This window comes from Castellaniella sp. S9 (assembly GCF_027257175.1).
Classification (GTDB): Bacteria; Pseudomonadota; Gammaproteobacteria; order Burkholderiales; family Burkholderiaceae_B; genus Castellaniella.
Map to the genome: position 1 here is coordinate 222,464 of NZ_JAPFGD010000001.1, position 56,836 is coordinate 279,299.

49 protein-coding genes, 1 tRNA gene and 4 pseudogenes (1 of these 54 only partly in view) are annotated in these 56,836 nt (G+C 61.1%); 25 read left to right on the forward strand and 29 right to left on the reverse strand.

What is annotated here, in order from left to right; translation table 11 throughout:
- The 5 genes from OOZ48_RS01095 to OOZ48_RS01115 all read left to right on the forward strand — a co-directional run.
- Positions 1 to 209: the 3' end of a MarR family winged helix-turn-helix transcriptional regulator gene (locus OOZ48_RS01095; RefSeq protein WP_269494511.1), read on the forward strand. Its footprint begins 343 nt before the window's first position; 209 of the gene's 552 nt are visible here — the last part of the coding sequence; its start codon lies beyond the left edge, outside the window; the stop codon is at positions 207 to 209.
- 99 nt (positions 210 to 308) lie between these two features.
- Positions 309 to 1,718, forward strand: a complete 1,410-nt coding sequence (locus tag OOZ48_RS01100; RefSeq protein WP_269494514.1) for an efflux transporter outer membrane subunit — start codon at positions 309 to 311, stop codon at positions 1,716 to 1,718.
- A 20-nt stretch (positions 1,719 to 1,738) separates the two neighbouring features.
- Positions 1,739 to 2,923, forward strand: coding sequence for an HlyD family efflux transporter periplasmic adaptor subunit (locus OOZ48_RS01105; protein WP_269494517.1), 1,185 nt, complete (start codon positions 1,739 to 1,741; stop codon positions 2,921 to 2,923).
- On the forward strand, positions 2,920 to 4,542 hold the full coding sequence (locus tag OOZ48_RS01110; protein ID WP_269494520.1) for a DHA2 family efflux MFS transporter permease subunit: 1,623 nt from the start codon (positions 2,920 to 2,922) through the stop codon (positions 4,540 to 4,542). Before OOZ48_RS01105 ends, OOZ48_RS01110 begins: the two co-directional genes overlap by 4 nt.
- Positions 4,543 to 4,580: 38 nt before the next feature.
- Positions 4,581 to 4,656, forward strand: a tRNA-Asn gene (locus OOZ48_RS01115).
- Positions 4,657 to 4,672: 16 nt separating this feature from the next.
- Here the strand turns inward: OOZ48_RS01115 and OOZ48_RS01120 are convergent.
- Positions 4,673 to 4,873, reverse strand: a pseudogene (locus tag OOZ48_RS01120) (tyrosine-type recombinase/integrase); the annotation flags it as partial.
- A gap of 484 nt (positions 4,874 to 5,357) precedes the next feature.
- Between OOZ48_RS01120 and OOZ48_RS01125 the strand changes: the two are divergent.
- Entirely contained in the window at positions 5,358 to 7,607 is a 2,250-nt protein-coding gene (locus OOZ48_RS01125) for a heavy metal translocating P-type ATPase (RefSeq protein WP_442867503.1), read from the forward strand.
- Positions 7,608 to 7,624: 17 nt separating this feature from the next.
- Here OOZ48_RS01125 and OOZ48_RS01130 read toward each other — a convergent pair whose 3' ends face one another.
- From OOZ48_RS01130 to OOZ48_RS01165, 8 genes are all read right to left on the reverse strand, one after another.
- A complete protein-coding gene (locus tag OOZ48_RS01130) occupies positions 7,625 to 8,041 on the reverse strand; it encodes a DUF411 domain-containing protein (RefSeq protein WP_269494523.1) in 417 nt (138 codons plus the stop codon).
- Between the two features lie 66 nt (positions 8,042 to 8,107).
- Entirely contained in the window at positions 8,108 to 8,581 is a 474-nt protein-coding gene (locus OOZ48_RS01135) for a c-type cytochrome (RefSeq protein ID WP_269494526.1), read from the reverse strand.
- 4 nt (positions 8,582 to 8,585) lie between these two features.
- Entirely contained in the window at positions 8,586 to 9,095 is a 510-nt protein-coding gene (locus OOZ48_RS01140) for a cupredoxin domain-containing protein (RefSeq protein ID WP_269494529.1), read from the reverse strand.
- A 76-nt stretch (positions 9,096 to 9,171) separates the two neighbouring features.
- A complete protein-coding gene (locus OOZ48_RS01145) occupies positions 9,172 to 10,377 on the reverse strand; it encodes a copper resistance protein B (RefSeq protein WP_269494532.1) in 1,206 nt (401 codons plus the stop codon).
- Positions 10,374 to 12,212, reverse strand: a complete 1,839-nt coding sequence (locus OOZ48_RS01150) for a copper resistance system multicopper oxidase (RefSeq protein ID WP_269495384.1) — start codon at positions 12,210 to 12,212, stop codon at positions 10,374 to 10,376. The genes OOZ48_RS01145 and OOZ48_RS01150 overlap by 4 nt, the downstream gene beginning before the upstream one ends.
- 254 nt (positions 12,213 to 12,466) lie before the next feature.
- The gene (locus OOZ48_RS01155) at positions 12,467 to 13,075 is read right to left on the reverse strand and encodes a M23 family metallopeptidase (protein ID WP_269494534.1); all 609 of its coding nucleotides are present in this window, start codon (positions 13,073 to 13,075) and stop codon (positions 12,467 to 12,469) included.
- Between the two features lie 105 nt (positions 13,076 to 13,180).
- On the reverse strand, positions 13,181 to 15,151 hold the full coding sequence (gene dsbD / locus OOZ48_RS01160) for a protein-disulfide reductase DsbD (RefSeq protein WP_269494537.1): 1,971 nt from the start codon (positions 15,149 to 15,151) through the stop codon (positions 13,181 to 13,183).
- 12 nt (positions 15,152 to 15,163) lie between these two features.
- Positions 15,164 to 15,415, reverse strand: a complete 252-nt coding sequence (locus OOZ48_RS01165) for a DUF2933 domain-containing protein (RefSeq protein WP_269494540.1) — start codon at positions 15,413 to 15,415, stop codon at positions 15,164 to 15,166.
- A 440-nt stretch (positions 15,416 to 15,855) separates the two neighbouring features.
- Here OOZ48_RS01165 and OOZ48_RS01170 point away from each other — a divergent pair, with 440 nt between their 5' ends.
- The 3 genes from OOZ48_RS01170 (at position 15,856) to OOZ48_RS01180 (ending at position 19,202) form a co-directional block, all read left to right on the forward strand.
- Positions 15,856 to 16,890, forward strand: coding sequence for a YVTN family beta-propeller repeat protein (locus OOZ48_RS01170; protein ID WP_269494543.1), 1,035 nt, complete (start codon positions 15,856 to 15,858; stop codon positions 16,888 to 16,890).
- 218 nt (positions 16,891 to 17,108) lie between these two features.
- A complete protein-coding gene (locus tag OOZ48_RS01175) occupies positions 17,109 to 17,792 on the forward strand; it encodes a heavy metal response regulator transcription factor (protein ID WP_269494546.1) in 684 nt (227 codons plus the stop codon).
- Positions 17,793 to 17,795: 3 nt separating this feature from the next.
- A complete protein-coding gene (locus tag OOZ48_RS01180; RefSeq protein WP_269494831.1) occupies positions 17,796 to 19,202 on the forward strand; it encodes a Cu(+)/Ag(+) sensor histidine kinase in 1,407 nt (468 codons plus the stop codon).
- Positions 19,203 to 19,249: 47 nt separating this feature from the next.
- Here OOZ48_RS01180 and OOZ48_RS01185 read toward each other — a convergent pair whose 3' ends face one another.
- From OOZ48_RS01185 to OOZ48_RS01210, 6 genes are all read right to left on the reverse strand, one after another.
- Positions 19,250 to 20,743, reverse strand: coding sequence for a multicopper oxidase family protein (locus OOZ48_RS01185; protein WP_269494834.1), 1,494 nt, complete (start codon positions 20,741 to 20,743; stop codon positions 19,250 to 19,252).
- A gap of 81 nt (positions 20,744 to 20,824) precedes the next feature.
- On the reverse strand, positions 20,825 to 21,856 hold the full coding sequence (locus tag OOZ48_RS01190; protein WP_269494837.1) for an alcohol dehydrogenase: 1,032 nt from the start codon (positions 21,854 to 21,856) through the stop codon (positions 20,825 to 20,827).
- Positions 21,853 to 22,995 carry a flavin monoamine oxidase family protein gene (locus OOZ48_RS01195; protein WP_269494840.1) on the reverse strand — a complete coding sequence of 381 codons (1,143 nt, stop codon included), beginning with the start codon at positions 22,993 to 22,995 and terminating at the stop codon, positions 21,853 to 21,855. The genes OOZ48_RS01190 and OOZ48_RS01195 overlap by 4 nt, the downstream gene beginning before the upstream one ends.
- Before the next feature lie 2 nt (positions 22,996 to 22,997).
- Positions 22,998 to 23,663 (reverse strand): cupin domain-containing protein, encoded by a 666-nt coding sequence (locus OOZ48_RS01200; protein ID WP_269494843.1) that lies wholly within the window; start codon positions 23,661 to 23,663, stop codon positions 22,998 to 23,000.
- 54 nt (positions 23,664 to 23,717) lie between these two features.
- Positions 23,718 to 24,008: a hypothetical protein gene (locus OOZ48_RS01205; RefSeq protein WP_269494846.1), complete on the reverse strand. Its 291-nt coding sequence runs from the start codon at positions 24,006 to 24,008 to the stop codon at positions 23,718 to 23,720.
- 75 nt (positions 24,009 to 24,083) lie between these two features.
- Complete coding sequence (locus OOZ48_RS01210; RefSeq protein ID WP_269494849.1) at positions 24,084 to 24,521, reverse strand: OsmC family protein; 438 nt, start codon at positions 24,519 to 24,521, stop codon at positions 24,084 to 24,086.
- Between the two features lie 264 nt (positions 24,522 to 24,785).
- On the opposite strand from OOZ48_RS01210, the gene gcvA reads away from it, so the two are divergent.
- On the forward strand, positions 24,786 to 25,700 hold the full coding sequence (gcvA, locus tag OOZ48_RS01215) for a transcriptional regulator GcvA (protein ID WP_269494852.1): 915 nt from the start codon (positions 24,786 to 24,788) through the stop codon (positions 25,698 to 25,700).
- 14 nt (positions 25,701 to 25,714) lie between these two features.
- Here the strand turns inward: gcvA and OOZ48_RS01220 are convergent.
- The 5 genes and pseudogenes from OOZ48_RS01220 to OOZ48_RS01240 all read right to left on the reverse strand — a co-directional run.
- Positions 25,715 to 26,305 (reverse strand): annotated as a pseudogene (locus OOZ48_RS01220) (DUF3363 domain-containing protein); the annotation flags it as partial.
- A gap of 3 nt (positions 26,306 to 26,308) precedes the next feature.
- Positions 26,309 to 26,650: pseudogene (locus tag OOZ48_RS18450) on the reverse strand (2OG-Fe(II) oxygenase); the annotation flags it as partial.
- Positions 26,647 to 26,883 carry an MGMT family protein gene (locus tag OOZ48_RS01230; protein WP_269494855.1) on the reverse strand — a complete coding sequence of 79 codons (237 nt, stop codon included), beginning with the start codon at positions 26,881 to 26,883 and terminating at the stop codon, positions 26,647 to 26,649. The gene OOZ48_RS01230 and the pseudogene OOZ48_RS18450, both read right to left, overlap by 4 nt.
- A gap of 360 nt (positions 26,884 to 27,243) precedes the next feature.
- Entirely contained in the window at positions 27,244 to 28,209 is a 966-nt protein-coding gene (gene dmeF, locus OOZ48_RS01235; RefSeq protein WP_269494858.1) for a CDF family Co(II)/Ni(II) efflux transporter DmeF, read from the reverse strand.
- Between the two features lie 40 nt (positions 28,210 to 28,249).
- Positions 28,250 to 28,522, reverse strand: a complete 273-nt coding sequence (locus OOZ48_RS01240) for a metal/formaldehyde-sensitive transcriptional repressor (protein WP_269494861.1) — start codon at positions 28,520 to 28,522, stop codon at positions 28,250 to 28,252.
- 458 nt (positions 28,523 to 28,980) lie between these two features.
- Between OOZ48_RS01240 and OOZ48_RS01245 the strand changes: the two genes are divergently transcribed.
- Complete coding sequence (locus OOZ48_RS01245; RefSeq protein WP_269494864.1) at positions 28,981 to 29,529, forward strand: cysteine hydrolase family protein; 549 nt, start codon at positions 28,981 to 28,983, stop codon at positions 29,527 to 29,529.
- Positions 29,530 to 29,617: 88 nt separating this feature from the next.
- Here the strand turns inward: OOZ48_RS01245 and OOZ48_RS01250 are convergent, their stop codons facing one another.
- From OOZ48_RS01250 to OOZ48_RS01260, 3 genes are all read right to left on the reverse strand, one after another.
- Positions 29,618 to 30,271 (reverse strand): gamma-glutamylcyclotransferase, encoded by a 654-nt coding sequence (locus tag OOZ48_RS01250; protein ID WP_269494867.1) that lies wholly within the window; start codon positions 30,269 to 30,271, stop codon positions 29,618 to 29,620.
- 19 nt (positions 30,272 to 30,290) lie between these two features.
- Positions 30,291 to 31,403 carry an LLM class flavin-dependent oxidoreductase gene (locus tag OOZ48_RS01255; protein WP_269494870.1) on the reverse strand — a complete coding sequence of 371 codons (1,113 nt, stop codon included), beginning with the start codon at positions 31,401 to 31,403 and terminating at the stop codon, positions 30,291 to 30,293.
- 165 nt (positions 31,404 to 31,568) lie between these two features.
- A complete protein-coding gene (locus OOZ48_RS01260; RefSeq protein WP_269494873.1) occupies positions 31,569 to 32,540 on the reverse strand; it encodes a GlxA family transcriptional regulator in 972 nt (323 codons plus the stop codon).
- A 96-nt stretch (positions 32,541 to 32,636) separates the two neighbouring features.
- Between OOZ48_RS01260 and OOZ48_RS01265 the strand changes: the two genes are divergently transcribed.
- The 5 genes from OOZ48_RS01265 (at position 32,637) to OOZ48_RS01285 (ending at position 37,342) form a co-directional block, all read left to right on the forward strand.
- A complete protein-coding gene (locus tag OOZ48_RS01265; RefSeq protein WP_269494876.1) occupies positions 32,637 to 33,611 on the forward strand; it encodes a GlxA family transcriptional regulator in 975 nt (324 codons plus the stop codon).
- Positions 33,608 to 33,799, forward strand: a complete 192-nt coding sequence (locus tag OOZ48_RS01270; RefSeq protein WP_269494879.1) for a hypothetical protein — start codon at positions 33,608 to 33,610, stop codon at positions 33,797 to 33,799. Before OOZ48_RS01265 ends, OOZ48_RS01270 begins: the two co-directional genes overlap by 4 nt.
- A gap of 160 nt (positions 33,800 to 33,959) precedes the next feature.
- Positions 33,960 to 36,458 carry a heavy metal translocating P-type ATPase gene (locus OOZ48_RS01275; protein WP_269494882.1) on the forward strand — a complete coding sequence of 833 codons (2,499 nt, stop codon included), beginning with the start codon at positions 33,960 to 33,962 and terminating at the stop codon, positions 36,456 to 36,458.
- 19 nt (positions 36,459 to 36,477) lie between these two features.
- Complete coding sequence (gene cueR / locus OOZ48_RS01280) at positions 36,478 to 36,876, forward strand: Cu(I)-responsive transcriptional regulator (RefSeq protein WP_269494885.1); 399 nt, start codon at positions 36,478 to 36,480, stop codon at positions 36,874 to 36,876.
- 205 nt (positions 36,877 to 37,081) lie between these two features.
- Complete coding sequence (locus OOZ48_RS01285; RefSeq protein ID WP_269494888.1) at positions 37,082 to 37,342, forward strand: TFIIB-type zinc ribbon-containing protein; 261 nt, start codon at positions 37,082 to 37,084, stop codon at positions 37,340 to 37,342.
- Between the two features lie 184 nt (positions 37,343 to 37,526).
- Here the strand turns inward: OOZ48_RS01285 and OOZ48_RS01290 are convergent.
- Positions 37,527 to 37,610: pseudogene (locus tag OOZ48_RS01290) on the reverse strand (DUF1508 domain-containing protein); the annotation flags it as partial.
- Between the two features lie 602 nt (positions 37,611 to 38,212).
- On the opposite strand from OOZ48_RS01290, the gene OOZ48_RS01295 reads away from it, so the two are divergent.
- From OOZ48_RS01295 to OOZ48_RS01315, 5 genes are all read left to right on the forward strand, one after another.
- A complete protein-coding gene (locus OOZ48_RS01295) occupies positions 38,213 to 38,452 on the forward strand; it encodes a heavy-metal-associated domain-containing protein (RefSeq protein WP_269494891.1) in 240 nt (79 codons plus the stop codon).
- Positions 38,453 to 38,543: 91 nt separating this feature from the next.
- A complete protein-coding gene (locus OOZ48_RS01300) occupies positions 38,544 to 40,448 on the forward strand; it encodes a heavy metal translocating P-type ATPase (protein ID WP_269494894.1) in 1,905 nt (634 codons plus the stop codon).
- Positions 40,449 to 40,565: 117 nt separating this feature from the next.
- Positions 40,566 to 41,276 carry a Crp/Fnr family transcriptional regulator gene (locus tag OOZ48_RS01305; protein WP_269494897.1) on the forward strand — a complete coding sequence of 237 codons (711 nt, stop codon included), beginning with the start codon at positions 40,566 to 40,568 and terminating at the stop codon, positions 41,274 to 41,276.
- A 19-nt stretch (positions 41,277 to 41,295) separates the two neighbouring features.
- Positions 41,296 to 41,757: a methyltransferase family protein gene (locus OOZ48_RS01310; RefSeq protein ID WP_269494900.1), complete on the forward strand. Its 462-nt coding sequence runs from the start codon at positions 41,296 to 41,298 to the stop codon at positions 41,755 to 41,757.
- A 179-nt stretch (positions 41,758 to 41,936) separates the two neighbouring features.
- Positions 41,937 to 42,131, forward strand: a complete 195-nt coding sequence (locus OOZ48_RS01315; protein ID WP_269494903.1) for a heavy-metal-associated domain-containing protein — start codon at positions 41,937 to 41,939, stop codon at positions 42,129 to 42,131.
- Positions 42,132 to 42,147: 16 nt separating this feature from the next.
- On the opposite strand, the gene cueR (OOZ48_RS01320) is transcribed toward OOZ48_RS01315, so the two are convergent.
- The 4 genes from cueR (OOZ48_RS01320) to OOZ48_RS01335 form a co-directional block, all read right to left on the reverse strand.
- Positions 42,148 to 42,609 (reverse strand): Cu(I)-responsive transcriptional regulator, encoded by a 462-nt coding sequence (cueR, locus tag OOZ48_RS01320; protein ID WP_269494905.1) that lies wholly within the window; start codon positions 42,607 to 42,609, stop codon positions 42,148 to 42,150.
- On the reverse strand, positions 42,606 to 44,915 hold the full coding sequence (locus OOZ48_RS01325; protein ID WP_442867512.1) for a heavy metal translocating P-type ATPase: 2,310 nt from the start codon (positions 44,913 to 44,915) through the stop codon (positions 42,606 to 42,608). The genes cueR (OOZ48_RS01320) and OOZ48_RS01325 overlap by 4 nt, the downstream gene beginning before the upstream one ends.
- A 100-nt stretch (positions 44,916 to 45,015) precedes the next feature.
- A complete protein-coding gene (locus OOZ48_RS01330; RefSeq protein WP_269494910.1) occupies positions 45,016 to 45,804 on the reverse strand; it encodes a siderophore-interacting protein in 789 nt (262 codons plus the stop codon).
- A 61-nt stretch (positions 45,805 to 45,865) separates the two neighbouring features.
- The gene (locus tag OOZ48_RS01335; RefSeq protein WP_269494912.1) at positions 45,866 to 49,552 is read right to left on the reverse strand and encodes a YhdP family protein; all 3,687 of its coding nucleotides are present in this window, start codon (positions 49,550 to 49,552) and stop codon (positions 45,866 to 45,868) included.
- A gap of 84 nt (positions 49,553 to 49,636) precedes the next feature.
- Here OOZ48_RS01335 and glnE point away from each other — a divergent pair, with 84 nt between their 5' ends.
- A complete protein-coding gene (glnE, locus tag OOZ48_RS01340) occupies positions 49,637 to 52,405 on the forward strand; it encodes a bifunctional [glutamate--ammonia ligase]-adenylyl-L-tyrosine phosphorylase/[glutamate--ammonia-ligase] adenylyltransferase (RefSeq protein WP_269494915.1) in 2,769 nt (922 codons plus the stop codon).
- A 47-nt stretch (positions 52,406 to 52,452) separates the two neighbouring features.
- Positions 52,453 to 53,118, forward strand: a complete 666-nt coding sequence (locus tag OOZ48_RS01345) for an epoxyqueuosine reductase QueH (RefSeq protein ID WP_269494918.1) — start codon at positions 52,453 to 52,455, stop codon at positions 53,116 to 53,118.
- A 209-nt stretch (positions 53,119 to 53,327) separates the two neighbouring features.
- On the opposite strand, the gene clpB is transcribed toward OOZ48_RS01345, so the two are convergent.
- Positions 53,328 to 55,919, reverse strand: coding sequence for an ATP-dependent chaperone ClpB (clpB, locus tag OOZ48_RS01350; RefSeq protein ID WP_269494921.1), 2,592 nt, complete (start codon positions 55,917 to 55,919; stop codon positions 53,328 to 53,330).
- A gap of 173 nt (positions 55,920 to 56,092) precedes the next feature.
- Here clpB and OOZ48_RS01355 point away from each other — a divergent pair, with 173 nt between their 5' ends.
- A complete protein-coding gene (locus OOZ48_RS01355) occupies positions 56,093 to 56,338 on the forward strand; it encodes an AbrB/MazE/SpoVT family DNA-binding domain-containing protein (protein ID WP_269494924.1) in 246 nt (81 codons plus the stop codon).
- Positions 56,338 to 56,694, forward strand: a complete 357-nt coding sequence (locus OOZ48_RS01360; protein ID WP_269494927.1) for a type II toxin-antitoxin system PemK/MazF family toxin — start codon at positions 56,338 to 56,340, stop codon at positions 56,692 to 56,694. The genes OOZ48_RS01355 and OOZ48_RS01360 overlap by 1 nt, the downstream gene beginning before the upstream one ends.
- The last annotated feature ends 142 nt before the right edge of the window (positions 56,695 to 56,836 follow it).

Genomic DNA, 56,836 nt, shown 5'->3' on the forward strand with positions numbered 1-56,836 from the left:
GGCGCGTCGTCAAGATCGTGCTCACCGACGAGGGCCGCGCCGTCGCCAGCCAGATCCTGCCGGCCATTGCCGACACCTTGAACCTGCACCTCGAGGGATTCTCCGACGACGAAATCCGGATCCTGTTCGACCTGCTGCGCCGCATGATCGACAATGGCGAGCGCTACCTGCGCCAGGCCTCGAGTCCCGTAACCCCCTCCGAATCCTGAACTTTCCCGATCATTCGAGGCGTCCCGCCCATTCTTTGCGCGTTTTATAATTGTCTAGTCAGATACAGACCAATCAATAATATTCAGCTTATTGTCAGCATGAAGCCCTTATTTGCCCTTGCCCTCGTCCTGGCCTTGTCGGCCTGCGCCCCCATGGATCCCGGCCAGCCGGCGGTCCAGCCACTGGACGGCGCGGGCATCGGCCTGCGTGACGACATCACCGTCCAATGGCCGACCACCGAATGGTGGCGGCGCTATCGGGATCCGCAACTGGAGGGGCTGGTGGCGCGCGCCCTGGCCGGCAGTCCCAGCCTGGAGGCCGCCGGCGCACGCGTGCGCATGGCCAATGCGGCCGTGCGCAATGCCCGCGCACTGCAATGGCCGCAAGTCGACGCCCGCTACCGCATGACCCGCCAGCACTACAGTGAAAACTACATCTATCCGCCGCCGCTGGGAGGATCGATGGACACGGACAACAGCCTGACGCTGCAGGTCGATCTGGACCTCGACCTCTGGGGCCGGCAGCGCGCGCTGAGCGCGGCCGCCCGCTCCAACGCGCTGGCCGCGCAGGCCGAGCAGCAGCAGGCCCGCAGCCTGCTGGTCTCGGCCGTCGTCCAAAGCTATTTCCAGTTGCAGGACGCCCTGGCGCAATCCACGACGCTGGAATCCATTGTCGGCAAGCAGCAGAACGCGCTCGACATCACGCAGGATCGCTACACCCATGGGCTCAGCACCCAGGTGGATGTCGACCAGGCGGCATCGGCCGTTTCGGCAACCCGGGTCCAGCTGGCCCAGGCGCGCAACAATGCCGAGCTGTTGCGCCATCAACTGGCGGCCCTTGCGGGCACCGGGCCCGACGGCCTGCCCACGGTCGCGCCGCACAAAGGGACGGCCCTGCCCGAGGGCGTGCCCGAGCACATGCCGCTGGCATTGCTGGGGCGGCGCGCCGACGTCGTGGCGGCGCGCCTGCAGGCCGAGGCCGCCGGCGCCGAGGTCTCGGCCGCCAAGGCCGACTTCTTTCCCAACGTCAATCTGTCGGCCTTCGCCGGTTTCATGTCGCTGGGCATGGACCAATTGCTGCGCGGCGACAGCCGCAGCTACGGCGCAGGCCCCGCCATCACCCTGCCGATCTTCCATGCCGGGGCGCTGAACGCGCAGCTGGAAGGCCGCCGCGCCGCCCGCGACCTGGCGATCGCGCAATACAACCAGACGGTGCTGGGCGCCGTGCGCGAGGTCGCCGACGCCAGCGCCTCGATCCGCTCGCTGCGCGAGCAGATCCGCCACCAGGAGGCCAGCCTGGCAGCCAGCACCTCCGCCTATGACATCGCGCTGAAGCGGTACCAGGCGGGCCTGGGCAACTTCGTGCAGGTCCTGCTCGCGCAAAGCGACGCCCTCACCCAGGCCGTCCACGCCACCGACCTGCGCGCCCGCGCCTACATCCTGGACGCCCGGCTGGCCACCGCTCTGGGCGGCGGCTACCAGCCCGCGCCCGCATCCACAGCCCACTGATCCCGCACACTCCATCCATCATGACCGCCACCCCACTATTCTCCGAGAGTCCCCGCAAGCGCCTGCTGCTGATCGCCACGCTGATCTTCGCCCTCATCGGCGCCCTCTATGCCGCCTGGTGGTTCGTCTTTGCCGCCCGCTACGAATCGACGGACGACGCCTACGTGCATGGCAACCTGGTGCAGGTCACCTCGCAGATCCCCGGCACCATCGTCGCCATCGACGCCGAGGACACGCAGCGCGTGCACCAGGGCGACGCCTTGCTGACGCTGGATCCCAGCGACACGCGCCTTGCCCTGGAACAGGCCAAGGCGGCGCTGGCCCAGACCGTGCGCCGCACACGGACCCTGTTCGTCCAGAACGACGCCCTGGCCGCCGAGGTCGCCATGCGCAAGGCCAACATCGAACAGGCGCAGACCGTGCTCAACAAGGCGGAAAGCGACCTGCAGCGCCGCAGCGCGCTCGGCAGCTCGGGCGGGGTCAGCGGCGAGGAACTGCTGCATGCCCGCATCGCCGTCAAATCCGCCCAGGCCGGCATCGCACAAGCGCAAGCCGCCTACGCCGCCTCCAGCGCCAAGCTGCAAACCAACCAGGCGCTGACCCAAGGCAGCACGGTGGCTACCCACCCCGACGTCCTGCATGCGGCCGACCAAGTGCGCAAGGCCTGGCTGGCCGAGGCGCGCACCCGTATCGTCGCGCCGGTGAACGGGATGGTCGCCCAACGCACCGCCCAACTGGGCCAGCACATCCAGCCCGGCACCCCCCTCATGACCATCGTGCCGCTGGAGGACGTCTGGGTCGAGGCGAACTTCAAGGAAAACCAGATCCACGCGATGAAGCCCGGCCAAAAGGCCACCATCACCTCGGATCTGTACGGCAGCGCCGTCACCTACCACGGCACCGTGGTCGACATATCGGCCGGCTCCGGCGGCGCGTTTTCCCTGCTGCCGGCGCAGAACGCCAGCGGCAACTGGATCAAGGTCATCCAGCGCATCCCCGTGCGCATCCGGCTCGATCCCGAGGAATTGCGCGCCCATCCCTTGCGCGTGGGCCTGTCCATGCAGGTCGAGGTCGCCCTGTCGGGGTCCGCGGACGACACCGCGCCCGTCGGACTCGAGCCGCAGCGCACCACCGCCTACACGCATGACGGCCACGAGGTCGACGCGCTGGTCGAATCCATCATCCGCGAGAACCTGGGATCATGAGCGAACCCTCGCCCCAGGTGAGCCCGCCGGGCGGCGATGCGGCGGCGCCCGTCGCGCCGGCCCCCGCGCAAGCGCCACGCGAATACCCGCCCCTCGAAGGCAGCGCCCGCACGTTCGGCACCATCGCCCTGTCGGCCGCAGTGTTCATGAACGTCCTCGATTCCTCGATCGCCAACGTGTCGATCCCGACCATCGCGGGCGACCTGGGGGTGAGCGCCACGCAGGGCACCTGGGTCATCACCTCGTTTGCGGTGGCCAACGCCATCACCGTGCCGCTGACCGGCTGGCTGACGCAGCGCTTCGGCCAGGTCCGGCTGTTCGTGCTGTCGGTGCTGCTCTTCGTGCTCAGTTCCTGGCTGTGCGGCTTTGCCTGGTCGCTGGAATCGCTGGTGTTCTTTCGCGTCCTGCAAGGGGCGGTGGCCGGCCCCATGATCCCGCTGTCGCAATCGCTGATGCTGGCCAGCTATCCCAAGGCCAAGGCCGGGATGGCGCTGGCGATGTGGTCCATGACCATCCTGATCGGCCCGATCGCCGGCCCCCTGCTGGGCGGCTGGATTTCGGACAATTATTCCTGGTCGTGGATCTTTTACATCAACGTGCCGGTGGGCCTGCTGGCCGGCTGGGGAGCCTGGCAGGTCTACAAGGCACGCGACTCGCGCCGCGTGCGCCTGCCCATCGACCGCACCGGCCTGATCCTGCTGGTGGTGTGGGTGGGGGCGCTGCAACTGCTGCTGGACAAGGGCAAGGAACTGGAATGGTTCGCCAGCCCCTTCATCTGCCTGCTGGCCGTGGTGTCGGTCGTGACCTTCGTGTATTTCGTCATCTGGGAACTGACCGCCCGCCACCCCGTCGTCGACCTCACGCTGTTTGCCGGACGCAACTTCACCGCCGGCGTGATCTCGCTGTCGGTAGCCTACGGCGTGTTCTTCGGCACCGTCGTGCTGCTGCCCCTGTGGCTGCAGAGCACCATGGGCTACACGGCCACCTGGGCGGGCATCGCCTCGGCACCCGTGGGCATCCTGGCCATCATCCTGTCGCCCATCGTCGGCAAGCTGCTGGCCAAGCACGATCCCCGCCTCATCGCCACCGTGGCCTTCCTGATCTTCGCCCTGATCAGCTATATGCGAGCGCAATTCAACACCCAGGTCGACCTGTATGCCGTCATGCTGCCGACCTTCATCCAGGGTGCGGCAATGGCCACGTTCTTCATCCCGCTGACGACCCTGACCCTGTCCGGATTGAGCGCCGACCGCATCCCGGCGGCCGCCGGCCTGTCGAACTTCGCCCGCCTGGTGTGCGGCGCCTTCGGCACCTCGATCACCACCACGCTGTGGGACAATCGCGCCACGCTGCACCACAGCCGCATGACCGAGGTGGCGCGGCCGGGCGAACCCGCCTTCGACCAGGTGATGAGCGGCCTGCACCAACTGGGCCTGAGCAGCCGCCAGGGCGCCGCCTTGATCGACAATGCCATCAGCCAGCAGGCCTACACCATGTCGGCCACCGACATCTTTTACGCCTCGGCGATACTGTTCCTGGTGCTGATCGGCCTGGTCTGGATGGCCAAGCCCAAATCCGCAGTCCAGAACCTGTCCGGCGGCGGGTCCGGGGCGCACTAGACGAAAAAAATTATGCTATAGTTTCGCTTCTTTGCAGTTCCCCGATAGCTCAGTCGGTAGAGCGACGGACTGTTAATCCGCAGGTCCCAGGTTCGAGCCCTGGTCGGGGAGCCAAGAAACACTATAAATATCAAGCGCTTAACGCCACCCTTGCCGGTGGCGCTTGTATTTCTGGTTCCGATCTTGACCAAAAATTGACCGTGTTGGCGTGGACGGCCACATGACTCGGAGCAAGATGGGCGTACTTCTGCACCATCTCGATTTTCTCCCAACCACCCAGCTCTTTCAGCACCATGAGCGGCGTGCCACGCTGGACGTGCCAGCTTACCCAGGCTAGTACAACATCCTGTAAATATTTTGAATAATTAGCGGCCCGTACGTACGATGGCTGGATGAATCGAGGCCGCCCCGTAACGCCAGTGAAGCTGGCAAGAAAGAAAGACAAGAACTGCTGTCGCTGATCGCACGCAAGACCGCCACGCAGCGAGATGTGATGCGTGCGCGAATTGCATTGGGGGCTCACGAGGGCCGCTCTTGCTTCAACTCAATATTACGTAAGCTATCAGAATCGTTTACCCGAAGATGACAAAAACGTAATTGACGGGTAATCATATTGTCAGATTAGATCAAGCTATGTATGTCATGACGCAACTAAACTGGTTACGTCATGGGGCAATGTCGGCTTCGTGATTCCACCGTCCAGTCTTGCAACAGAGGCCATCGTGGTAAATACAACAAACTCACCTTCGCAACATAAGCACCACCATGCGGAACCCTCCGCCCAAGCCTTCGGGCTGACAGATCCCGTATGCGGCATGCACGTCACAAAAGATTCGCCCCATCATCTTGAGCATGCAGGCAGGCATTTCCATTTTTGCAGTACGAAGTGCCTGGAAAAATTCAAGCACGATCCTGAAAAGTTCATCGCCCCGCAAAGGAAGGACGAAGCCACTTTTCAAGAAGCCGCGCCCGGCACGATCTACACCTGTCCGATGCATCCGGAAATCCGGCAAGACCATCCCGGAAGCTGTCCGAAATGCGGCATGGCGCTAGAACCACTGATGCCCACCCTGGAAGACGACAACCCAGAGCTGAAGGATTTTTCGCGGCGCTTCTGGTGGACCTTACCCTTCACGGTCATCGTGACAGTACTGGCCATGTTTGGCCCCCAACTCGGCTGGTTCAGCATGGCCACCCAAACATGGATTGAGCTGGTTTTGTCGATCCCGGTCGTACTGTGGGCTGGCCTGCCGTTCTTTACAAGGGGCTGGCAATCGGTCATAAACCGCAGCCCCAATATGTGGACGCTGATTGGTCTAGGTACAGCCGCAGCCTTCATCTACAGCGTTGTGGCCACGGTGGCGCCAGACGTTTTTCCCGAGACCTTCATGTCCATGGGCCGGATCGCCGTCTACTTCGAAGCGGCGGTGGTCATCATCTCGCTCACGCTATTTGGCCAGATGCTCGAACTGCGTGCGCGCTCCCAGACCTCTGCGGCCATCAAATCGTTGCTGGGACTCGCTCCGAAAACAGCCCGCCGAATCAACGCGGACGGTACGGAAGAAGACATCCCCCTTGCCCATGTCCATGAAGGCGACCGCTTGCGGGTGCGTCCCGGTGAGAAAGTGCCTGTCGATGGAATGGTGGAAGAAGGCGCCAGTTCCCTGGATGAATCCATGCTCACCGGCGAGCCGCTGCCGGTCAGCAAACGCCCCGGCGACAAGGTGATCGGTGCGACCATGAATACCTCCGGTGCCCTAGTGATCAGAGCTGAAAAAGTCGGCTCGGCCACCGTGCTTTCGCAAATTGTTCAGCTCGTCGCTCAGGCGCAGCGCTCTCGTGCACCGATGCAACGCATGGCGGATCTGGTGGCCGGATACTTCGTGATGGCAGTTGTGGCAATTGCCATTCTTACCCTGATTGTCTGGGGGCTGGTGGGCCCGCAACCCAGCTGGGTGTATGGCTTGATCAACGCCGTCGCCGTGCTCATTATCGCTTGCCCTTGTGCCCTGGGACTGGCTACGCCCATGTCCATCATGGTGGCCACTGGCCGTGGCGCCACGCAAGGCGTGCTGTTTCGCGACGCGGCGGCCATCGAGAACCTCCGCAAGGTCGATACCCTGATCGTCGACAAGACAGGCACCCTGACCGAGGGGCGCCCGGCATTCGAGCAAGCCGTTCCCGCCGGCGACCTGTCCGCCGACGAAGTGCTGCGCCTGGCGGCAAGCCTGGACCAGGGCAGCGAGCATCCGCTTGCCGACGCGATCGTCAACGCCGCGCGCGAACGCGGGCTGAGCCTCGGCACCGTTGATGACTTCGAATCCGGCAGCGGCATCGGCGTGCGCGGACAGGTGGACGGCCAACGTCTCGTCCTGGGCAATACGGCACTGATGGAGCTGGAAAGCGTGGATGTCGGTGCCATGGCCGAGACTGCCGAATCATTACGTGCCAAAGGCGCGAGCGTCATGTATCTGGCGGCCGCCGGCCGGCTGCTGGGCTTGCTGGCCGTCTCGGATCCGATCAAACAAAGCACACCCGAAGCCGTGCGGGAACTTCAAAACGCCGGGATTCGCGTCATCATGGCCACGGGCGACGGTGTCGCTACCGCCAAAACCGTAGCCGGGCAACTGGGCATTGATGAAGTGCACGGCGAGGTCAAACCGGCTGACAAGCTGGAGCTGGTCAGCAAGCTTCAGGCGCAAGGCCGGATTGTTGCCATGGCGGGCGACGGCGTCAATGATGCTCCCGCCCTGGCCAAGGCGGATGTGGGCATTGCCATGGGCACCGGCACTGACGTCGCCATGAATAGCGCCCAGGTCACGCTCGTCAAAGGCGACTTGCGCGGTATTTCCATTGCCCGCCACTTGTCCGAAAAAACGATTGGCAATATGAAGCAGAACCTGGGCTTTGCGTTCATCTATAACGCGCTGGGTGTGCCGCTGGCCGCCGGGGTCCTGTATCCGTTCGTAGGCCTGCTGCTTTCCCCGATGTTCGCCGCCCTGGCGATGAGTTTGAGTTCGGCATCGGTGGTGTTTAACGCTCTCAGGCTGCGAAAATCGGTATAAGAGGCCTCCGGTAAGCGCTAATCCCTGGAAAAGGGTCTGCCGGAAAAATCGACGGTAACGAGGTTGCCGTCGAGCATACCCATTCCAGGAGAGTTCAAAGGCATGCCAGGGGCGGAAACGCCCTTGACCGAGGAATCCGCCAAGAGCTTATGCACGGCGCGGGCAGGCACATGCCCCTCAATGATCTGCCCTGTACTGTCCACGACGCCCGTGTGACACGAACTGAGGTTCATCGGCACGCCAAGTTTTTGCTTGATCGAAACCATGTCGGTCGTCTTGATGGCCTTTACCTCAAAGCCTGCGTCCCGCATATGCTCGACCCAGCCTGAACAGCAGCCACAGTTGGGATCCTGATAGACGGTGATGACGTTTTGACTCGCATGTGCAAAAGTAGAAGCTGCCGCCAAAGCGGCAGCGGTTAGCCAGATTTTCATAAGCAAAGCTCCGTGATCGAATAGGTTGATTGGATGGTCGCAAGCACCGCAATAGCGGGCACTGCTCTAATCGCGCCGTTGCATAGTCACTTCTTTTTGGGCCTGCAAGACCTTGGGTGGCCAAGTGCTCTTGATATAAGCCAACACTGCAATGATTTCCTCATCAGTCAGCACCGCACCATACGCGGGCATATCGCTCTGGTAACCCGGTGGTGCCGTCTTGCCTGGAACTAAACCGTTTTTCACCATATCGATCAACATCGCATCGGGATGATGCCAAGTATGGCCTGTCTTATCGTGCGGCGGCGCGGGCAACCGGCCATTGGCCATGCGCTCGCGCCAGTTGGGCTGTCCTTGCAGCGACTCGCCATGGCAAGCCGCGCAATTGTTCGCATAGATCGCCTTGCCTTGAATCACCAGAGACTGATCCGCAGGGTCAATGAATGCCGGGCCTGTTGGCCGCATCGTACTGTAAAGGATGGCGGCCGCGCCGATGACGACGACGCCTGCCCCCCAAAAAATCAGCCTTTTCTGGAACATTGGATCAACTGACCTTTACCTTGCCAAGCATCCCGGCCTCCATATGGCCCGGTATCAGGCAGGCAAAATCCACAGTGCCCGCCTGATCGAACTGCCATACCAGGCCGCCGATTTTGCCGGGGCCCAAGGTGATCATATTCGGCTCGGCATGCTGCATCCCCGGCATTTTTTGCATTTCGGCCGCATGGGCCTTCAAATCAGCAATGGATCCGATCACCATCTCATGGGGAATCTTGCCGGTATTTTTGATAAAGAAACGAATGGTCTCGCCAGCACTCACCTGGATCTCATCAGGCGTAAACCGCATGGTGTCGTCCATCGTCAGCTCGATGGTTCGGGTCACGTTGGCTGGGTCGCCCGGTTGGCCTGTTGGCGAAGATGCCTTGGACATCGTAGACATGTCGTGACCAGGCATACCATGCGCCGGTGCGCCATGCCCGCCAGCATGATTGCCCGCTGCAAGTGCGAAGGCAGGAAGTATGCTCAAAGCCAGAATAGAAAGGGTTTTTTTCATGTGAATTGTCTATTGAAGAGATTGTTTTGGCAGGCAGCCGTTTTAAGCCGCTCATGTGAAAAGGTATCAGGCGGCATCAAAATCGAAAGCTCAAGCCGGCCACAAAACGGGTTTCCTGCTTGGAGTCGCCTGCTGCTCGCGCATAATCCGCTGTTTTCCCGAATTTGCTGGACCATTCAACGCCAATGTACGGGACAAACTGACGCGTGACTTCATACTTAAGACGCAAGCCCGCCGTGCCGTCTGTCAAGCCGCTGCCAATGCCCCAACGCTCATCGTCCCTGCCATAAAAATTCATTTCAACGCTCGGTTGAAGGTAGAGCTTTTGAGTCAGCAAGATGTCGTATTCCGCCTTTAGCCCCAGAGCAGTGCGGCCGCTCGGACCAACATAAGCGGTAGCATCGATTTCAAACCAGTAAGGTGCCAGTCCTTTGAAGCCGAATGCCAACCATTCCCGGTTTGGCGCTCCTTGACCATGATCGAAACGCACACCCAGCTCTGTGTCCCAGAATGTTGACACCGCATGACGCCACAGTAATTGCGTCTTGGACTCTTGCAGCTTGCCGCTCGCCACTTCGCCCTCGGCTTTGATCACGGCACGGTTATAGGTGCTGCCATACCAAGCCTCACCTTCATAGGCAGCCCATTCTTCGCCTCGTGCCCTGACGTACTCCAGACGGTCGAAATACACGGAGCCGAAGTTGTGCATGTCGGACATGATCAACTTTTCTGAGGGTGGCAACGCATACTTGCCCGCATTGCGCACGTAACCATCGGAATACGCATCCGGGTCACGGGCATCCGGCGGTGCCGAACCGCCTTGCATCTGCATATCACCGTGGTCCATGGCGTCCATATTGTGGACGGAGGCTGGCGCACTGGAGCTCGGCTGGCCGTGCGTCATCCCCGACATGGCGGAAGAACCTTTGCTCGTTTCAGCCCGTTTCATCGGCGCCGTCATGGCGTCATGGCCTTGTGCTGGAGCTTGCTCTGCACCATGATTCATACCGGACGTGACCATCGAACCGTGATTCATGCCCGACATATCCATCAAACCATGATCCATGCCGGGCATGTTCATGGAGCCGTGATTCATGCCTGGCGCCATCGCCGGTGCGCTTGCCTTGGAAGGTTCCGGCGCGTGGCCGGCATGGCCCCCATCCGCCTGTGCGTAGGCAAGCATGGGCGTCATCCCCGCTGTAATGATGGTCGCCGCAAGAAACTTCTTCTTCAATTGACTATTCATAACCAGAATGCCTAACGGATTGTTCATATTCTTCATGCGACCACCACTTCGCGGAACATCCCCGCGTCCATGTGCAACATCAGATGGCAATGCCATGCCCAGCGCCCAAGGGCATCCGCCGTCACCAAAAAGCTGATCCGCTGAGCCGGCTGCACCGGAATCGTGTGCCGCCTGGCCTGGAACTGTCCGTCCGGCGTCTCCAGTTCACTCCACATACCGTGCAAGTGCATGGGGTGCGTCATCATGGTGTCGTTGTGCAATATGACTCTGACCCGTTCGCCATAGCTGAAATGAATCGGCGTCGATTTTCCGTACTCCACCCCGTCGAATGACCAGGCGTAGCGCTCCATATTTCCAGTCAGGTGCAGCTCAATTTCACGCTCTGCGCCGCGCGAATCCATTGGCCCGCCCACGGTATGCAGATCGGACAATGTCAATACGCGTCGGCCACTACTGCGCAGGCCGATGCCTGGGTCGTCCAAGTTGGTGCGCGGCATGTCTACCCGCATATCGATGCTCGGCCCGTATTCCGTTCTGGCATGGCGCACCTGGGCGCTGGCGCCGGCCGCCGGCATGGTGCCGTGCTTCATGCCGGCCATGCCTGCATGATTCATTCCCTGCATGCCCTGCATCCCGCCATGGGTCATCGCAGCCATATTGCCGTGGTTCATTGCGGCCATGCCGCCGTGGTTCATGCCACCCATCGAAGGCTGGCCAGCCGCACCATGGCTCATGCCCGCCATGCCGCCAGCTCCCATGGCACCCATCATGTCCGCCATGGTCAGCCATTCAACGGGGTCAAGGCCTGGTACGGGTGCTTCCAGGCCTGCGCGGGCGGCCAACGTCCCGCGGGCGTAGCCTGTACGGTCCATGGCTTGCGCAAAAACCGTGTAGGCATCATCTTTCGGTTGCACCAGCACATCGTAGGTTTCCCCCGGACCGAACCGGAACTCATCGACAGTAACCGGCTCGACATTGACGCCATCGGCTTGGACCACAGTCAATTGAAGACCGGGAATACGCACATCGTAGAAGGTGTTGGCGGCTCCATTGATGAAACGCAACCGCACACGCTCTCCTGGCTGAAACAGACCCGTCCAGTTGCCCGCAGGCGTCGTGCCGTTCATTAGATAGGTCAACACATTGGCAGACAGGTCGGCCAAATCCGTTGGGCTCATGCGCATCTCATTCCACATCTTGCGCTTGTCGATGGCGGCCTTTAGGCCCATCTGCGAGGCGTCTCGGAAGAAATCCACGGCGGTGGGCTGGCTGTAGTTGTAGTAGTCGCCTTGCATCTTGAGCTTGGCCAACACCCGCATGGGATCCTCGTCGGTCCAGTCAGATAGCTGAACCACGTACTCACGATCGGTCCGTATGGGTTCTCCGTCCACAGGATCGATAATGATCGCCCCATAGACTCCGGTGGCCTCCTGCATGCCCGAGTGGGAGTGGTACCAGTAGGTGCCACTTTGTTGCACTTTGAACCGATACGTGAAGGTTTCGCCCGGCGGGATTCCCGCAAAGCTGATCCCTGGCACGCCGTCCATCTGATACGGCAGGATAATGCCGTGCCAATGGATGGAGGTGGCTTCCTTCAGACGATTTTTCACCCGGATAGTGACCGTATCGCCTTCGCGCCAACGCAAGGTGGGCGCAGGTAGCGAACCATTCACGGTCGTGGCGATTCTTGGATTACCGGTAAAGTTGACGGGCGACTCGCCAATTTCTAAATTAAATTCGGTGCCGACCAGTATCTGGGCGGAACCTGTACTAGTGCGAGTTGACTGCGCACCAACGGCACGGGCATAAGGCGACAGGCCAAGCAGTACACCGCCCGCTGCCAACCCTTGAACAAAGCGGCGGCGAGGCATGAACGGTACGGGAACAGCTAGCGTAGGCAGACGTTTCACGCGTGAGAATCCTGTGGATTGATTTTTTGTTGAAATTTGCCTGTCGAAGATTAAAACGACAGACACCATTACTTAACTTTAAGCAAGTACGGCTGTCAGGCTAATGACAGGCTGATTACTTTTTTGTAATCAATGGATCAGCCCTATCCCAAGTCAAAGAAGAACGAGCCAAAACCTCACTTTCATTCCTACCTTCATACCGCACAAACATAGCTTCATCTTTGGACATACGAGGCCAGTTGTTGCTTTTCTTGGATGGGATCTACTGGCCGATTATTGACGCGCAGTTCATAATGCAAATGAGGACCACTGGATACTCCGGTTGAACCAACATACCCAATGATTTGTCCTTTTTCTATCCTGACCCCTTTTCTTAGACCATTCTTAAAACGACTTTGATGCGCATAGACCGTGGAATAACCATAGTTATGCTCGACGAAGATCACTTTTCCATATCCGCTTTGCGTTCCAATAAAGGAGATCTTCCCCCGAGCAGTTGCACGGATAGGCGTACCTTTAGGGGCTGGAAAATCAAGACCTTGATGGCCAGCCCACTCGCCCGATAAGGGATGAAGTCGGTAGCCAAAACCTGAATTGATACGCAGGTGTTCGATAAGTGGCGTATCAAGAAACATCTTTTGCAAGCTCTCAAGTCGAGGAGTTTGGTTATGAGAGTGTTTACCCAATATGTAAACAGGGCCTTCAGCGATGGATGTCTGCCTAACTTCCGATGCCATAACGGCATTCGTCACAAGGTAACCAAAAATGAGAAGCAAGCTTTTTAGTTTAGGATGCATGTCATATAGAAAATAACTGAATTGCAAGAGTGTGACTCACCTTTTGTAGCTCGGAGCAGGCGTGAATCATGCCGGGGTTGTCAAATGACGGTTCCATTGCTTATCACTTTTCCGCCATCGAAAGAACAGAAATCAAAGTGGAATCGCCGCCCTCAAAGAATTTAGAAATTTTCTTGAGGATTGGAACCCAACAACTTGAAAGTTGATTTCTTTTCCTTGTCGATCGAAAAAGATAATTCCGGGCGGGCCGAACAGCCCAAAACGCTTAAGCAATGCCTGGTCGTCCGCATTGTTCGCAGTCACGTCCGCCTTAAGCAAAACGACATCCTTGAGACGATTTCTCACCTGAATATCCGTAAACGTGAAGCGCTCCATTTCTTTGCACGATATGCACCAGTCAGCCCAGAAGTCGAGCATGACATAACGCCCCGAAGCTGCCTTTACCTGCGAATCCAGATCAGCCAGACTCGTGATTTTCTTAAACTGGAGCTCGGGCGAACTATTCGTCTGTGCGACTGCAACGCTACCCGTCCGTAAGCCTGCTAACGGCTGCAATACATCGCTGCCCCCTGATAACACCCCGACGAGCAGGGCGAGGCCAGAAACTAAAGCAATGAATCCTACCCCTTTGCCAAATCTCGCAAATCCGGGCGAATCATCAGGCAGCGGCTCCAACGTCTTCAGGTACATCGCGCTTATGATGAGCAAAGCGGCCCATAAGCTCATATGGACAACGGAAGGTATGACTGGCGAAATCATGTAGATGGCAACAGCAAGCATCGTGACGCCAAAAAAGTGCTGCACGGATTTCATCCACCGACCAGCCTTAGGTAAAAGCGCACCCGCTGTCGTGCCAAAGATCAGAAGCGGAACCCCCATTCCTATAGCTAGCGAGAACAGCGCAACGCCGCCCAACACGACATCCCCGGTCTGCCCAATGTAAAGCAGCGCACCGGCTAACGGCGCCGCAACGCAAGGCCCGACGATGATGGCGGACAATACGCCCATCACAAATACACTTAGAATTTTTCCACCTGCAGATTGGTTTGCTGCGCTTGTCAGACGACTTTGAATGGAAGTTGGTATCTGGAGCTGATAAAAGCCGAACATTGACAGGGCGAGCAGCACGAAGATGGCGGCGAAGGCTCCCAACACCCATGGATTTTGCAGATAGGCCGCGAGCATCGTGCCTGCCAGCCCCGCAGCCACACCTGCAATCGCATAGGTGACGGCCATCGACAGCACGTAGACCGAGGAAAGACCGAAGGCACGGCGGCGGCTCATGGAACGCCCTTGTCCAATAATCATTCCCGACAGGATCGGTATCATGGGCAGCATGCAGGGAGTAAACGCTAATACCAGCCCAAAGCCAAAGAATGCAGCAATGAGAGCCCACGCATTATCTTGGGCGAACAGTTCTCCTACAAGGCTTGTCTCCGATACAGGAGCCTTGATGGCACTCTGCTGAATGCTGTTGCTCGTCCCACTTTGCGCTGACGCAACAACAATGGGGCTATCTGGAGCGGCAGGGAGTTGGCTGTTGTCCACGAGCGCCACAGACAGTGTTTTCTCTATCGGGGGGTAGCAAACGCCAGTCGGATCGTTACAGCCCTGATAAGAAGCTCGTAGATCCAGCGTGTTGACTGCCGACCCACTGCTTCTATTCAACGTAATTGGAATCTGGACGGATCCGTAATAGACCTCGACCTGCCCGAAAGTGGGGTCGTCCTTGACCTGCCCGGGAAGTAGCGCAACGCCCTTGATCGAGACGTCCGGCGACGAGTCTCGCAGATCGAAGATAATTCGATCCCTATAAAGATAGTAGCCCTCGGCTGCTACCAACGTGACGACCAGCGTATTGGGACTGCTTGCGCTTGCGAACGATTTGAACGCTTCGTCCGGCGGCAACAACTCCTGGTCGGAATCCTCGCCACCAAACCAGCCTCGTAGCGAATCGAAGACGCTTCTGGCTGAAGGGGTAGGCGCCGATGCCACGATACTCGTGGAACCCGCCGACATTTCAAAGGACTGTGCGGCACCAACGCCAGGCAACCATGCCAGTGCCAGCACTAGCATGGCTAATAAAGAACGGATCGATGTCACTTCAACTACTCATCATCCGGAATGTTTGGTCGATTCAGGAACCGGTGCCGGCGCGGGTTCGTTTTTCTTTCCGCTATGCTCGGAATGGCATGATTGCATTCCCTTCATCATGAAGAGCATCATCAACGGACAGATCAGGAAGAATAAAAAGGGGCTTACGGCAGCAATCCACTCACGCGCAGTCGGTAACGCCGCGTAAGCCAACGCAACCAGCACAGCCAACCCTAGGCCACCTTTCAACATAGTCTTCATATCGCATTTCATTTCTCGAAACTCCTGTTGCCTGAATGCTCGCCAGAGCTAATTTACATATCCAACGATGACACCACTATAGCGATCCATACCTGTCAGGCGGATTGCTTCGACATTACATCTTTGTCATCTTCATATTGCACTCCTGAGCTTCTTGAAATTCCATTGAAACTCCAGGCAATGCAGCACCTTGCATACATTGCAGGGGCATGTATTACAAATATGTAATCTCAGGGTAATAGTTACGTCAGAAGCGAAACCATATAGTTTCGACTATCGGCCCTGTTGTGAAGAACTCCGACCCGTCGGTCGAAGTTTCTTCGCTACGATGCAAGGGCATCGCCGGTGTCGCATTGATATTGCTTCGCTTGATCTCGTCCGAAAGGTAAGACTTTCGCTCTGGTACTTGGTCAGCAAGCAGGTTCTCTTTTCCTGTCTATGTTGGAGGCATCATGCTCAAACTTCGTCCCATTCTTCTGGCTGTCACCCTCGCTTTTTCCGCCAGCATGGTCCACGCTTCATCCCTTCCTAACGGAGTCGTGTATAGCGCTAATGAAGGAGACGGATCCATTAGCAAAATCACGCTAAGCACAGGTGATGTAAAAACGACTCAGATTAGCGTCATACCCCACAATGTGCAGATTGCTCCTGACGGAAAAACATTGCTCGCTGTCGGCACAGCAAAAACGGAAGGAGGTGGGCATGGTAATGGGCATGGTGTCAGCATCGACAGCCATGGGGATGCCGGCCTGCTGATCCTGGATGTAGATCAACTTGATAAAACGCTGAAAACGCTGCCTTCAGGCGACCATCCTGCTCATGTCGTCACCAGCCCGGATGGCCGCTACGCCTATATCACGAATGCGGATGCAAACCAATTGTCCGTCGTGGACACCCAAGCAGGGAAACTTACCGCTGAAATTGCCACCGGCGCTTATCCTCACGGCCTGCGGTTAAGCCCGGATGGACGCGAACTTTACGTCGCGAATGTCAGCGATAACTCTGTGTCCGTCATTGATCCTAAAACCCTCAAGGAAACAGCCAGAATTGCTGTTGGACGAGCGCCCGTGCAAGTGGCATTCACAAAGGACGGCAAGCAGGTGTATGTCTCATTGCGAGATGAGAACAGCGTCGCAGTCATCGATATTGCTACAAGAAAAGCCATCAACCAGATAAATGTCGGCCGTGGCCCAATCCAGCTGTATGCCGGCGCCGGCGATACGATGTTTGTGGCCAACCAGGGAAGCGACACTAAGCCGGATAATACGATATCGGTCATCGACACCCAAAACCAAAGCGTGATCGGGACGGTGGTGACGGGCAAAGGCGCCCATGGGGTAGTCGCGAGCGGAGACGGAAAATATGTCTTCGTCACCAACACCCTTGACAATAGCGTGAGCGCGATCGATGTCGGCACCAAAAAAGTGGTTGCCACCTACCAGGTCGGACCCAATCCCAACGGGATCACATATCGTAGCCTCCCTTAACCGGGGGAGGGTATGCGAGCAAGCTTATCGCGCAGCCAATGCGGATTGCAAACCGACCTCCGTTCTACAAAAAGGCAAATATTGCGATTGCGAAATGGTGGATCCATTTCATCAGAACGGCATGGGCATTACATAAATGTAATGCTTATGTCATGTCCACGACAGTACGGTAGGATTACAGTCATCCACGTAATGTTGATGAAGGGAGGTGTCCAGCCATGAAGCTGCTCGTGGTCGAAGACGAGGTCAAAACAGGAGACTATGTCCGTCAAGGCTTGACAGAAGCCGGATTTATTGTGGATCTGGCCCGTACCGGCCTTGATGGACACCACTTGGCGCTTACGGGTGCGTACGATCTGATCATTCTGGATGTCATGTTGCCAGATGTGGACGGCTGGCGAATCGTACAGGCGCTTCGGGATGCGAAGTCCTCTACGCCCGTGCTCTTTCTGACGGCGAAAGACAGCGTGGAAGATCGCGTAAAAGGGCTGGAGCTTGGCGCTGATGACTACTTGGTCAAGCCATTCGCTTTTTCGGAACTGCTGGCGCGCGTACGTACCTTGCTGCGTCGCGGCACCGCTTCCGCTTTTCAAGACAAGCTGCAGGTCGCTGATCTCGTCCTTGATATCCCACGCCGTCGTGCCGAGCGCCAGGAGAGACGCATCACCCTTACCAACAAAGAGTTCGCACTGCTGGAGCTTATGGTTCGTCGTCAGGGTGAGGTATTGCCTCGGTCGCTCATTGCGTCCCAGGTATGGGATATGAATTTTGACAGCGATACGAATGTCATTGATGTCGCAATAAGACGCCTGCGCGCAAAAATCGACGACGACTTCGAGCCCAAGCTTATCCATACGGTACGCGGCATGGGCTACATGCTGGATGTCACTCTCCCGGGCTGACAGATGGCTCGACGCCCCGCTTCCTTGGCAGTACGGCTCACCGTCTCAATAGGGGCTGTGATTACATTCGTGCTCCTCACCTTCGGCTGGATGATTGAGCGGTCCATTAATGAGCATTTCATCCAGCAGGATGTCGATGAACTCAATGCCGTTGTTCAAGTTCTACAGCATACCTTAGCCACACTACCTCAAAATGCCACGCCTGAAGACCTGAAAGAACGGTTTGCTACCGCAGTATCCGGGCACCACAACGCGCAATATTACATTTCCTCTGGAACCGGTGTGCAGATTTATGCCTCACCTGGGTCAGATCTAGGTCGTTTCGCGAAAATTTCCCGACCCGTCCAGAAGATTTCCATCGAAACTGTCGGGACATGGCAAGATCATGGGGAAACATTCCGAGGAGCCGTTCTACATACCACGTCAGACAGCACTGCTGGAGAGAAAATATTCACTATCGCAGTTGCAACGGGCATCAACTTCCATTTGCACTATCTGGAGAGCTTTCGCACCTATCTTCGCCTCATAACGACCGTTGCCTGCCTGATTGCAATTCTGGCCACTTGGCTGGCTGTCCATCAAGGACATGCCCCCATTCGGCGAATCAGCCGAGAAATACGAAACATCAAATCCGATCAATTGCATATCCGGCTGGAACCTCACACAGTGCCGGCAGAACTAGTGGAACTGTCCATTTCATTCAATGAGATGATCGAACGACTGGAGGATGTATTTCAGCGTTTATCTGGCTTTTCTGCGGACATTGCGCATGAATTACGGACGCCGATCACAAATCTGAAGACACAGACTGAAGTCGCTCTTTCTCAGTCACGCAGCATCGAGCAATATCGCGAGGTTCTGTACTCCAACCTCGAAGAGTACGAACGTATGGCAAAAATGGTTGGCGACATGCTATTTTTAGCGCAAGCAGACAACAATTTGCTCAAGCCCGAACTCGTCAAGATTGACTTGGAGGCCGAAATGCGCAATCTCTTCGATTACTTTGGCGCATGGGCTGAAGAGCGTGAGGTGGACCTGAAACTCTCCGGCGAACAGATATACGTGCAAGGGGATAGGCTGATGATTCGCCGAGCGCTGAGCAACGTGTTATCCAATGCTATTCGCTATACACCGGCAGGACACACCATCAACGTGATCCTGGAGTCGAGCGAGAAAGTCGCGACGATACGCGTCAAGAATCCGGGCCCCGTCATTCCTGCGGAACACCTTGACCGAATTTTCGAAAGGTTTTACCGGATGGATGCTTCACGTCAACGCAGCATAGAAGGAGCGGGTCTGGGGCTGGCGATAGCCAAATCTATTGTGGAGGCCCATGGCGGCAAGATCCAGGCAAGCTCCACCTCTGAAGCCACGGAATTCAAAATCAGTCTGCCAGCGGTCGGCTGTTGAGCATCAATGCCTACCTATCACGATGAATCACGGCAGGCGCAGCTGCATCAGCTGACAACAAATTGCCCCATCATTCCGTTATCCTCATGTTCAAGGATATGGCAGTGGTACATGAAAGGGGATGCCGCTGCCGTCTGAGTAAATTTCACCAAGAGCTCGACCGGTTCCTGAGCGACGACCGTATCCCTAAGCCCTTGGTCACGAATGCCGGGAGCCGAACCGTTACGACCCAACACTTCGAAGTGGACACCGTGTATATGAAACGGATGCGCCATCATCTCTCCGGAAACCTCCCAGATTTCCGTGTCACCAAGGCGTACCTGCTCGTCAACCCGTTTCATATCGAAGGCACGGTCATTGATGCTGAACATTCCCATTCCACCACGCATCATGCCTCCCATGGAAGGACCGCCGCCCATCATGCTCCCCGTCCCCATGTTCATGACAAAACGCCGACGCCGAACCGCCTTTGACTCATCCAGCCGCTCATAAACAAGCAGATTCTCCGGCATCTTGGATTCAAGCGCGATTTTTCCTTGAGGTTCGAACCGGATGACCGTCTCCCGCCCGATCCCTTTCACCAGGTTTGCGGCACCCTTCATCATTCCCGTCATCATCGAGAGATTGCCATCCGGCCCGGTTTCGAGTGTGGCTGGCCGGCCATCTGAAAAGTCAACCAGGATTTCCGCTCGCTCGCCCGGCGCAAGCCGCAGGGAGCGAAGCACGACCGGCTTGTCGAGCAAACCACCTTCTGAAGCAATCCAGTGAAAGGGTCGATCATCCGCGAATGCGAGATCGTATTCCCTAGCATTGGAGCCGTTCACCAAGCGCAGGCGAACCAGGCCACGAGGCACGCGTGCTACCGGGTTGACGGTCCCATTGACTATCAGAGTATCGCCTCGGCGCCCGTGCATGGCCGACATCATGCCCTGAGGCAGTACGAGAGCACCGTTCTCGAATTGTCGATCCTGCAATATCAAGGGCAGATCATCGATGCCATACTCTGATGGCAGCCCCAGCGCCCGCTCATCGTCATCGGTAACGATCAGAAGGCCCGCCAGCCCGGCATAGACTTGCTCTCCGGTGCGGCCATGGACATGCGAGTGATACCAGAGCGTGGCCGCGGGCTGACGAATGGGGAGCACCGGTCGCCAGGTAGATCCCGGGCGGATGGTCTGGTGGGGGCCCCCGTCAAGCTCCCCCGGAATGAGCAGGCCATGCCAATGAACCGTCGTATCCTCGCCCAGAGCATTCGTGACGGCCATCTCGACCTCGTCGCCACGGTGGACACGCAGCGTCGGGCCAAGATAACTCCCGTTATACCCTAGCGTCACGCTTTCGCGCTCAGGGAAAAAGGAGGTTTTGCCAAGCTGCGCGGTCAGTGCTATCGACTGACTCTCATCGCGGGCGTCGATCAATTCGGGAATCCGCAGTTGCCTCGGCTCAGCAGCACTAGCTGGCCTCCATAGCGATGAGGCCGCCCACAACGAACCTCCCGCCAGCACGGCTCCAGTTAAAAACGAACGACGTGTGAGTGTCATAGGCTATCGCCTCCGGAATTGAGGATGCTCTGTTCCTATCGGGTTGGGCCGCCCAGGCGGCCAGTCAAGTTGATGCTCATATCAGTGCGGCCCGCCCATCGTCAGCACCATGCGAAATTTCACGTCGCCCGAGCGCATCCGTTGATAAGCCTCGTTGGCGCGCTCCAGCGGCAGCGTCTCGATCAATGGCCGTACGTCGCTCAGCACGCTGAAGTGCAGCGTCTTCTCGTTCTCGTAAGGCGACCCGGTGATCGAACCCAGGACGCTGCGTTCGCCGCCGACCAGAAAGCCGGCTGATACCGGCAGCGGATCCTTGCCCGCGCCGAGCACCACCAACCGCCCCTGCGGCGCCAAGCCCCCCAGTGCGGCCGTAACCGCTATCGGGTCGCTGATCATGGTGATGAGGGCTATCGCCCCGCCCAAGCGCCTAAGCGCGTCGGCGGCCTCTTCCTGGCGAGTGTCGATGTAGACATGAGCGCCCAGTGCCAGCGCGTCCTCGGCAATGCCCTGGCCACGCCCGATGGCCGCGACCTTGAAACCCATCCTGCGGGCGTACTGCACCGCCATGTGGCCCAGTCCGCCGATACCGAGGATGGCGACGAGATCACCCGCCTCAGCCCCGCATTTCTTCAGCGCGTTGAAGGTCGCGAGCCCCGCGCACAGGATGGGGGCGGCTTCCTCGGCATTCAGTTCGTCGGGAATGGACACCAGCCCGGTGCTGCGCGCAATCATTCTCTCGGCGTAACCGCCGTCACAGGACGCGCCCACAAAGGGCTGGTTGCGGCATAGTTGGAACAAGCCCTGGCGGCACTGTTCGCACTCGTTGCAATGGCCCCCCAGGCGGCCCACGCCGACACGCTGGCCGATCCGCCAGCGCGCCGGCACGCTCGCGCCCAACGCGGCGATGCGACCGACGACTTCATGACCGGGCACACGCGGCGGCCGCAGCTTCGGGTCGGCCCCTTCGATGTCGGAGGCGTCCGCCCCGCAAATGCCGCAGGCTTCGACCGCGATCAGCACTTCGCCCGCGCCAGCAGGCTCGGGGATGGGACGCTCCACCAGTTCCAAAACGCCGGGTGTCGTGACCTGCATAGCGCGATAGGTTGTCTTCATGGACAGGGCTCCAAAGGCAAAGACAGAGTCCGCTCGGTCAACCCCTGCACGCCCAGGCGAGCAGCCTCTATGGCACCCGCGACATAGCCCGGAAACTGTGGCGACCACTCGCTGGCGATACCGATCAAGCCATGTCGCCACGGGCCGGAAGCCGCCGTGGGGGCAGGCGTATGGGGATGCTGGCCACCGCTGTGCAAATCATCAGCCGTGGCGGTGAAGGGATCGAACGCCCAATCCTTGATCGTGTCCGCTACCGGCGTGGCGGCCTGTGGCCCAAACAGGTGTGCGAACTGCGCCCGGCAATGCTGGCGCAACACCGTGCTGGATGCACGCTGGCGCACCGGGGCCGGCACGCCGAAGAAGCCGAACAGCGCTGAGCGGCCACCGGGCATGGAGGCGTCGTGAATCTCACCCAGCGGGCCGAGCATGCTGCGGGCTTCACCAGACAGGCCTTGTTCGCGCCAGAACGGTTGTTCATAAACGGCGATGTACTTGGCGTGCGGCGCCATCCAGGTCGCTGTTTCACGCCACTCGGAGGTGAGCGTCTCCGGCAAGGGTGGAGAAAACGTCATGCCGTGAGCGATCAACCGAGGCGGCAACGCCAGCAGCACCTGCTCGGCTTGCCAAGTCATGACCTGGCCGGAGGGGTCCTCGCTGTCGAGTTCAATGCACTGATCCAGCCGGCGAAGGTGGCGCACGGCCTGATTGGTGACGATCCGCTCAGGGTGCAGTTCGCGGCGCAGCGCGTCGATCAGCGCACCCATGCCGCCCAGCAGGCGCATGGATGTGGGCACGTTCGCATAGCCGCGCATGCGCATGGGCGCTTCGCTCGCGCTGCGCTCGACCAGCATGTCTCCGGCCTCATACTGCGCGAAGCGTTCCAGGTCGAGCTCGTGGATCAGTTGGTTCAGCTCACGCTGGTAGTCCGGCCAGAACCAGGTTGGCCCCAGGTCAAACCGATTCAGGTCCTTGACCGGCGAACTTGCATCGGCGGGGGCGTCGAAGGAGGCGATGCGGCCGCCTAGGACGTCACGCGCCTCTAGGACGAGGTAATCCCAAATACCCTGGCGGTGCAGCAGCCAGGCCGCGTACAGGCCACTCAATCCCGCGCCAACGATGGCGATGCGTGGGGTTCGCATGGTCAGATTCCCACCACATTCAGCAGATGGTCGGTCTTGAGGTAAAGTGTGACGCCTTGCGCGCCGGCGGTGAAATGGGGAGCGTCGCCGACGGGCAAGCGCAGCCAGCTCCCGCGCGCATAGGTTCGGCCGTCCGCGACCAGGCTGCCCGCCAGCACCAGCAACTCGGCGCCATCCACCGGGCCGGAGAACAAGGTATCGTCCGCGGCCAGGCGCTGTAGACAGACCTGCTCGGCATCGGCCGAGAACAGCGGGCAGACCTCGCGGTCACCTTGCAGTTGCCAATTGGAGGGGTTGTTGGTGTCGATGCGCACGCTGCGGCTCTCGTTCGGCGGCATCTGCCACAGTTTGACGAAAATGATCGCGCCCTCATGGCTCGACGGCGCGTGACTGGAACCGGGCGGGTTGCGCATGTACCAGCCCGCCGGGTAGTGCTGGTCGTCTTCGGAGAAGGTACCCGACAGCACCAGGATTTCCTCGCCACCCGGGTGCGGATGGCGAGGAAAACGGGAATCGGGCGCATAGCGCACGATGCTGGTGGCCCTGGCTTTCTCGGCGCCCACGCGATCCAGCATCATCCGCTCGACGCCAGCCTGGGGCGAGGCCACCCATTCATACTGGTGTGGTGTGACGACAGCACGCTGCGAGAAATCTGAATTAACGAGCATTGCCTTCTACCGTCAGGAAAGCAGCCTTGTCGGCCTCGGTCGCACGGCCCCCGCTCATGCCTCGGAACCTGACCGAGCATCGTGCCGACAGCCCCGCTCGGTCAGGAACCGCACAAGCAAGACGATGAGGGCCACGCCGCTAAAAAATAGAATCATCGCAAGGGGGCCAAACGCCATCATCCACGCCATGCCATTCCACATGCCTGACATCGGGTACGTTGCGCCAAACGCAGATTGCAGCATAAATGCGCGCCCTGGACCGTAGGCATGCAACAGAATCATGATTGCGAAGCTTGAGAGCAGCGCGACAGATGCTGCTGTGGCCAACTTTGCGTTCTTGGTCATGGTGTTCCCCAATAAGAATAGTGATCGACTCATTGCAGGACGCGCGCCGTTCAATCTGGCGCCCGATCCCATTGTTTAGGACTTGACCCAGTGATCAATCATTTCAACATTTGCTGCCTTGATCATCCCATACGCCGGACAACGCCGTTCAACGGCTTGCTTCAGCGCCTGGATCCGATCGTCGGACTCCGTCGTCCTCAAGGCTGCCTTCACTTCTACTTTCTCAAAATAGACACGAATGTTCGGGTCGCCCATTACCCCGCGCGGATCCAGTTGTGCCGTGATGTCAAAATCAATGCCTTGCAGATCAAATTCCATTTCCTGGGCAATAATATGGGCAGTGATACTTTCGCAAGCAGCCAGTGCTGACAACACGGTCTCCATTGGATTAGGTCCCATTCCCTCGCCGCCCATCTCAGCGTCGGCATCGATCATAAGTTTGTGTTCTCGAGCGGTTGCAGTCGTTACCATCCCTTCACTTGTGGCACTTACAACAAATGTCATTTTTTCCATCCTAATTTCCTTCTAAAACAATTCAATGTGAGTATCTACCATTTACGAAGCTGCTCGGAGCACCAGCGCCTTAGGTATCAGTTAGGGTCGACCATCGCGCCGCCATCGACGTCCCAGATAGCACCGGCACCCATGTCACTGTGCTACCGTCGACCAATAAATTGCATACAAAAAATTCTTGACCCTAAACTAGATTTTTCCTTGATTTTTCTTTATGAACAAATGAGATAAACTTTCCACTATTGAAAGAAAATCTTTATTGAAATGAAATCTCCTGTCCATCTGAACGCCTTGCGGGCATTTGAGGTCAGCGCCCGCCTCCAGAGTTTTTCCGCAGCAGCAGCCGAACTGAACGTGACGCCTGCAGCCGTCGGTCAGCTCGTGCGCACGCTGGAAGACTGGCTAGGTACGCCGCTATTCGTGCGGGGCAACAGCGGGAAGGCGCGGCTAAGCCCAACCGAGGCGGCCGAGCGCGCGTTACCAGACATCCGGACTGGCTTCGACCGGTTGACGCTAGGCTTGGAACGGCTGCAAGAGGGATCAACAAGCGGGGTGCTCACCGTGACGGTAAGTCCAGCATTTGCCGCCAAGTGGCTGCTGCCTCGGATAGATCGGTTCCAAACCGCTTGTCCGGACATCGATGTACGCTTGGACACCAATCACAAATCGGTGGACTTCGCCGGCCAGCGCATCGACATCGGTGTGCGCTACGGCATGGGGAACTGGCCAGGCCTGAAGGCCGACAAACTCATGGACGAAGAGGCTTTCCCGGTATGCTCTCCTGAGCTGCTACGTCAGCGCAGGCAACTAAGCGAGCCAGGTGATCTAATTCGCGAAACACTGATTCATGACTTAACGATGGCCGGCCAGGCGGGCTTCCCGACATGGGAGGAGTGGCTGAAGAAAGCTGGCGTTAATGACACAGCGACGATCCGACGCGGCATGCAGATCAATAATTCCGCAGCCGTGCTGCAGACAGCTATCGAGGGACACGGCATCGCGCTCGCACGCAGTATCATGGCCCGCGACGATCTGTCGAGCGGGCGCCTGGTGAGACTATTCCCGGACATCAGCTTTGCGTTGAATGTGTCTTATTACATCGTTTACCGACCCGAATGCGCCAATCTACCCAGATTAGCGGCATTCAGGGAGTGGTTAATCACTGAGGCGGATGACTAATCTCAAAGTAAATTTCAAACGGAAGGGCTGCGCTGTCGCCCAATCTCCCAAAACACTCTACCACCATGCACTGTTGCAGCGATCTGCTGGCCCAGCCGCTGCTCGATCACCGGTCGCCACGGCACCAGACTGAATTCCATGCCGTCATCAAGCATCGCGTAACGCCCGCTGGCGAGCATGATCGAGCGTCGGTAGATACCGGCCACGCGCTGTCCGTCAAACAAGGGATGATGCTCCAGTCCTGTGTCGGCGGCAATGTCCTTCGCAGCCCGCGCCAGTTCCCGGTTGCGCAGCATCGTCAGCAGGTTGCGAGCGAAGATCGTGCGCTGCCCACGCCGCTCGACCAGCCCCTGTTCAGCCAGAAAGTCGGTGCGCTCCTGCAAGGCTTGTTTGGCTTCGCCACCAAAGCCCGTATCCCCCAGTCCTTTGCCTCCACCGATCAGTTGGTGATCCAGCCACGTGGCGCCGATCGCGCGAGTTTGCCGATCGATTGGCAGGTGCGATTTCAGTTCCACATACACACCGCCCAGCCGCTGCGCGTCGTATTGGCGGCCTCGTTCGGGCAGATCGCTTGGTATTTTCCATAGTCCTTCGGCTACACGCTCCTCGAGCAGCTCGGGATATTGCACCGGTATGCCAAGCTGGCGATTCCACTCGTTGGCAATTGGCGCCAGGCGCGGGAACAGCTCGTGACGAAGTCGATCGACCAGATCTGGGAGCGGGTAAGAAAAATACTTATATTCCCCACGGCCGAATCCATGGCGAGCCATCGAAATCTTCGTTCGAAAGCCATCATCCTGACCATACAGTGCCGAGAGATTCCTGCACTCAGCAATGGTCAGTACTCGAGGCAGAATGGCATAGCCATCAGCGTTCAGCGATCGGTGCACCTGATTCCAGAGGCCGAGGTCGGCTGCGCTGTAAGCGGCCTCCATCGATTCTGAACTCATTGCTCCGCCTCTTCAGCCAGCAGCGCGCGTTTGCGATCCACGCCCCATCGATAGCCCGAAATCGATCCATCACTGCGCAGCACGCGGTGGCACGGGATGGCAATATAGAAATCTGAAGACTCCTCGAAACTCCAATCCTTGCGGTTGAATTCTGTAAAGGTCACCAGCGGGGAAAGCGCGCGATTAACCGTATCCACGGCGCGAGCGCGCCTGTGTCGAACAGGTATAAGCATCGTCCTTCAGTCTGTCCCAACGCTCATTGAAGGCAAGTGCCGACAGGCACGCGGCAGGCGCGGGATGGAAGCCGTACGGCCGTGACGACAAGGTCGGCACGGGGCGCTGCCCGACAGCCCGGCGGCGCTTGCGCCGACTCGCACGGATTTATCCACAGATTCTGTGAGCAAGCCTGTGCATAAGAGATGAAGACTTTATGACAGCCCTTGTCATTCCCTGCCTTGCGCCTGGATGGGCTGCTATATGTCCATTGAGGTCAAGACCACCTGACACTTGGCCGCACGCGCAGCGATGCTTTTGCCGACACGTTCAGGCTCTGACTGTTCAATTTGCCGCTCGCTTCAACGCAACATCTGCACTCACACAGTCTTTGTGCGCTGTACTTCGACCGTGACGTGCGACAGCTCGTGGATCGGCGCCAGCAGCACCTTGTAGTCCTCGGATTCCTTCGGTTTGCGGGCGATCAACGAGACGATGGCGGCAAAATGACCCGGACCGACCTGCCAGACATGCAGATCCGTGATCTGGTCGCCTGTCGGCTCCAGCACTTCCCGAATCTCCCGCTGCACTTGTCTACTTTCAGTTGTGGCGTCAAGCAACACGCTGCCAGAGTCGCGAATCAGCCCCCATGACCAGCGAACAATCACCAGTGCGCCGACGACGCCCATGGCCGGATCGGCCCATGTCCAACCGTAGCCGCGCCCTGCGAGCAGCGCGACAATGGCCAACACTGAAGTCAGCGCATCGGCCAGCACATGCAAGTAGGCGGCACGCAGGTTGTTGTCACGGCCTTTGCCCGGCGTGCGGTGGGCATCGTGGCTGTGGTGATGAGCATGAGGGTGGCCGTGGTGATGTCCATGATGCGCATGATCATATTTCAGCAGCCAGGCGCACAGCAGATTGACAACCAGCCCCACGACGGCCACCGCAATCGCTTGATTGAAATCGATATGAATCGGTTGGGTGAGCCGTACCAGGCTTTCCCAGCCAATCAGCAAAGCGATCAGGGCCAGCAGCACCGCACTGGCAAAACCGGCCAAGTCACCGAGCTTGCCGGTGCCGAAGGAAAAACGCGGATTGCCCACATGCCTGCGCGCAAAACGGTAGGCCAGCACGGCAATCAGCATGGCTCCGGCATGCGTTGACATATGCCAGCCGTCTGCCACCAATGCCATGGAGCCATAGAGCGTGCCGGCAATGATTTCCACCAGCATCATGCTGGCCGTGAGGGCAATGACCAGCCACACCCTGCGTTCATTGCGCTGGTGGTCGCCACCGAGAAAGAAGTGAGTGTGGCCCGAGGCCGGGATGGTGTTCGTCGTCATCAGGAGTCCTGTATGTCGCAAGCGGCGCGTAAGCAAAGAGTCATTTCATGTAAGCCCGGATGACCGCAATCATTTCCTCGCCACCTTGGTGTCGCTCCTTATCGGTTTCGGCCATCAGGACATGTTCACGCAAGTGATCTTCCATCACTTCTGTCGTCAACCCATTGACGGCACCCCGTACGGATGCGATCTGACGCAGCACTTCCGCACAAGCGGCTTCCGAACCCAAGGCGCGCTCAATACCTTCCAACTGCCCTTTGATTCGACGGACCCGGGCGATTAGCTTGTCTTTCTGGCGGGATGTATGGGACATGAAAATTAACATCCAAATATAGTATAGGAGGCTATATTATATAGTATGTTATGCAAGGACCAGCTAATGGCGCATCCGTGATAGCAGATGTACGGATCCAGCTTGAATTGCAGTTTACGGCTGTTTCACCGTTACCGAATCACCGCGAATGCGATGACCGACTGGGATCTTGGGTTCCCGGGTTGTGTAGCTGCTGTGTAAGCAAATTCGGGGAACGCTTGTTATTCATTCTGGCAAAGCCCGGGGCGGTTCGGCCCTGCCGTCCGAATCCTGTCCATCCCACCTGCACCACGCCGGCAGCTTGCTCCGGACTTGACGCTGGTGCTCGACACATTGCGCTAGCGTGGGCCGCTGTCCATATCGCCCCGGATTTTGTCTTGATTGCCACTTCGCACGCATTCATCTTCGGGCGAACATATCGGTACGTTGATTATCGACTCACCCTACAGGAGAAAGTAATGAAGAAGCGCGGACTGATTGTCGTCGACCTGCAAAACGAATACCTGCCTACCGGCAAGCTGCCCCTTTCGGGCATCGAGGCGGCCGCCGCCAATGCGGCCCGCACTATCGCGGCCGCACGGGAAAACGGTATTCCTGTGTTCCATATCCGTCATGAGTTCGCCAACGGCGAAGCGCCGGTCTTCGTGCCAGGCACCGATGGGGTGGAGATCCAGTCGTCCGTGTCGCCCGCCGGTGACGAGCCGGTCATTGTCAAGAACCACATCAACTCCTTCCGCGATACCGACCTCAAGCAGCAGCTTGATACCCGCGGCGTCGAAGAGGTCGTGGTGGTTGGCGCGATGAGCCACATGTGCGTAGACGCCATCGTGCGCGCCGCCGTGGACATGGGCTATCCGACCACGATTCTGCACGATGCGTGCGCCACACTGGATCTCGAATTCAATGGCGTCAAGGTGCCCGCGGCCCAGGTACATGCGGCCATGATGGCCGCATTCGAATTCGGCTACGGCACCGTCAAGTCCACCGACGAATACCTGACGGCCTGAACCGTTTGAAAGTGCTTTGCCGGATGCGCCCGGCGCCTGTTGAATACACGCGCCGGGCGCGATGCTTGACCGAACTCGATCAGAACAATCATCGGGCGGCACTCAGCAGTTCAGCCAGCTCCCGTATATAGCCATCCGTGATGCGATGGCGTCGCAAGGCGGCATCGAGTTGCAGCACGTAGTCACGGTTGCTGCCCAAAGGCCCTTTCGCAGACGCAATAAAGGGCGCGATGGTTTCAACGTCATCATCGATTTCATGCAGCACGCTGCCAGGATCTGCGCTGAAGATAATGGCCCGCACGATACGCCCGTCCCCCAGCGTCACCGGCGCCCAATCCGGCCGGTAAGCGCCGCCCACCATTTCGCGTCGCCATACTATTCTGAGCTCCTGCTCCAGTGTTTTCTCATCCAGACGCAGCGCCAATCCATCCGTAGCGCCCCCAGCAACCAGCGACATCATGCGTCCGGGTTGCCTTTGACAGGCGCGCCCGATCAACAGCCTGATGCAAAAACTGCGCCGCCAGCCAGGCAGTGTAGCGGGACAACTTTCCACGAACCGGAATAAGGGATTCCAGATCAACGAGCCGTAGGCAAAGATCCACACGGGCTCTCCCGGCACCCGCTTGGCCAGCATGCCTTGCATGGAGGTTTCAATGCGTTCGTCCGGCCACCATTCAATGCCGGGAGCGTCCTTGAAAGCATTCAAAAACGTTCCGTCGCCAAGCGACTTGCGGTCAAGCATCGACACGATCCTTGTTCGTTTAACTCGACGAAAATTCTTCGTCCCGTATGAACACATTCTGCAGCATGCCGTAGGCGTCGGCAATGAGTTCGGTCGACCGATATATCGCGTCGGGTGAATGCCCCAGGTTCAATATCATCAACTCATCCGCCTGAACGCGCCCTTGCCAAGTGTTGAGCTGCCCGGCAACCTGCTGGCCGGTGCCGCTCATGATCTTCGCATTCCACATGTCCATGATGCGACGTTCAGTGGCCGAATAATCGTACGCTTCAGCTTCTTGCACCGTCGGCACCACAAAAGAACGGCGCGTGGTCATGCGCATCATGGCGTGGGAATAAGCCCAGGCCTGGCGTCCGGCTTCCCGCTCATCGTCCGCAGCCATCACGCCAAAGCTGGCGATGACATACGGCCGATCCAGCACGTCGGAGGGTTGAAACTGGCTGCGATACGCCTCCAGCGCCATCATCACGTTCTGATCGGCCAGATGCGCGGCAAACGCGAACGGAAAGCCCAGGCGCGCCGCCAGCCGCGCCGAATAATCCGAAGAGCCCAGCAGCCAGACGGGCGGGCGCTCGAAAGAACGCGGCACGCCGTTTTCATGATCCTGTCTGGGGCCGGGTACGGCATACACCTCATTCCTGAAGGGGTGGTCTTCAGGAAAATCATTGTCCAGAAAGGCCAGCAATTCCATCAACTGAGCCGGGAAGTCCTCGGCGCCGATTTGTCCACGCCTCAGCGCAGCGGCGGTATTCATGTCGGTGCCGGGTGCCCGGCCGACGCCCAGATCAACGCGGCCCGGCGCCATCGATGCCAGCAGCCCGAATTGCTCAGCCACAACCAGTGGCGGGAAGTTGGGCAGCATCATGCCGCCCGCGCCCAGGCGAATCCGCCTGGTTTCGCTGACCAGCCGCGCCAGCAGCATGGCCGGCGACGAGGTGGTGACGCCCGGCATCGAATGGTGCTCGGCCACCCAATAGCGGTTGAAGCCGCGCCGGTCCGCCAGGCGAGCCAGATCGACACTGGCGGCCAGGGCCTCACGTGCGTTCAGCCCCCGGCCCGCCATGGCGAAGTCAAGAATGGAGATGGGAAAAGGCGCTGCGCCCCGGCGCTCGCCCACGATCGGATGGCTCACTATCGTTCTCTCTGGAATTGGAATCGTCTCGGCTGTGCCTGTGCGGACAGCCGGCTGATGATTGACAGTGTGGCGCAATAAGGCCTTTGCTTACATGGGCCTGACTGACATTCTTCGATGATTTTGGGCCATTCCGCATGTCCATGGCCCGGCCTGCGTTTACGTTTACTTTTGAGCGAGCAAGCTGTTGAAAAAAGTACGCCGGTAGTTTGAGGGTGAGGTGCCCAGCTGGCTGGCAAACTGCTGGCGCAGCGACAAGGCCGTGCCAAAGCCGACCTCCGAGGCGATGCACTCCACCGAACGCTCAGTGGTTTCCAGCAATCGCTGTGCTTGGGCCACCCGTTCGGCGTTCAGCCATCTGGTGACAGTCGTGCCGGTGGCTTCCCGAAAACGGCGCGTGAAGGTCCGGCGGCTCATGTGCGCAACCTCGGCCAGCGTATCGACGGAAAGATTCTCCGACAAATTGGTACGCGCCCATTCCAGTACGCCGGGCAGGCGGTGTTCGCTGGGCAATTGGGCCACCGGCCGCTCGATGTACTGAGCCTGGCCGCCCTGGCGATGCGGCGGTGTCACAAGAAGGCGGGCCATGTGGTTGGCCACCTCGGAGCCGTGCCGCTGCCGCACCAGGTGCAGACAGCAATCGATGGCCGCAACCGTGCCGGCGGACGTGACGATGTGGTCGTCATCCACATACAGAACATCGGGGCGAAACAAGACTTTCGGAAAGCGCCGGGCAAATGTTTCACGCGCGGCCCAATGGGTGGTGGCCTCTCTTCCATCGAGCAAGCCGGCATCGCCCAGGGCGAAAGCGCCCAGGCACAAGCCCACGATCAGCTTGCCCTTTTTGTGCGCCTTGCGCAACGCGGCGGACAGCGCTTCTGGCGTGACAACCTCCGGATCGCTCCATGCGGGAATGATGACGATGTCCGCCTTGTTCAAGGCTTCCAGTCCATCGTTCACTTCTATCACCATGCCTTGATCGCTGTGCATCCGGCCCGGTGTCAGGGCGAAATAGCGAACCTCGTAGCCCGGTAGCTCCCCGGACTTGTCAAAGGTACTCAATACCGTGCCTGGCACGGATAGATGGAACAGGCTGACGCCTTCAAAGGCAAAAACAGCAACACGAACGGGAGACATGGCAAGCTTGAAAGAACGATCGAATTGGCCTAAATTTATCTAATATATATATTCAGGTCAATAGATGTATGGCCGGACCCATTGGATGACAGACGCATGCACAAGAAACCTCCAATCGAAATCGGGATTGTTTTGTACCCGAACGCTCAGATGGCGGCAGTGCTTGGGCTGACCGATCTATTTGTGCTCGCCCAGCAATTGGCGGCGCGGCATGGGAACGAAAACATGGCACGCGTCCGCGTAAGCCACTGGCAACTGAAAGATGCAGAACATCCGCCGGTCCGTGTGTACGATTCCCTGCCCGCCAAGAGCGGTTCACCTGAAGTGCTGATTCTGCCCCCCAGCCTTGAAGAACCTATCTCTTCCCAATGCGCCCAGCCTTATCTGAACTGGCTGCTTGCCCGACATCAGGCGGGCGTCACGCTCGCTTCCGTCTGCGCGGGCGCTTTCCTGCTGGCCGAAACCGGGCTGCTTGCGGGACGCACCATTACCACTCATTGGCTCTATGCGGAGAAGTTCATGGGCCGCTTTCCCGACGTCAGCCTGGACGTCGATCAACTCATCATCGATTCCGACGATATCTTGACCGCGGGTGGGGCCATGGCCTGGACGGATCTAGGCCTGCGCCTGGTGGACCGCTACCTGGGTGCGGCGGTGATGATCGATACGGCGCAAATGCTGCTGGTCGACCCGCCTGGGCGGCAGCAGCGCTACTACAGCGCCTTTGCGCCACGCCTTTCCCACGGTGATGATGCCATCCTGGTCATTCAACACTGGCTGGAAGAAACCGGCGCGAAGGATATCTCGCTGGCCAATATGGCGCAGCGGGCCAACATGGAAGAACGCACGTTTCTTCGAAGGTTTCGCAAAGCGACCGGCATGACCACCACCGACTACACCCAGCGCCTGAAGGTGGGCAGGGCACGGGAGATGTTGCAGACCACCGCGGCACCCATCGACACTGTCGCCTGGGACGTGGGCTACAGCGACACCGGCGCTTTTCGCAAGGTTTTCACCCGTATCGTCGGGCTGACACCCAGCGACTATCGACGCCGATTCAATGCGGGATGATTCTTGGCGACAAGGAAGATGTCCTGCGTGCCGCCAAGGCCATGCCCGATGCAACCATCGTCGCCACGCACATGGACGCCATCAACCACATGGCGCAAACCCGGGTTGAGCTGCATGAGTTCGTGCAGAAAAACGGCGTAGCGGATCGTGTCGAAGTCCCTGAGGACGGCGAATCGGTGAAGCTTTAATGACGGAGGTGCGGACCAAAAACCCGGACCGCAACAAGCGCTTACGCCCTTTGTTGTCCAGCTACCACAGAGCACATAGCTTCTTACGCTTGACCTTCCAATCGTGGGAATCTGTATTCTTCTCTTAATCTGTTTGAATTGAACGATAAGGAGGTGGGATTTGAATACCCTGACCCTACAGGAAAGCGCGTTGACAACCGCGATCAGTCTGCCGATCGAAGGCATGACCTGTGCATCGTGCGTGGGCCGCGTCGAAAAAGCTTTGAGTAAGGTGGAAGGCGTTGATTCGGTCACCGTCAACCTGGCAACCGAGCGGGCTGACATCAAGACAAGCGGTCCCGTTGATCGCCAGATGCTCGTCGACACCATCAAGAGCGCCGGTTACAACGTACCCGCCAGCACCATCGATCTTTCGGTTGAAGGCATGACCTGCGCATCGTGCGTGGGCCGGGTCGAGAAAGCGCTCAAAGCTGTTCCCGGTGTGGCCGAGGCCACGGTGAACCTGGCCACTGAACGCGCCAGCGTGCATGGCAGCGCCGGTGCCAACGCCCTGATCGCCGCGATCGCGGCAGCGGGCTATAAGGCGCTGCCCATAGACGCCGAGGCATCCGCCGACGAAGAAGCCGCCAACGAGCGCAAGAACGCTGAGCGCGTAGCACTGAAGCGCGACCTGACTCTTGCCGCCATCCTCACGCTATCGGTCTTCGTACTGGAAATGGGTTCGCACCTGATTCCAGGTGTGTCTGAACTGATCCTGCGCACCATTGGCGCGCAGTGGAACTGGTATATCCAGTTTGCACTGACGACGCTGGTGCTGGTCATGCCGGGTATCCGCTTCTACCGGCAGGGCATTCCAGCGCTTTTTCGTCTGGCGCCTGACATGAATTCGCTGGTCGCGGTCGGCACCTTCGCAGCCTATGCCTATTCCCTGGTCGCCACCTTCGCGCCATCGCTACTACCCGCTGGCACCGTCAACGTTTATTACGAGGCAGCGGCGGTCATCGTCACGTTGATCCTGCTTGGCCGTTATCTGGAGGCGCGCGCCAAGGGCCGCACATCCGAAGCCATCAAGCGGCTGGTCGGGCTACAGGCGAAAACCGCACGCGTCCAGCGCAACGGTAGCATACTGGAAATTCCGATCGCCGACGTCGTGGCCGGTGACATCATTGAGGTGCGTCCTGGAGAGCGTATTCCCGTCGATGGAGAAGTCACGCAGGGCCAAAGCTATGTCGATGAATCCATGATCACCGGCGAACCCATCCCGGTGGCCAAGACGGTGGACAGTAAGCTGGTCGGGGGCACCGTCAATCAGAAAGGCGCATTGTCTTTCCGTGCCACAGCGGTGGGCGGCGCCACTGTCCTCGCGCAGATTATCCGCATGGTCGAACAAGCGCAAGGATCAAAACTCCCCATCCAGGCGCTGGTGGACAAGGTGACCATGTGGTTTGTGCCGGCTGTCATGGGTGTTGCCGTGCTGACCTTCCTCGTCTGGCTCGTCTTCGGCCCGCAACCGGCACTGACCTTTGCGCTCGTCAATGCCGTGGCCGTGCTGATTATTGCTTGCCCTTGCGCCATGGGCCTGGCGACGCCCACCTCGATCATGGTGGGCACAGGGCGCGGTGCAGAGCTGGGCGTGCTTTTCCGTAAAGGCGAAGCGCTGCAATTGCTGAAGGATGCCAAAGTCGTCGCCGTGGACAAGACCGGCACGCTGACCGAGGGCCGTCCGACGTTAACCGACCTCGAAGTCGCTGAGGACTTTCAGCGCCCGGATGTACTCAGCCGGATCGCCGCTGTCGAGGCGAAGTCCGAACACCCCATCGCGCGCGCCATCGTCGAGGCGGCCGACAACAAGGGGATCGCGATTCCAGGCATCACAAACTTCGAATCGATCACCGGCTTCGGCGTGAAAGCGCAAGTCAACGGAGAATGGGTTGAGGTCGGCGCGGACCGCTACATGCGCAAACTGGGGCTCAAGGTTGACGTTTTCGCGGCAACCGCCGAGCGCCTGGGGAATGAAGGCAAGACGCCACTCTATGCGGCCATCGGTGGCCAATTGGCTGCGATCGTCGCGGTCGCTGACCCGATCAAGGCAACGACGCCCGCTGCCATCGAGGCACTGCACAACCTTGGCCTGAAGGTGGCGATGATCACGGGAGATAACCACCGCACGGCAGAAGCCATTGCGCGTCAGCTTGGCATTGACGAAGTCATTGCCGAAGTCCTGCCGGAAGGCAAAGTCGACGCGGTGCGTAAGCTAAAAACCGAGCACGGGCAACTTGCATTCGTGGGCGACGGGATTAACGACGCGCCGGCGCTGGCCGAAGCGGATGTCGGTCTGGCTGTAGGCACCGGCACAGATATCGCCATTGAGGCGGCCGACGTAGTGTTGATGTCGGGGAACCTGATGGGTGTATCCACCGCCATCGCACTGTCGCGGGCGACGATCGGCAACATCCGTCAGAACTTATTCTGGGCCTTCGCCTACAACACCGCCCTGATTCCGGTGGCGGCGGGTGTTCTGTACCCTACCTGGAACATCCTCTTATCGCCAATTTTTGCGGCAGGGGCAATGGCACTTTCCAGTGTCTTCGTTCTAGGCAACGCGCTTCGCTTGCGTGGATTCCGTGCCCCCATACACGCCATGGCGGACCCGGCGTAAATAGAAAGGAGGTATTGAGATGAATATCGGGCAAGCGGCAAACGCCTCAGGTGTCTCAGCGAAGATGATCCGATACTATGAACAAACCGGACTGATCCCCCCGGCCAATCGTAAGGAGTCGGGTTATCGCTATTATTCTGCGTCTGATGTGCACATGCTGCGGTTTATTCGCCGAGGGCGTGATCTTGGCTTTCCAGTGGCCAAGATCAATGAGCTCTTGGGCCTCTGGCGCGACAAATCGCGCCAGAACGCTGACGTGAAACGTATCGCTACGGCTCACATAACAGAGCTGCGCGAGAAGATCGACAGTCTGACACAAATTACCAATACGCTTCAGACCTTGATCGAGTGTTGCTCCGGCGATGACCGTCCCGATTGTCCGATTTTGGACGACCTCGAGAACGCAGCCGATAGGTAGCTGGGCCACTACTGTGCGACCGCGCTTGGCGAATGCACTGGATGCCCACAGGAAGCCTATGCTACTGGACCTCGGGAGGAGACAACTGGAGCGGATAGGCGGAATCGAACCGCGTCCCGTTACAAACTTCATGTCACGCTGGGGAACTTAAAGCAGGATTTCTGTGTCAACCTTACTTCTACCTGAACAGCAGAAGGATGGACCTATGAAATGCCCTGTATGCAAAGATACGGACCTGACGATGTCCTCACGCCAGAATATAGAAATTGATTACTGCCCTCAGTGTCGCGGGGTATGGCTGGACCGTGGAGAACTCGACAAGTTGATTGAACGTAGCGCCCAAGAAGCCTCGCCAGCGCCGCAACATCAACAGCCATCATATCCTGCACGCGACTACGACAGGTCACATTCGGGGTACGACAAACGGTACAAAAAGAAATCGTTCTGGCATGAAATCTTTGATTGACTCAAGTACCTGGCGATCAACCCGGGCGCCCTACCGCGCCTAATTGCGCCACGGCGCACGGCCTGATGCCGGCGGTCCAGCCGTCTTGCTTCGTGCCCGAGGGGGCGGCGGAAATTGCGGGCAGGCACAACGCTTTCGCAACTTGCGATGCTATCCGCGCCCCGCTCTCCCAGCGGGGGCCATGTCATTCCTCGGTAATCGGCGCGCCTGCCGCCCCCTTCTGCGCAGACTCAATGCTGTGCCGTGCGCTTTGCTTGCTCGAGTAGCCCTCAGATCGGCCCTAGTCATCCTCGCCCTGGTCATCCTGGTCGCCTCGATGATGACGGTGTCTATGGCCACCGTCATCATCCCCTTGCGAATTCCAGCCGCCGTCTCCGCGATGCCGGTAGTATCCTTCGTCATACACCACGCATCCAGCCAAAACAGACAGCATCACGACAGCCAATAACAGTCTCATTTCAGCACCTTGCTGCTTGTAGTGATCTTGATTCTATCGAGACGCTGGCTGACCGGGCCTTGCAAACAGTAACCGGACACGACTTACCCACAACCGCGGCGAACAACAGCATGGATAACCCTGCGATAGGCACGCATCGCCATGCAAGCAGCCCTAATCATGTATATCCATCGCTGGATAGTAGCTTCAGGAAGTAGCTGCTCAGTAAGGTTATACGTGCTCAGTGGGAAATATTAAAACCCTCCCAGTTCGGGTGCTCAAAATGCGCCCCGCATGCAGTATCAGAATCATTAATGAGAATGAGCTGCATTACTTTCCAACTGAATCTCTCTTGAAACTTGTCACCCGTCAATGGTTGAGAGCGGCCTTGCGTCTTACGATGAAACCATCAATAAACGTCAAGGAGCAAACAAATGACAACGCAGATGAGCATGAGAAAAGCCGTTTTCACCATGGAGCCCTTCACCTGTCCGTCTTGCGTGAAGAAGATCGAAAATACGGTGAGCAAAATCGACGGCGTGCAAGAAGTGAAAGTGATGTTCAACTCGGGGCGCGTCCGGGTCGAGTTCGATGAAGACAGAACCACGGCCGATACAGTACAAGAGACCATCGTGAAACTGGGTTATCCAGTGCTCTCAAAGAAAGTCGCATAACCCGGCATCAGTCGCCTTTAACGACCCTCTGATATTGGCCGTCACAAGCGGCCAATATCGGGCCTCCTGGCTGGATGCACTGGAGCATGACATGAAAAACCTCAAAAATTCCCACATAGCTGGCATCACCGGCCTGTTGCTGCTGATTGCTTTTGGTTTGCACTGGGCCGATCTTTCGCAGTGGAAGGACTATGTCCTGATTGCGTCCTCATTGTTCGCCGGCTACTTTATCGCCATAAAGGCCTTCCAAGCATTGCGCATGAAGGCCTTTAGCATTGAGCTGCTGGTTACAATCGCCGTCATAGGCGCCCTGATCATCGGCGAATATGTCGAATCGGCAGTGGTGACTTTTCTCTTTATCTTTGGTGCGTACCTGGAATCGCGCACCCTGGAAAAGACGCGCTCGTCCCTGCGTAACCTAATCGACCAGACTCCGACTGAAGCCACCGCGATTCGCCCGGAAGGCCACATCAAGCTTCCCGTCGAAGACGTGGTGAAGGGAGATCGAATACTGATTCGCTCCGGCGAGAAAGTGGCGGTCGACGGGGCCATCGTGTCGGGTCAGGCACTGATTGTTGAAGCCGCCATTACCGGTGAATCCGTCCCGGCCAGCAAGGCCATCGGCGACCGAGTGTTTAGCGGCACCATCATCGACAACGGCTACATTGAAGTGACCGCCGACCGCGTGGGCGACGATACCACTTTTGCCAAGATCATCGAAATGGTGGAAGAAGCCCAGGAAACCAAGACCACCACGCAGAAGTTTCTCGATCGGTTCGCCCAGATCTATACGCCAACCATCGTGATCCTCTCCATACTGGTATACGTCCTCTCACGCAACGTTGAACTGGCCCTGACCTTCCTGGTCATCGCCTGTCCCGGTGCGCTGGTCATCTCCGCCCCCGTGTCCATGGTCGCAGGCATCGGCAACGGTGCGCGTAATGGGGTGCTCGTCAAGGGGGGTGAAATCATGGAAAAACTCTCTAAGATCGACCTGGTCATTTTCGACAAAACGGGCACCCTCACCAAGGGCAAGCCTGAAGTCACTGAAGTGAAAAGCTGGGGCATAGAAGAAAACACGCTGCTGCGCCTGGTAGCAGAGGCCGAGCAGCTTTCGGAACACCATCTGGGGCAAACCATCGTGGCTGAAGCCAAAAAGCGCGAACTGCCCTTGAACGAAGATCCTCAGGATGTCGCCATCATCAAGGGCGGCGGCATGGTCGCCACCGTCGGCGGGCAGCATCTGGCCATCGGCAACCGCAAGCTCATGGCAGACCAAGGCGTACCCATCGACGAGCACATCCAGGCCTACGCCACCAGCCGTGAGAAAGCAGGCAATACCGCCGTGCTGATCGCCATCGACAAGAAACTGGCAGGAGTCATCTCGATCGCCGACCAGATCAAGCCCGAAGCCAAGGCTGCCATTGAGCAGTTACGGCAGGCCGGCGTGAAGAAAACGATCATGCTGACCGGTGACAATCGGCATACGGCGCAACTGGTGGGTGATGAACTAGGCCTTGATGCTGTTCACGCCGAGCTGCTACCCCAGGACAAAGTGAAGTGGGTCAATGCACTTAAAAGCCAGGGCTATCGAGTCGCCATGGTTGGTGACGGCATCAACGATGCTCCAGCTCTTGCCACCGCCGATGTCGGTCTGGCCATGGGTGTCGGTGGTACTGATATCTCGATGGAAACCGCCGATATTGTCCTGATGTCAGACCGGCTGGATCAGTTCGCCCATGCCTATTCCCTGGCCAAAGCCACTGTACGCAACATGCAACAGAACACCATCTTGGCGGTGGGTACCGTAGCCCTGCTGCTCGCCGGCGTGCTGCTGGGCAAGATCTTCCTTGCGTCGGGCATGCTGGTCCATGAGCTCAGTGTGCTGCTGGTGACACTCAATGCCGTTAGACTCATACGCTATCGAGCTCGAGGCAGCAACGGCCGGACCTCTCATAGCACAGTGAGCCGCAGCGTCAATAGCCAAGCCGCATAAACCGTGGGACAGTAAAAGCGCCGTCACATGAATCAAGCTTGATGCTAAAAGCAACGCTCCGGCCAATCTGCCGGAGCGTTCGTCTCAACAGTCCCAGTCATACAGGAGTGTTCTAGCATGAACCTCAACCCTCTTTCAGAACTTACTTATACAACCCGCGAGCATGTGCCCGCCCTGTGCGTTTCGCGTGTACCGATCTTTAACCACCTGCCCACCCAAGCGCTCTCGGTGATCGCTGGCAAAGCGACCATGCGCACTTACGAGCGCGGGCAATTCATCCATCGATCCGGTGACCCGTCCGATAAGCTGTTCATTGTCCATACAGGCAAAATCAAAGTGTATCGCTTGGCCGATACCGGCAAAGAACAGCTTATGCGCATCCTGGACCCAGGCGATTTTGCGGGGGAGCTCGCTCTGTTTTCGTCGACGGAGCATGATTCCTATGCTGAAGCCATGCAGTCATCGGAGGTCTGTACGATCAAACGAGCCGACGTGCGCGAGCTTTTGCTTCAATATCCGGACATCAGTCTGCACGTGTTGGGCGAGCTGTCCCGGCGCCTAGGCACTAGCGAGAAGCAAATCACGGCCATTGCCACAGCGTCAATCAATGCCCGTCTGGCACAGTACCTGGCCGCCCAAGCGGAACAAGAGAACGCCACCACGTTCAGCCTGCCCATGAGTCGTAAAAATCTCGCCTCGTTCATGGGCACCACTCCCGAAACCGTCAGCCGTAGGCTGGGGGAATTCGAAGAGGCCGGATGGATCCACCAAATCGGACAGCGCAAGATCACTATTCTCGATCTCGACGCGCTGCTGCTGGCCGAATAAGACTGACGCGAGAATCGCCATGAATAGACTCGAGCTCCTCATTCCTCCGCCCGTCATCATGCTAGCGACAGGCGTCCTCATGTGGGTGTTTTCCAAGCTGCTTTCAGGATTTGCGTTTCCGTGGATCCACAGCGGCGCGTGGGGCGCAGCCACCGCTTTGCTGGGCCTGGCCATCAGCCTGTCAGCCGTTGCCACCTTCAAACACGCCCGCACGACGGTCGACCCGAGGCGACCCGCTGAAGCAACGACACTCATCACTTCCGGTATATATCTCTATAGCCGCAATCCCATGTACCTGGGCGTAATACTTGTTCTCGTCGGGTGGGCGCTATTCCTGGGCAATCTGCTATCGGCGCTGCTTATCGTTGGCTTTGCGTTGTACATCAACCGTTATCAGATTCTTCCCGAAGAGCGATTGCTCCAAGAGAAATTCGGTGCAGATTTCCTCGCATATAAAGACAAAGTACGTCGGTGGATCTAGTGTCGTGTTTGCTTAATACGTCGGCTCCCGATCCGTTCAACGAGCCAAACCATGCTCTCATACCGCACGCTGAAACATCGATTTCCGAGTGCTGTTGATCCGCTATTGTTGATACCCCTTGACCTTCCAAGCATGGCAAGGTCTAGACTGCCGCCATCCCCATCTGAAAGGAGTGTTCCATGCAGTTCCATCTCGATGACATGACTTGCGGCGGCTGCGCCCGCGCGGTGACGAAGGCGATCCAGGCGGTCGATCCGCAGGCCACCGTCGTGGCGGATCCGCCGACCCACCTGGTCCAGGTGCAGACCTCGGCACCCGAGGCGCAAATCGTCGCGGCCTTGCGCGAGGCCGGTTTCCCGCCGCGCACACAATGACGCCGGCGGCGAATCCCTAGGATTTTGCCCGCGCCCCGCGGCGGCCCGTCACTGCGCCGCAGCGCGCCGCAGCGGCCCCGCCCTCCTCATCGGGCTGTTCGAGGGATTGCAGGATCGGACAGTCGGGCCGATCATCGCCCGCACAGCAATGGATCAGCGCCCGTAGCGTATCGGCCATCTGGCGGATGGTGTCCATGCGCCGGTCCAGTTCGGCGATGTGCTGCTCGGCCAGGCGCTTGACGTCGGCGCTCTGGCGCGACTGGTCGTTCCACAGGTTCAGCAGGTCGCCGATCTCGGCCACCGAAAACCCCAGATCGCGGGCGCGGCGGATGAAATGCAGCCGATGGATGTCGGCCTGGGTATAGGAGCGATAGCCCGCGCCGGTACGCGCGACCGGCGGCACCAGGCCGATCTGCTCGTAGTAGCGGATCATTTTGGCCGAGACCTTGGATGCCTTGGCCGCCTCGCCGATGTTCATGACCGCCCTCCTTCGTGCACGGCTTGCTGCAAGGCCGCCGAGGGCGGCTGGAAACGCCGCAGCCGCAATGCGTTGCCCAGCACGAAGACGCTGGACATGGCCATGGCGCCGGCGGCAAAGATCGGCGACAGCAATACGCCCCAGGCCGGATACAGCACCCCGGCCGCCACAGGGATCAGCGCCGTGTTGTAGGCGAAGGCCCAGAACAGATTCTGGCGGATATTGCCGATGGTGGCCTGGGACAGCGCGATGGCATTGGGCACGCCCTGCAGGTTGCCGGACATCAGCACGACGTCGGCGGATTCCATGGCGATGTCGGTGCCGGTGCCGATCGCCACGCCCACGTCGGCCTCGGCCAGCGCCGGGGCATCATTGATGCCGTCGCCCACGAAAGCCAGCCGTCCATGGGCGGCCTTGAGACGTCGCACGGCGTCCACCTTGCCCTCGGGCAGGACCTCGGCCACCACCTCGTCAATGCCCAGGCGAGCCGCAATGGCGCGGGCCGTGCGCTCGTTGTCGCCGGTGACCATGGCAACCTTCAAGCCCAGCGCGTGCAGCGCCGCGATGGCGGCGGGCGTGCCCGCCTTGATCGGGTCGGCGACGGCGATGATGGCGGCCAGCCGGCCGTCGATGGCGGCGTACAGAGGCGATTTGCCCTCGTCGCCCAGGCGTGCGGCCGAGTCGGCGAAGGCTCCGACGTCCAGGCCCAGCGCACGCATGTAGCGGTCGGCCCCCACCTCGATTCGCGCGCCGTCCACCTGCGCGCGCACGCCCATGCCGGTGACGGACTCGAAATCCGTCATGGCCGGCACGGCGATGCCTTCCGCCCGCGCCGCCTCGACGATCGCCCGGGCGATCGGATGCTCGGAGCGCGATTCCACGGCGGCGACCCGGGCCAGCACCGGGCCGCGTTCGAAGCCCGCGGCGATCTCGAGGTCGGTCAGCGCCGGGCGGCCTTCCGTCAAGGTGCCGGTCTTGTCCACGGCCACCACCCTGGCGTCCTTCAGCAGCTGCAGGGCGTCGCCCTTGCGAAACAGCACGCCCAATTCGGCGCCCCGCCCCGTGCCGACCATGATGGAGGTGGGCGTGGCCAGGCCCATGGCGCAAGGGCAGGCGATGATGAGCACGGCCACGGCATTGACCAGCGCGAAGGTCAGCGCCGGCGACGGCCCGAAGGCCAGCCACACCAGGAAAGTCAGCAGCGCGGCCAGCATGACCGCCGGCACGAACCACAGCGTCACCTTGTCGACCACGGCCTGGATCGGCAGCTTGGCGCCCTGGGCCTGCTCGACCAGACGGATGATTTGCGCCAGCATGGTCTGGCCGCCGACGGCGGTGGCGCGCAGCGTCAAGGCGCCGGCCTGGTTGACGGTGCCGCCGACCACCGCGCTGCCGGAGGATTTCTCGACGGGGATCGGCTCGCCGGTGATCATGGACTCGTCCACGAAGCTGCGGCCGTCGGTGACTTCGCCGTCGACCGGCACGCGCTCGCCGGGACGGACCTCGACGATGTCGCCCAGGGCGACCTCCTTGATCGGAATGTCCACGGTGCGGCCGTCGCGCAGGACGTGCGCGACCTTGGCCTGCAGCTTGACCAGGCGCTGGATGGCCTCGGACGTCCGGCCCTTGGCGCGGGCCTCGAGGTGGCGGCCCAGCAGGATCAGGGCCACGATGACGGCGGCGGCCTCGTAGTACACGTTCACCGTGCCGGCGGGCAGCAGGCCCGGCGCGAAGGTCGCCACCACCGAATAGCCGAAGGCGGCGGCCGTGCCGACCGCGACCAGAGAATTCATGTCCGGAGCCAGGCGCAGCAACGCGGGGAAGCCCTTTTGGTAAAAGCGGCGGCCGGGCACGGCCAGGATCAGCAGGGTCAGGATGAACTGCAGGTACCAACTGTTCTGCATGCCGATGGCCGCATCGATCCATGCGTGCATGCCGGGGACCAGGTGCGCGCCCATTTCCAGCACGAAAACCGGCAGCGTCAGGACCCCTGCCAGGATCAGGTCGCGCCTGAGTGCCGTCCGTTCGGCGTCCTTTTTGTCATCGGCCTCGTCATCGGCCTGCGCGGCGTCATCGACAATGCGCGCCTCGTAGCCGGCCTTGTCGATGGCGGCCACCAGCGTATCCGCGCCGGCCACGCCGCGCACGACGGCACGCTCTGTCGCCAGATTCACCATGGCGTCGGCCACGCCGGGCACGGCCTTGAGCGCTTTCTCGACACGGCCCACGCAGGAGGCGCAGGTCATGCCCTCGATGGACAGGCTGATGGACGCCGAGGCGGCGCGCGCAGGGCTGGGGTCCGGCATGTTCATGATCGATGATCTCGTGATTGATTCGACATGAAGACAGCTTAATCCTTACCATTGTTGGAAGGTCAAGCCTGCCGCAGGCTAGGGCCTGTTCACCCTAATGGCCGACGCTGGCCGCCTCGTGATAGTCGCCCTCCCCTCGCTTCCAATACGAGGCAATGCACATGCGGTGCAGATCGGCACCCGGCGGGGAAAAAAACAGTGTGCGCAACTGGGCCATGATGCGGTTTTCGCCCGCCGCCCAGATGAAGCCCTCGCCCGGGGGCAGGATTAGCGCATGGGCCGCGTCCGGCAGCGAATCCACCCACTGCAGGTCCAGGTCGGCCGCGCTGCGCCAGTCGCGCCGGTCGGCCGGGTCGGCCACCTGCACGCGCACGATGGCCCGCACGCCCGCGGGCAACTCGGCCAGGCGCCTCTCGATCGCGGGCATGGCGGTGTCATCGCCCAGCAGGCAATGCCAGGGCAGTTCGGCGGGCACCACCAGGCTGCCGCGCGGGCCGGCCAGGCCCAGCCACTGGCCGATCGGCGCGTGCCGCGCCCATTGCGCCGCAGGCCCAGTGCCATGAATCGCAAAATCCAGCAGCAGCGTGTTGCTGGCCGCGTCGAAGCGCAAGGGCGTGTAATCCCGCATCGTGGGGCGCTCGCCGTCGATGCGCGGGCGGCCGTCGACCATGACGGGCAGGCGGGGTTTTTCCAGCCCTGCCTGCGGCAGGATGAGCTTGACGTGATCATCGAAGCCGGGGCTGAAGAAATCGCGCAGTTCATCCCCGCCCACGGTCAGGCGGACGAAGCCGGGGCTGAGGGCCTCGCGGGCCAGCAATTGCACATGGCGCGCGCGGAACGGATGGCGCACGCGCTGGACAGGCTTGATTTCGGTCGTGGACATGATGCTCGATCGATTATGGAAAACCACTATTTTCGCACTTGCATGCGCCGGCGCGCCTGGGCTAGCGCTGCGGCTGCCCCAAGTCCCCAGGCAGCCCGAACTGTCCAGATTGCCCCGATTGCTCCGACTGTCCATTGCCGGCCGGGGCCGAGGGCGCATCCTCGCTCTTGATTTCCGTGATGACTGGTTCGTCCCAGGTCCCGGTGACCCGGTAGCGCACCGTCATGGCGCGCGCCAGCGGATTTTTCAGCAGCCACTGGCTGAGGAACGCGCCGATGCCGATGACCGGATTGATCGCGATCCCGGCGGCGATGGCCGCGCCGCTGACATCCAGGTTGGGCACGATGACGGCCTGCATGTCCAGCGTCTCGTCGATGATGTTGGAATTGCCCTCGAGCAGGATGGTCCCCACGGGGCCGATCACCTTGTAGTCGTGCGCATGGGCCACGCCTTCCGCGAGTTCCAGCTTGCCGCGCAACTGATCGAAGGGGAAACCCTCCTGGGTCAGGCCGCTCAGGCCCTTGTCCAGGTTGGTCAGGCGGCTGACCGACTGCAGCGACAGCAGCTCGAGCAGCTTGGCCGAGCGGGACCCGAGCTTGCTGAACCGCCCCTTGTCCAGCTGCACGTCCAGCGTGCCGCCCAGCCTGTCCTTGCGATGCGTCCAGGGGAAATCGCGCCACTCGAACCCCCCCTTCAATACGCCTTGGCCACCGGCCATCACGTCCTCGAAACCCGCCCTATCCAGCCATGCGCCCAGGTCCGAGACCTCGGCATTGGCCTGGAGACTGAGGCCGCGCTGCGGCCCGCGCAGGCGCCAGACGCCCGTGCCCCGGATCTTGGCATGTCCGTCGCCCAGGGAGAAGGTCTCGAGCCGCCAGTTCCCGGCGGACGCGTCCTTGACCCCTTCGAGCGAGAGGGGGCCCACCGAGTGGCCATAGATCCGCAGGTCGTCGGCCTGCAGGACGATCGCCGGCATGTCCAGCTCGTCGTCGAAGGAGATCTCTTCCGTGTCGGCCTCCGGCAGCAAGGAGGGTCCATCGGCGGGGTCGCCGCCCAGGCTGAGGCGGGCGAAGCGCCCCGATACGCGGCCGACCACCTTGCCCTCGGCCTGGCGCCACTTGAGCGTCCCCGTGGTCTGGTCGGAACGGACGTTCATGGACCACTGGTCTGTGTCGTGATCGCGCAGCAGCCGCAAGACGGCGTGATCCATCCGCATGCCGAGCAGACGGATCTCGTCGCCCTGCAGGCTGAGGGTCGCCAGCTCCGGGAACACCGCATTCGCGCCCTTGGCGCCTGCGTGGGCATCGTCGCCGGTCGGCGAGAATTCATCGACGATCTCGTTCCACGCATCCATGTCCAGCAAAGGATGGGCGATGTCGATCGCCAGGCCGCCCGGCGGCGGCGCCGCACGGTTCAGGCCGAACGAGGCGGAACTGAAGTAGGGCCCGCCGGACGCGCCGCGCCGGTGCCGCATCCGCGCGGACAGTTCGGTGCCCAGGTCGATGGACAGCAGATCGTCGCGCGCCTCCTGGCCTGACCAGACGACGCGCAGCGTCCTGGCTTGCGTCTCGGGTTTGGCCAGCGGCGCCGGAAAATCCATTTCCAGCCCCCGCAGGTCGGACGTCAGCTCCAAGCGGTAGCCGCGGCTGTCGCGCGCCAGCCGGGTCTCGTAATGCAACGCGCCCGACAGCCGCGACATGCCCGGCACATCGACGAAGTCGGCCAGGGCCTCGGCCGTGGCGCGGCCGCGCAGGAGCAGGCCGCGACCGCCCTTGCCCAGGCGTCCGGCGAGCGACGCCTCGCCGCCCAGCACCTGCCCCGTAAAGCCCGGCTCGGCCTCGATGCCCCCTTCGGTGAAATGCAAGGCGCCCTTCAGCTGCTGGAACGCCGGCATCCCGGGCATCAAGCGCAGGCTGCCCTCGTCGAGCACGATGCGCCCGTCGACCTGTGTGTCCCTGCTGTGCGTCAGGGGCACCGTCAGCGTCAGCGGCACCTCCCAGGCACCCGAAGCGCGCGCCTCGTCGAACATGCCATCCAGCAGCTCGCCCAGCGGCGAATGCACGAGCAGGGCCATGTAGTCCTCGCCCTGGGCCCGCGTCTGGCCCGACACGCTCAGGACCGCATCGTGCTCGATATTCGGGATGGTGGCGCGCAGGTTGGCAAGCGCGATGGCCGCGTCCTCCGCGGGCTGCATTCGGGCGCGGTCGGCGGTCAGCGTCAAGGCGACCCGATGCAGCTCGGCCGTGCCGTCCATGTCCAGCAGCATCGGCCAGGCCGGCTCGCCGGGCTCGGCCGGCACATAGTCGATGACCGCGCCGTGGTAGGCGCCCGCGACCAGGAAGTCGCCCGCCTCCGGATGGTCGCCGAAGGGAAACTCGGACAAGTCCCCGTTGAGGCGCAGGCGCGCATCCGTCAGGATCCCGGCCCGCAATCCGCGGTCCAGCCAGTCCCGCGCGTCGGCATCGACCACCAGCGGCAGATAGCGATGGATTGCGTCCAGCCGCGCGCGCGCGATCATGCCCTGGATGTCGATCCGGCCGGCAGCGCCGCCCGCACGCCACGAGCCGGAGGCGACGACATCGATGTCCGGATTGCGCCAGTGCAACCGGTCGAAATCGACCGAGGGCGCCGCACCGAGCCGCACCCAGGCGTCGGCCTCCAGGCGCCCCAGGGCGATGGGGTGCTGGAACCATTCGGGATTGCGCAAAGCCAGGCCTTGCGTCTGCACAGCCACGCGCAGCGGCGCAGCGGTATCCGGCGTATCCTCGGCGGCGGCCCGCCAGCCGCTCCAGGGCCCCTGGGCGTAGACGCGGACGCGCGGCGCCAGGAATCGCGTGGCCGCAGTCTGGGTCCAGTCCATGCCATCGATCGCCGCCTCGAGGGTCATCCGCGGATCGCCCGCCGTCCCATCCGCCGCGCCGGCCTCGGCCCAGGCCCGCAGCGTCATGCGGCCGTCGCGCAAGGGCCACGGAACGTCCGCCCACGGCCGCCAGGCCGCCGCCTGCAAGTCCTCGATGGCCGCATACGCGCGATAGGCGTGCGGCCATGCGCCGCGCGCCAGGCTGGCGGGCTCGTCGAGGCGCGCGCGAACCTCGACCGGCCCGCCCAGCCCCTTGGGTGGCTGCATGGAAAATGAGGCCGACAGCACGTCGCGGGCGGATCCGTCCAGAATCGCCTCGACATCGGTGAATACGAGTTCCGGCGCCGCGCGCCGCTGGTCACGCCAGCGAATCGTGGTGTCCTCCAGGACGATGCTGGGCTGCGCGACCAGCCAGGCGAGCCACGGCGAGCCGTCTTCGCCGTCGTCGGGGTCCTGGTCCTGGATGCGCTGGCCCAGGACGTGCACGGCACCAGCCGTGTCGCGGCGCACGGCCAGGTCCATGCCGCGCACCTGCAGCCGCAATCCGGGGCGCAAGTGCAGGACGCTGCGCCAGCTCAGGCGCGCGCGCGTCTGCGGCACCGACAGCAGGACGGCGCCCCGCGCGTTGCGCAACACGATGTCATCGAATTCGAACACGGGATTCCATCCCTGCCAGCTCGCCCGGATCTCGCCCAGTTCGATGGGAATGCCGAGCATCCGCGAGACCTGAGCCTGGATCTGGGGACGCCAATGGTCCACATTCGGCAGGACGAGGTAGCGCAGGCCCAGCAGCGCCAGGCCCAGGATGAAATACAGGCAAATGGCAAGGCCGAGGAGCCGGCGAGGCCATCCAGAGCGGGTGCGGATGCTTGAAATCGATTGGCGCATGCCGTCATTTGAAGTATTTTTAGGGTCCCCCGCGGCATGAGGCGCGCGGGGCCGAATCACAACAATCCTCCGAGGCCGTCCTCCATGTCCGAGGCCATTATATTAAAGCCCGCCCTGCGCTGGTCCGGCGCGCTGCGCCGCAAGGCGCTGGCCCGCCCGCAGTTCCTGGAACGGCTCGCCGAGGACGCGGCCCGGCCGGTCACGCGCAAGACCATCGCCGACTGGTTCGCGGAGGACCCGCCCGGCGAACCCGGCGAGGCGGCGCCGGCCGAGCGCCTGCGCCCTGCGCTGCGCCGCTTGCGCGAACGGGTCTTCCATACCCTCATGGTGCGCGACATCGCGGGCCATGCGCCCCTGCACGAAGTGGTCGCCGCCATGTCGGCGCTGGCCGACCTGGCCGTGGGCCAGGCCTATCGCAGCGTCATGCGGGACCTGATCGAGATCCACGGCGTTCCGCGGCATCCCGACACCGGCGAGCCGCAGGACATGATGATCCTGGGCATGGGCAAGCTCGGCGGCAAGGAATTGAACGTCTCGTCGGACATCGACCTCATCATGCTCTATGGCGAAGAAGGCGAGACCGATGGCCGCCGGCGCATCAGCCACCACGAGTTCTACGGCAAGGCCTGCCGCCGGATGATGCCGGTGCTGTCGGAAATCGACGCCGACGGCTTCGTGTTCCGCACCGACCTGCGCCTGCGCCCGGACGGCGACAGCGGGCCGCTGGCCTGGAGCCTGGATGCGCTGGAAAATTATCTGGTGGCCCAGGGCCGCGAATGGGAACGCTACGCCTGGCTGAAGGCGCGGACCATCCCCTGCCCGTATTTCGCCGACGACGGCCTGGCCGCGCAGGCGCGCCAGCTCGAGGCCCTGCGGCGGCCCTTCGTCTACCGCAAGTATTTCGATTTCGACGCACTCTCGGCGCTGCGGCGCTTGCGCGAGCGCATCCGCATGGACTGGCAGCGCCGCGCGCACGCCCGCAACGGCGTCGATACACGCCACAACATCAAACTGGGCGAAGGCGGCATCCGCGAGATCGAATTCGTGGTCCAGCTCAACCAGTTGATCCGCGGCGGACGCCTGCCCTCGCTGCAGCAGCGCAACCTGCTGGCCGCCCTGCACAAGCAGCGGCGCGCCGGCCTGCTGGATGCCACGCAGGCCGAAGGGCTGGAGGCCGCCTATGGATTCCTGCGCCGCGTCGAGCACATGCTGCAGTACCGCGAGGACGAGCAAACCCATCTGCTGCCGCCCGAACCCGAACGACAGGCGGAACTTGCCCACGCCATGGGCCTGTCGCCCGATGTCTTCACCACTCGCCTGGAGGCGCACCGCACATTCGTCGCGCAATGTTTCCGCGACGCCTTCCGGATCGCAGGCATGGGCGGCGACATGGCCGAGCCGGCCGCCCCCACTGGCGCGGCAAGCGAGCCTGATGCCCCGTTGCCGCCGGCCTATGCCGACGGGGACGCCGACATCATCCGCCCGCGCATCGAGGCACTGCTCGAGGGCCACCGGATCCGCAGCCTGCCGACGACCAGCCGCAGGCGGCTGACGGCGCTGCTGCCGCGCCTGATCGAGGCCGCCGGCGGCACGCCGGCCCCCCGCAGCACGCTGCTGCGCCTGCTGGACCTGGTCGAACACGTGGCCCAGCGCAGCGCCTACCTCGCGCTGCTGGCCGAATACCCCGAAACCCTGGCCCGCGTGGCGCGGATCATCGGCGCGAGTCCCTGGGCTTCACACTATCTCACCCAGTATCCGCTGCTGCTCGATGGCCTGATCGAATGGCGCAGTCTCATGCAGGCGCCGGACTTCGCGGCGATCGCCGAGCAATTGGCCGCCGACCTGGACGCCTGCGTGCTGCCGGACGGCCAGGCCGACGTCGAACAGCAGATGAACCTGATGCGCGACCTGCAGCACCAGGTGACGTTCCAGCTGCTGGCCCAGGACCTGGAGGGCGCGATCACCGTCGAGGCGCTGGCCGACCGCCTGTCGGCGCTGGCCGACCTGCTGCTGGCCGAGACCATCCGCCGCGCCTGGCCGCTGGCGCTGCCGCGCAGCCAGCGCGCGGCGCCCGGGGTGCCGCGATTCGCGATCATTGCCTACGGCAAGCTGGGCGGCAAGGAAATCGGCTATGCCTCCGATCTGGACCTGGTGTTCCTCTATGACGATCCCGACCAGGACGCCGGCGAACGCTATACCAAGCTCGGCCGGCGGGTGGCCTCGTGGCTGTCCACCCTCACCTCCTCGGGCCGCCTGTACGACATCGACCTGCGGCTGCGCCCGGACGGCGACGCGGGCCTGCTGGCCGTGCCGATCGACGCCTTCGAGTCCTACCAGCTCCACCAGGCCTGGCCCTGGGAGCACCAGGCGCTGACCCGGGCACGCTTCGTCGCGGGCGATGCCGGGATCGGCGGGCGCTTCGAGGACATCCGCCGCCGCATCCTGCTGTTGCCGCGCGACCCGGAGGCCCTGCGCAAGGACGTGCGCGACATGCGGGCCAAGATCACCGCCGGCCACCCGAACCACAGCGGCGACTTCGACCTCAAGCATGATCGCGGTGGCATGGTCGACATCGAATTCATCACGCAATACCTGGTGCTGTCCCAGGCGGGCGCGCACCCGGAATTGCTGGACAACCTCGGCAACATCGCCTTGCTGGGCCTGGCCGCGCGCGCGGGGCTGATCCCGGCACCCTTGGCCGCACAAGTGGCCGACGCCTATCGCGTGCTGCGCCGCCGCCAGCATGCCTTGCGCCTGCAAGGCGCCGAGAAGGCCCGGGTATCGGCAGGCGAACTGCAGGCCGAGCGCGAGGCCGTGCGCAGCCTCTGGAACCAGGTGCTGGGCACGGACTAAAATGGGGGCTTCACAGTGCTTTGTCCGCGGGCTGCGCCCGCTGTGCCATGACCGAATTCCAACGCCCCGTCCTGACCCTGCCCGAGGGACACCGGAAAGTCCTGCTGCATTCCTGCTGCGCCCCCTGTTCGGGCGAGGTCATGGAGGCGATCCGGGCCTCCGGGATCGAGTATTCGATCTTCTTCTACAACCCGAACATCCACCCGGTGCAGGAATACGAAATCCGCAAGCAGGAAAACATCCGCTTCGCTGAAAAGCACGGCATCGAATTCATCGACGCCGATTACGACGTCGACAACTGGTTCCAGCGGGTCAAGGGCTTCGAGAACGAACCCGAGCGCGGCCATCGCTGCACCCTGTGCTTCGACATGCGCTTCGAGCGCACCGCCCTGTACGCCTGGGAGCACGGCTTCGACACGATCTGCAGTTCGCTGGGCATCTCGCGCTGGAAGAACATGAGCCAGATCAACGACTGCGGCGAGCGCGCGGCGGCGCGCTATCCGGGGATGGCCTACTGGACCTACAACTGGCGCAAAGGCGGCGGCTCGCAGCGCATGATCGAGATCAGCAAGGCCGAACATTTCTACCAGCAGGAATATTGCGGCTGCGTGTACTCGCTGCGCGACACCAACCGCTGGCGGCGGGCCAACGGCCGCGACCGCGTGCACATCGGCGTGAAATACTACGGGGACGACACCTCGACCGACGCCTGAGCCCCCTCGGGGGATGAGCCCGGACGCAGAACAGTCCCTGTGGACTGGTCTGCGCCTGGCGAATCCGAGCGGCATGCAGGCCGCGAGGTGGACAGCAAGCAGGCGCCAGCCTGCGCGGCGTGGGGGTCACTCCCGCTGCCGGGCCGCCCCAAGGCGGGAGCGCCCCCTCGGGGGGCAGCAAGCAGGCGCCAGCCTGCGCAGCGTGGGGGTCACTGCAACGTGCGTTCGAAGACGAACTTCTCGCCGTCCCAGTCCACCGGCACGACGTCGCGCGGCCCGAACTTGCCCTCCAGGATGAGGCGGGCGACCGGGTTCTCGACGTGCTGCTGGATCGCGCGCTTGAGCGGCCGGGCACCAAACACCGGGTCGAAGCCGGCGCGCGCCAGCTCGGCAACCGCCGCGTCCGAGACCTCGAGGCGCATGTCCTGCTGCGCCAGGCGCTGGCCCAGGCGCTGCAATTGGATGCGGGCGATGGGCTCGATGTGCACCGCGTCCAGGCCGTGGAAGACCACGATCTCGTCGATCCGGTTGAGGAACTCGGGCCGGAAGGCGGTCTTGAGTTCGTCGCGGATGACTTCCTTGATCACGTCGTAGGGCTGCCCCGCCATGCTCTGGATGTGCTGCGAGCCCAGGTTCGAGGTCATGATCACCACGGTGTTGCGAAAGTCCACCGTGCGGCCCTGGCCGTCGGTCAGGCGGCCGTCGTCCAGCACCTGCAGCAGCACATTGAACACGTCCGGGTGCGCCTTCTCGATCTCGTCGAGCAGGATCACGCTGTAGGGCTTGCGGCGCACGGCCTCGGTCAGGTAGCCGCCCTCCTCATAGCCCACATAGCCCGGCGGCGCGCCGACCAGGCGGGCCACGGAGTGCTTTTCCATGAACTCGCTCATGTCGATGCGCACCAGGTGGTCCTCGGAATCGAAGAGGAAATTCGCCAGCGCCTTGGTCAGCTCGGTCTTGCCCACGCCCGTCGGCCCCAGGAACAGGAAGGACCCATAGGGCCGCTGCGGATCGGACAGGCCCGCGCGCGAGCGGCGGATGGCCTCGGACACCAGGGTGACGGCCTCGTCCTGGCCTACCACGCGCTGGTGCAGCACGTCCTCCATGCCGAGGAGCTTGGCGCGTTCGCCCTGCATCATCTTGGACACCGGGATGCCGGTCGCGCGCGACACGACCTCGGCGATTTCCTCCGCGCCCACGCGGGTGCGCAGCAGGCGCGGCTGTTCGTCGCTGGCCTGCGCCGAGGCGGATTCGGCCGCCTTCAGGCGCGCCTCCAGGTCGGGCAGGCGCCCGTACTGCAGCTCGGCGAGCTTATCGTACTGGCCCTTGCGCTGCAGCTCGGCCATTTCGGCGCGCACGCGGTCGATGTCCTCCTTGACCGCCTGCGAACCCTGGACCGCGGCCTTTTCGGCCTTCCAGACTTCCTCGTAGTCGTTGTATTCGCGCTGCAGGGACTCGAGCTCTTCCTCGATCGCCTTCAAGCGCCGTTCAGAGGCCTCGTCCGTGTCTTTCTTGACTGCCTCGCGTTCGATCTTGAGCTGGATGATGCGCCGGTCGAGCTTGTCCATCACCTCGGGCTTGGAGTCGATCTCCATGCGGATGCGTGCCGCCGCCTCGTCGATCAGGTCGATCGCCTTGTCGGGCAGGAAACGGTCGGTGATGTAGCGGTGTGAAAGCTCGGCCGCCGCCACGATCGCGGGGTCGGTGATCTGCACGCCGTGGTGCAGTTCATAGCGTTCCTGCAGACCGCGCAGGATGGCGATCGTCGACTCGACGTCGGGTTCGTCGACCAGCACTTTCTGGAAGCGGCGTTCGAGCGCGGCGTCCTTTTCAATGTACTTGCGGTATTCGTCCAAGGTGGTCGCGCCCACGCAGTGCAGCTCGCCGCGCGACAGCGCGGGCTTGAGCATGTTGCCGGCGTCCATGGCGCCCTCGGCCTTGCCGGCGCCCACCATGGTGTGCAGCTCGTCGATGAAGACGATGGTCTGGCCCGAGTCCTGGGACAATTCCTTGAGGACCGCCTTCAGACGCTCTTCGAATTCGCCGCGATACTTGGCGCCCGCCAGCAGCGCGGCCAGATCCAGGGACAGCACGCGCTTGCCCTTGAGGGTCTCGGGCACCTCGCCGTTGACGATGCGCTGGGCCAGTCCCTCGACGATGGCGGTCTTGCCCACGCCGGGCTCGCCGATCAGCACGGGGTTGTTCTTGGTGCGGCGCTGCAGGATCTGGATCGTGCGGCGGATCTCATCGTCGCGGCCGATCACCGGGTCGAGCTTGCCCTCGCGCGCACGCGCCGTCAGGTCGGTGGTGTACTTCTGCAGGGCCTGCCGATTGTCCTCGTCCTCGGCGCCGGCCACCTGGGCGCCGCCGCGCACCGCCTCGATGGCGGCCTCGAGCGCCTTGCGCTGCAGGCCCGCCTCGCGCAGCGCCCGGCCGGCGTCGCCCTTGTCGTCGCACAGGGCCAGCAGGAACAGTTCGCTGGCGATATAGGTGTCGCCGCGCGCGGCGGCCTCCTTGTCCGTGCGGGCGAGCGCGGCCTGCAACTCGCGGCTGGCCTGCACATTGCCCTCGGCGCCCTGCACGGACGGCAGGGCCTTGATCAGTCTGTCGACCTCGGCCGACAGCCGCGGTACGGCCACCCCCGCATGGGCCAGCAGGCTGGCCGCGCCGCTGTCGCCATCGGCGAGCAGGGCCGCCAGCACGTGAAGGTTTTCAATATAGGGATTGTCCTGGCGCAGCGCGAGGCTCTGTGCGTCCGCGATCGCCTGCTGGAACTTCGTCGTCAATTTGTCGAATCGCATGTTGATTCCATATCCTGAGGTGGGGCGCAACGCCCGAATGCACACCATATGCGGCCGTTCGGCCCGATTTTCAAGCCCGGCGCGCCGGCCTACGGACTCATGCACACCCTTTGCGCATGATCATTGCGCGCGGGCGCCGCCTGCTGTTAAGCTGGCCTCCATATTCGAGTTCAATGGGGTCGCGCATCATGCGGGGGGTCGTCAAAAAATGGGGTAACAGCGCTGCCGTACGCATCCCCGCATCCATGCTCAAGACCCTGCGCCTCGGCCCCGACAGCCTGGTCGACATCCGGCTCGAGCGCAACCACATCGTCATCGAACCCATCCGCAGCCAGGAATACGTCCTGTCGCAGTTGCTCGGCGGGATCAAGCCCCGCAACCTTCACCCCGAGATCGATTTCGGGTCGGCGGGCGACTGATGGCCGCCCGCGCCGCCACCGCCCGCGCGTTCGTGCCCGACATCGGCGACGTGGTGCACGTGCATTTCACCGCCTCACCCCGGGACCTGCCCGCCGCCCCCAAGGCGGCCCTGGTCCTCAGCCCGGCGGCCTACAACCGCAAGACCGGCCTGATGGTGTGCTGCGCCCTGGTCCAGCAGCCCAAGGGCTATCCCTTCGAGACCCCGCTGGCCGCCCAGCCCGGCGCGGCGGCGCTGGCCGACCAGGTCAAAAGCCTGAAATGGGCCGGCACCCGCATCACGCTCGAAGGCCGCGCCACGCCCGATGAACTGGCCCAGGTCCGCGCCAAGCTCCGCGCCCTGCTGTTCCCCGACTGAACTCGCAACGGCCGGCGGCCCGGCATAAGCCCTTGAGGCAAAAAGTATTCTGCGCGTGTGGTTATCCGGAAACCAGGGTAAACCCCATGTTAGTGTAGGGACGTCGGCGCGAAGCGCGCCGGTCCTTCACGACTCTGGCAGA

What these genes read in the sequence shown, in the direction of transcription:
- OOZ48_RS01100 (WP_269494514.1), top strand. Translation starts at nt 309, where the DNA reads ATGAAGCCCTTATTTGCCCTTGCCCTCGTCCTGGCCTTGTCGGCCTGC.
- OOZ48_RS01105 (WP_269494517.1), top strand. Translation starts at nt 1,739, where the DNA reads ATGACCGCCACCCCACTATTCTCCGAGAGTCCCCGCAAGCGCCTGCTG.
- OOZ48_RS01110 (WP_269494520.1), top strand. Translation starts at nt 2,920, where the DNA reads ATGAGCGAACCCTCGCCCCAGGTGAGCCCGCCGGGCGGCGATGCGGCG.
- OOZ48_RS01125 (WP_442867503.1), top strand. Translation starts at nt 5,358, where the DNA reads ATGCACGTCACAAAAGATTCGCCCCATCATCTTGAGCATGCAGGCAGG.
- OOZ48_RS01130 (WP_269494523.1), bottom strand. Translation starts at nt 8,041, where the DNA reads ATGAAAATCTGGCTAACCGCTGCCGCTTTGGCGGCAGCTTCTACTTTT.
- OOZ48_RS01135 (WP_269494526.1), bottom strand. Translation starts at nt 8,581, where the DNA reads ATGTTCCAGAAAAGGCTGATTTTTTGGGGGGCAGGCGTCGTCGTCATC.
- OOZ48_RS01140 (WP_269494529.1), bottom strand. Translation starts at nt 9,095, where the DNA reads ATGAAAAAAACCCTTTCTATTCTGGCTTTGAGCATACTTCCTGCCTTC.
- OOZ48_RS01145 (WP_269494532.1), bottom strand. Translation starts at nt 10,377, where the DNA reads ATGAAGAATATGAACAATCCGTTAGGCATTCTGGTTATGAATAGTCAA.
- OOZ48_RS01150 (WP_269495384.1), bottom strand. Translation starts at nt 12,212, where the DNA reads ATGCCTCGCCGCCGCTTTGTTCAAGGGTTGGCAGCGGGCGGTGTACTG.
- OOZ48_RS01165 (WP_269494540.1), bottom strand. Translation starts at nt 15,415, where the DNA reads ATGAAATGCGATATGAAGACTATGTTGAAAGGTGGCCTAGGGTTGGCT.
- OOZ48_RS01170 (WP_269494543.1), top strand. Translation starts at nt 15,856, where the DNA reads ATGCTCAAACTTCGTCCCATTCTTCTGGCTGTCACCCTCGCTTTTTCC.
- OOZ48_RS01175 (WP_269494546.1), top strand. Translation starts at nt 17,109, where the DNA reads ATGAAGCTGCTCGTGGTCGAAGACGAGGTCAAAACAGGAGACTATGTC.
- OOZ48_RS01180 (WP_269494831.1), top strand. Translation starts at nt 17,796, where the DNA reads ATGGCTCGACGCCCCGCTTCCTTGGCAGTACGGCTCACCGTCTCAATA.
- OOZ48_RS01185 (WP_269494834.1), bottom strand. Translation starts at nt 20,743, where the DNA reads ATGACACTCACACGTCGTTCGTTTTTAACTGGAGCCGTGCTGGCGGGA.
- OOZ48_RS01190 (WP_269494837.1), bottom strand. Translation starts at nt 21,856, where the DNA reads ATGAAGACAACCTATCGCGCTATGCAGGTCACGACACCCGGCGTTTTG.
- OOZ48_RS01195 (WP_269494840.1), bottom strand. Translation starts at nt 22,995, where the DNA reads ATGCGAACCCCACGCATCGCCATCGTTGGCGCGGGATTGAGTGGCCTG.
- OOZ48_RS01200 (WP_269494843.1), bottom strand. Translation starts at nt 23,663, where the DNA reads ATGCTCGTTAATTCAGATTTCTCGCAGCGTGCTGTCGTCACACCACAC.
- OOZ48_RS01205 (WP_269494846.1), bottom strand. Translation starts at nt 24,008, where the DNA reads ATGACCAAGAACGCAAAGTTGGCCACAGCAGCATCTGTCGCGCTGCTC.
- OOZ48_RS01210 (WP_269494849.1), bottom strand. Translation starts at nt 24,521, where the DNA reads ATGGAAAAAATGACATTTGTTGTAAGTGCCACAAGTGAAGGGATGGTA.
- gcvA (WP_269494852.1), top strand. Translation starts at nt 24,786, where the DNA reads ATGAAATCTCCTGTCCATCTGAACGCCTTGCGGGCATTTGAGGTCAGC.
- OOZ48_RS01230 (WP_269494855.1), bottom strand. Translation starts at nt 26,883, where the DNA reads ATGCTTATACCTGTTCGACACAGGCGCGCTCGCGCCGTGGATACGGTT.
- dmeF (WP_269494858.1), bottom strand. Translation starts at nt 28,209, where the DNA reads ATGACGACGAACACCATCCCGGCCTCGGGCCACACTCACTTCTTTCTC.
- OOZ48_RS01240 (WP_269494861.1), bottom strand. Translation starts at nt 28,522, where the DNA reads ATGTCCCATACATCCCGCCAGAAAGACAAGCTAATCGCCCGGGTCCGT.
- OOZ48_RS01245 (WP_269494864.1), top strand. Translation starts at nt 28,981, where the DNA reads ATGAAGAAGCGCGGACTGATTGTCGTCGACCTGCAAAACGAATACCTG.
- OOZ48_RS01250 (WP_269494867.1), bottom strand. Translation starts at nt 30,271, where the DNA reads ATGCTTGACCGCAAGTCGCTTGGCGACGGAACGTTTTTGAATGCTTTC.
- OOZ48_RS01260 (WP_269494873.1), bottom strand. Translation starts at nt 32,540, where the DNA reads ATGTCTCCCGTTCGTGTTGCTGTTTTTGCCTTTGAAGGCGTCAGCCTG.
- OOZ48_RS01265 (WP_269494876.1), top strand. Translation starts at nt 32,637, where the DNA reads ATGCACAAGAAACCTCCAATCGAAATCGGGATTGTTTTGTACCCGAAC.
- OOZ48_RS01270 (WP_269494879.1), top strand. Translation starts at nt 33,608, where the DNA reads ATGATTCTTGGCGACAAGGAAGATGTCCTGCGTGCCGCCAAGGCCATG.
- cueR (WP_269494885.1), top strand. Translation starts at nt 36,478, where the DNA reads ATGAATATCGGGCAAGCGGCAAACGCCTCAGGTGTCTCAGCGAAGATG.
- OOZ48_RS01285 (WP_269494888.1), top strand. Translation starts at nt 37,082, where the DNA reads ATGAAATGCCCTGTATGCAAAGATACGGACCTGACGATGTCCTCACGC.
- OOZ48_RS01295 (WP_269494891.1), top strand. Translation starts at nt 38,213, where the DNA reads ATGACAACGCAGATGAGCATGAGAAAAGCCGTTTTCACCATGGAGCCC.
- OOZ48_RS01300 (WP_269494894.1), top strand. Translation starts at nt 38,544, where the DNA reads ATGAAAAACCTCAAAAATTCCCACATAGCTGGCATCACCGGCCTGTTG.
- OOZ48_RS01305 (WP_269494897.1), top strand. Translation starts at nt 40,566, where the DNA reads ATGAACCTCAACCCTCTTTCAGAACTTACTTATACAACCCGCGAGCAT.
- OOZ48_RS01310 (WP_269494900.1), top strand. Translation starts at nt 41,296, where the DNA reads ATGAATAGACTCGAGCTCCTCATTCCTCCGCCCGTCATCATGCTAGCG.
- OOZ48_RS01315 (WP_269494903.1), top strand. Translation starts at nt 41,937, where the DNA reads ATGCAGTTCCATCTCGATGACATGACTTGCGGCGGCTGCGCCCGCGCG.
- cueR (WP_269494905.1), bottom strand. Translation starts at nt 42,609, where the DNA reads ATGAACATCGGCGAGGCGGCCAAGGCATCCAAGGTCTCGGCCAAAATG.
- OOZ48_RS01325 (WP_442867512.1), bottom strand. Translation starts at nt 44,915, where the DNA reads ATGCCGGACCCCAGCCCTGCGCGCGCCGCCTCGGCGTCCATCAGCCTG.
- OOZ48_RS01330 (WP_269494910.1), bottom strand. Translation starts at nt 45,804, where the DNA reads ATGTCCACGACCGAAATCAAGCCTGTCCAGCGCGTGCGCCATCCGTTC.
- OOZ48_RS01335 (WP_269494912.1), bottom strand. Translation starts at nt 49,552, where the DNA reads ATGCGCCAATCGATTTCAAGCATCCGCACCCGCTCTGGATGGCCTCGC.
- glnE (WP_269494915.1), top strand. Translation starts at nt 49,637, where the DNA reads ATGTCCGAGGCCATTATATTAAAGCCCGCCCTGCGCTGGTCCGGCGCG.
- OOZ48_RS01345 (WP_269494918.1), top strand. Translation starts at nt 52,453, where the DNA reads ATGACCGAATTCCAACGCCCCGTCCTGACCCTGCCCGAGGGACACCGG.
- clpB (WP_269494921.1), bottom strand. Translation starts at nt 55,919, where the DNA reads ATGCGATTCGACAAATTGACGACGAAGTTCCAGCAGGCGATCGCGGAC.
- OOZ48_RS01355 (WP_269494924.1), top strand. Translation starts at nt 56,093, where the DNA reads ATGGGGTCGCGCATCATGCGGGGGGTCGTCAAAAAATGGGGTAACAGC.
- OOZ48_RS01360 (WP_269494927.1), top strand. Translation starts at nt 56,338, where the DNA reads ATGGCCGCCCGCGCCGCCACCGCCCGCGCGTTCGTGCCCGACATCGGC.